Consider the following 55,636-nt stretch of genomic DNA (forward strand, 5'->3'; position numbering starts at 1 on the left):
AGCACGAAGGCGGGCAGGCCCAGCCCGTAGATCGCCACCGCCACCGCGATGGCGGCGCTGTCGTCGGCGCCGGTCGCGCCGCGCTCGAAGAGGACCGAGACCAGGGGCAGCGGGATCACCACCAGCGCCACCGAGGCGGGCACGGTCAGCGCCAGCGCGTATTCTCCCGCCCGGCTGAAGGCGTCGCGCCCGCCGGCGTCGTCGCCCGCCTTCAGGCGGCGCGAGAGGTCGGGCAGCAGCACGATGCCCACCGCGATGCCGACGACGCCCAGCGGCAGCTGGTAGAGACGGTCGGCGGCGTAGAGCCAGCCCACCGCCTTGTCGAACTGCGAGGCCACCTGCTGGCCGACCAGGAGGTTGATCTGCATGACCCCGCCCGCGAGCGCGGCCGGCACGGCGACCCGCACCAGGGTCTTCATCTCGTCGTTCCAGACCGGCCGCCCGGGGCGCACCTTCAGCCCCGCGCGTTCCGCCGCGATCCAGACCAGCGCGAGCTGGATGATGCCCGCCACGGGCACCGCCCAGACCAGCCAGAGCACCACCTCGCCGCCCATCAGGTGGCCCGCGAGCATCGCGAGGACCACGGTGATATTGAGGAAGACCGGCGCGGCGGCGGCGGCGGCGAAATGCCCGCCCGCGTTCAGCGCCCCCGAGAAGAGCGCCGCCAGAGAAATTAGGAAGATATAGGGAAAGCAGATGCGCCCGTAGGCGACCGTCAGGTCGAAGCGTTCGTCGCCGATGAAACCGCCCGCCGTGGCCACCACCAGCGCGGGCATGAAGACCATGGCCAGCGCGCTGAGGACCAGCAGCACCGTCGCCAGCCCCGAAAGTGCGTCGCGCGCGAAGGCGAGCGGGTCCTCGCCCGCCTCGAGCCGCTTCGAGAACATCGGCACGAAGGCCGCGTTGAAGGCGCCCTCGGCGAAGAAACGGCGGAACATGTTGGGCAGGCGGAAGGCCGCGACGAAGGCGTCGAGCACCGGGCCCGGGCCGATCAGCGCCAGGATCACCACCTCGCGGATGACCCCCAGCACGCGGGAGGCCAGCGTCCAGAAGCCGACGGTCATCATGCCGGACAGAAGGCGGATCGGTTTCATTGACTGGCTCGGCCTCGTTGCACGCTTTGGCGTGTGCCTCGGTCTAGCCCATCGCCCGGCCTGCGGGAAGGGGCGCGGCGCGGGCCCGCCGTGGCGGAAGGCGGGTCGAGGGGGCGAGGCTGCGGGGCTGCTGGGCAGGGAAAGCTCACGTGCGTCATACCCCTTGGCTCGGCGCGGTGTGGTGCGAAGCGGGCGCGGGGCATGGCCGGAGGGGCTGGGCGCCGATGGTTGGAAACCGTGGGGAGCGCGTGTTGGCCGGCTGGGTCGGCCTTCCGTGATGGCCAGCACTGTGGCCCCCCCAAAAAAAGACCTGCCGCCCGGTGTCGGGCGACAGGTCTCTGCCAGAGGTCGGCGTCGGGGCTTTGCTTGGGGACCGGCCCCTCCGCCGCGCCTCCGGATCAGGGTGGCGGAGCCCTGCTTACATCTGCGCGTCGAGGCTGGCCTGCGGCGCGGCGCGGAGCGCGGTCTCGAACTCGGCGCGGGTCATGTCGAGCGTCAGGTCGCCTTCGCCTTCCGCGGCGGAGAGCGAGCTGACCTGCACCGCGGCGTTCTCGAGCGCGCGCTCGTCGGCGCCTTCCATCTCGCCGTCGAGGTCGATCATCACGCGGTCGCCATCGAGGTCGGTGCGGGTGACGGTGCCGAGGATCTCGCCGTCGCTCGAGCGCACCACCGCGTCGGCGGTCAGAGCGGCGTCGAGCTGCGCGGAGATATTGGCGGCGGCGCCATAGGGCTCTTCGGCCAGCTCACCCACGGCTCCGACGCCCGCCTGCGCGGTGTCGGTCGCGGTTTCGCCGATCGCATAGAAGGTCTCGCCGATTTCCTGTGCCACGTCGCCGGCCTGGGCGGCCACGTTGTCCTTGTCCTCGTCCTGCGCGGTGGCGGCACCGGCGAGAAGCATCGCGGCTGCGGCGGTGGAGGCGGTGAGCATGCGATAGGTCATGTTGGCTCCTTTCGGATCGTCATTGCCTATGCCCGTCGGGGCATCTGCCCGGGAAAGGGCGACCCCCCGGGGGTGAGTTCCAATGCGCTGCCGCGGGGTCAGCGGGGGATTGCCGAGAGGGGGGGGCTCCGGGATCCGGGAGAGGTGCGCGGGGCAGGAGCTGGGCGGCGGCGTTGCGACAGGTTGGGCCAAGGCTCGAGTGGTGAGGCAGGCCGCCTGGCCGCGTGTTCGGTCGCGCGGCCCTTCCCGGTCGAGAGTCGTTCCCGTCGAGAGCCGTTCGCGCGGCCCTCCCCCTGTCGAATGACAGAGGCCAGTCCTTCGCCGAAGAGCAGACGCACTTGCCCAAACATCCCCGACGCCACCGTCACGCCCCGACGCACCTGTCGCGCAACACCACCCACCCGCAGCCCAACCTGCGCCCGAATAGCACCGAAGGTGCCGGGCGCGCGCCGGACCGGCCCCTTGGGCCGGCGCTCCTTGGGGTGGCGCGCTTAGATCGTCTTTAGTCCTGACCTTGCCGGGATAAAGCGCCTCGCTCAGAGGTCAGCAGCGCCGGCCCCCGGTCCGGCGCGCGCCCTCTGCTGTGCGGGGTGAGAGGGGTTGGGTGTCGCTGGGCGAGGCAGAGGTTTGACGGTGAACCTAGTGCTGCCGTTGCGGGGCAGGGGCTAGCGCCGACGGGTCGCGCAGGGGCGCTGCAGGCTTTGGCCGAGGGCTCGGCATGTGGCGAGACGGCGGCGTGACAGACTATGCCGCGAGGCGCCAAACGCCCTACAGGCGCGCGCAGCGCGCGCCAGTAACCATCTGCAATCTAAAGAAAAACCGCGCCACCCGGCGCACTCACGCCCAAGGCGCCTCAGCCGAAGACCCGGGCGTCATTCACCGTTCAATTGAAGGGGAATGGTAGCGGAGGAGGGACTTGAACCCCCGACACAAGGATTATGATTCCTCTGCTCTAACCAACTGAGCTACTCCGCCGGAGTGCGGGCTGATTAAGGGAGGCTCGGGGGAGGGTCAAGCGGGTTTTGCGGGAAATTTCCGCCCCCGCAGTCGGGCCCGCGACCCCCTCCGACACCAAGCCTCACTTGGCGATCTTCTCGTCCTTCACGAACATGTTCGCCCAGGCGCGGTCCACCAGCTCGGGGGTCATCTTGTAGGGCAGCCCCTCGAAATCGCAGACCGAGATCATCTGCTCGATCAGGAAGATCGGCTGGTAGTTCGCATAGACGTTGTTGATCGTCGGATACTTGGTCTTCAGGAGGTGCACGAGGCTCTTCTCGCAGAGCTGCATGCGCTTCTTGCGGGCCACCAGCGCGAAGATCTTCAGAAAGTCCTCCTGGTTCGGGCCGTCGATCTTGATCTTGAAGAAGATCCGCCTGAGCGCCGCCTGGTCGAAGATCTCGTTGGGGTGGAAGTTCGTCGAGAAGATCACCAGCGTGTCGAAGGGCACCTCGAACTTCTCGCCCGACTGCAGGGCGAGGATGTCCTTGGACTCCTCGAGCGGCACGATCCAGCGGTTCACCAGCTTCTGCGGCGGCTCGGCCTGGCGGCCGAGGTCGTCGACGATGAAGATCCCGCCGGTGGATTTCAGCTGCAGCGGCGCCTGGTAGGTCCGCGCGGTGGGGTTGTAGACCAGGTCCAGCATGTTCAGCGACAGCTCGCCCCCGGTGATCACCGTGGGCCGCTCGCAGAGCACGTAGCGGGTGTCGTAAAGCACCCGCCGGCGCAGCTGCGTCGGGTCATCCTCGAGCTGCTCGGCCTTGGAATGCACGATCGGGTCGTAGACGGTGATCACCGAACCCGAATATTCGATCGCGCGGGGCACGTAGATCTTGTCGCCCATGGCGTCGCGGATGCCGTTCGAGATCGAGGATTTGCCGTTGCCCGGCGGGCCATACATCAGGATCGACCGCCCCGAGGTCACCGCGGGGCCGAGGTTGTCCAGAAGCGCGTCCGGCAGCACCAGGTGGCCCATGGCATTGGTGAGCTGCTCGCGGGTCATCTGGATGTTGCGGATCGACTGGCGTTCGACCTGCTCGCGGTAGACCTCGAGCGGGACGGGCATCGGGCCGTAATATTCCGACTGGGTCAGCGCGTCGAGCGCGCGGGCCTTGCCGCTGTCGGTGAGCTGGTAGCCCATCTCGCCGCCGCGGGTGGCGGACATGGTGCCCATGGCCTCGAGCAGGTTCTGGCCGCGGGCGTGGTCCACCAGCTCCTGGGTGATCGGCACCGGCAGGCACATGGCGCGCGCCAGGTCGCTGACCGTGCCCACGTTCTTGCGGAAGATCGTCTTGATGACGATGTCGCGCATCATCACCAGGGGCAATTGCATGTCCTGCAAGCGTTTCGGCGGCGGCGGCGCCATCACGTTGGTGGCCTGCATGTTCATCGCGGCGGTCCCTTTCGCCCGGTCGTTTCTTTGCGCTCAAGACACCAGAGCTTTGTGGCGAGTGTTGGGCCGGGCTTTGGAATTTGCGCGAAAGGCCCTCAGGCGCCGTAGAGCGCGCCGAGCGCCAGGTAGACCGCGAGCGCCGGGCCGAGTGCCAGGCCCATGGGGAACCGGCCCTTGGCGGTCCAGCTCTCCCAGTCGGGCGCGAGGCGGCGCAGGGGGCTTGCCCGGGCGATGCGATGGGCGGCCAGGGCGGCCAGCATCAGCCCGGTCAGAAGCGCGAAGACCAGCACCAGGTCGCCGGGATGCAGGAAGGGTGCTGCGGCGGCGGCGAACTTCGCGTCGCCCGCGCCCAGCACGCCCGCGGCATTGAGCGCGATGCCCGCCGCCAGGGCCAAGCCCAGGTGCAGGTAGCGCCAGAGATAGGTCTCGAAGGGCAGGACCAGCGCGCCCAGAAGCGCATAGACCAGGACCAGCGCCAGCACCGCGCGGTTGGTGATCTTCATCCGCGACAGGTCGGTGAAGACCACATAGGCGCAGATCGGCAGCACGAAGGGCAGGAACCAGAGCGCCGCCCAGGCCGAGACGTCCACCCGCCGCCCCCGCTCAGGAGGTCTCGAGCGCTTCGAGGCTGACCGCCGCGGCCTCGAAATGCTGCGGATGGGTCTCGATAGCGCTGCGCAGAAGCGCCTTGCCGGTCTCCACGTCGCCTTTCTTCACCGCCGCCAGCGCCATGGTGTGCAAGAGCTCGGCGCGTTCGATCTGGCTCATCGGGATCACCGGCAGCGTGTAGTCGCCGCGCGCGGCGCGGGCCAGCATCAGGTTGTTCTTTGCGGTGAAGAGCGACTGGTCCTGCCGGATGGCGTCGGCGAAAAGCCGTTCGGCCTCGGCGTAATCGCCGCGGGTGAGCTTGGAATAGCCCCAGTTGTTCATCACCCCGGCGGGTTTGGTGGTCAGCCCCAGGGCGATCTCGTAGAAGCTGTCGGCCTTGTCCCAGTCCTCGTTCACATCGGCGACCATGGCTTCGAGCTTGTAGCGCTCGAAGGTCTCATGGGTCGGGGGGATGGCGTTCAGCGTGGCCTCGGCGCGCTCCCAGTCGCCCGAGCGGATCAGCGCGTCGGCGAAGCCCACGGCGTCCTCGTTGGTGGCCTCCTCGTGGTCGACCACGCGCTTCCAGGCGGCGACGCCCTCGGGCACGCGCTTGGCGCGGATCAGCGATTTCGCGAGGCCGCGGCGGTGCTCGATCTTCTCGGGCGCCTCCGAGGTGGCGCGGCGGAAGTAGTTCACGGACTCGTTGGGGTCGGCCACCGTCAGCATGACGTCGTTGAGCCCGGTGCCGTCGATGGCGTTCACGCCCTGGAAGTTGCGGTCGACGGTCTGCGCTTCGTTCTTGTCACATGCGGACAGCACGAAGGCCCCTGCGGTGCAGAGGGCGATAAGGGGGAAGTGGCGCATTTGCTGCGTCCTTGTCCTGCTTCTGCCTCACGGCCCGCCTTCGGTGATCAGGAAGTCGCCCTGGCCCCTCCGCACGAGCTTGAATTCTTCTTCATTGGCCTCAGCATAGACCGGATCGCTCATTTTTGCGAGCGCCAAGCGGAGATTGTCGCGGATTGAGTCATTCCGGCCATCGTCGAGCGCGAAGGCCCGGCGGAAGACCTCGGAGGCCTCGGCGGTCTGGCCCAGTTCCATCAGCACCACGCCGAGGTTGTTCCAGGCCTCGGGCGCCGCGCCGTCGCGGTCCACCGCCTCGCGCAGGAGCGCCTCGGCCTGGTTCAGCCGCCCCAGCGCGAGGTTGGCCGAGCCAAGCGCGGTCAGCACCTCGAGGGTGAGGCCGCGGGTCGCCGCGGCGCGGGTATAGGCCTCGAGCGCCAGCTCGGGCTCGTCGTTGTCCATCAGGCGGTGGCCGACGATCAGCCCGTCGACCGAGGTGCCCTCGGGGTCGATCTCGGGCGCGAAAAGCTGCCCCTCGGGCGGCATCCCGGTCTCCCCGGAACAGCCCGCGAGCGCCAGGCCCAGGCTCAGTGCTGTCAGCGTCCCCGCGAGGGGAAGGGACATGGGTCAGTTCCCCGACATGTTCATGATGTTCACCGCCGAGGGCCCGACAAGGATGATGAGCAGCGGCGGCACGGTCAGCATCATTGTGGTCAATGTCATCTTGGTCGGCAACTTGTTTGCCTTCTCCTCGGCGCGCATCACGCGCTTGTCCCGCATCTCCGAGGCATAGACCCGAAGCGCATCGGCGATCGAGGTGCCGAAGGTCTGGCTCTGGTTCAGCACGGTCACGAAGGAAGAGACATCCTGCACGCCGCAGCGCTCGGACATGTCGTTGAGGACCGCCGTCTTGTCCTTGCCGGCCTTCATCTCGTAGCTCACGAGCTGGAACTCGTCGGCGAGGAACGGGTAGGAGGCCCGGAGCTCCTTGGAGATCCGCACGATCGACTGGTCCATCGACTGGCCGGCCTCGACGCAGACCAGCATCATGTCGAGCGCGTCGGGGAAGCCGTCCTGGATCTGCTCCTTGCGCTCGGCGGCGCGGCGCGTGACCCAGTATTTCGGGAAGTAGTAGCCCGCCGCACCGGGGCCCAGGACATAGAGCATCATGTCCTGCGTGGTGGCCGCATCACCCAGCGCGAAAAGGTAGTAAAGCGTGCCGAGGCCCAGCCCGAAGATGCCCAGAGCGGCCTGCAGGAAGTAGTAGTAACGCACCGCCTCCTTGGAGCCGTAGCCCGCCTGCATCAGCTTCAGCCGGACCGAGCTGAACTCCTGTTCGTTCTTGGGCTCGAGGAACTGCGCGTAGCGGTTCAGCTTGTCGTTCTTGGCCTTCTCGCGCAGCACCGCCTTGGCGCCGGTCTCGGCGCGCTTGTTGCGCTCGGGCTGGCGCAGCTTGTCCATCGGGTCGGGCTTCTGCGAGAGCATCAGCGGGATCGCGATGAGCAGCAGCAGCAGGCCCAGCCCCGCCACCGCGAAAAGCGGTCCGGCCGGCCCGAGAAGCTCGGTCAGATAGGCGTTGAGGCTGTCGATGATCTGCATGCCGCCCCCCTCAGACCTTGATGTTCACGAGCATCCGCATGACCAGCAGGTTGGCGATCAGGAAGATCGCCACCGCGAAGCAGGCGGGGATGAACAGCGGGTGATCGATCACCCCGTCGTAGTAGTCGGGCTTGGAGACCTGGATGAAGATCAGCGCCGCCACCGGGAAGCCCGAGAGGAACTTGCCCGACCATTGCGCCTCGGCAGTGATCGCCTTGACCCGGCGGAACAGCCGGAAGCGGGCGCGGATCACCTTGGAGAGCCCCTCGAGGATCTCGGCCAGGTTGCCGCCCGATTGCTGCTGGATGGTCACCGCCACGGCGAGGAACCGAAGGTCCTGCATGTCGAGCCGCTCGGCCATGTGCTTCAGCGCCTCGCCGATGTCGCGGCCATAGGTGCTTTCGTCGGCGATGACGCCGAACTCGGTGGCCAGCGGGTCCTGGATTTCCTTCGAGACGATGGAGATCGCCGAGGAGAAGGGATGGCCCACGCGCAGGGAGCGCACCATGAGCTCGATGGCGTCGGGCAGCTGCTCCTCGATCATGTCGAGGCGCTTCTTGGCCTTGGAGTTGACCCAGAAGAACACGCCCCCGATGCCGAAGCCCAGGGCCAGCACCACGCGCACCGCCATGCCGGTCTCGGTCATCATGGTCAGGCCCAGGAAGGCCGCCGCGCAGACCAGCGCCATGATCCCCAGAAGCTGGTTCGGCGTGAAGGCGATGGCGGCCTTCTGCGCCCGGTCGGCGAGCAGGGAATAAAGCGGGATGCCCGCGCCCTCGAGGTGCTGGTCCATCTCCTTGCGGAGCTTGGCGAGCACTTCTTCGCGGCGTTCGCCCTTGTCGAGCATCTGCAGCCGCCGGTTGACCCGGTTGTTGAGGCTGATCGACTTGCCGAAGGCCACCAGGTAGATGCCCTCGACCAGCACGATCACGCCCAGGAAAATCGCTCCGTAAATGATGTACTCGGCACTCAACATGGCACTCACTCCGGTCTGAACGGCTCGTAGATCGAGGGCGGCAGGTCATAGCCCCACATCTTGAAGCGTTCCGAATAGTGGCTGCGGACGCCGGTGGCGGTGAAATGGCCGAGGATCTTGTTGTCCGGGGTCAGCCCGACGCGCTGGAAGCGGAAGATCTCCTGCATGGAGATGACCTCGCCCTCCATGCCGGTGATCTCGGTCACCGAGACCATGCGCCGCGAGCCGTCCTGCAGGCGCGAGACCTGCACCAGGAGGTTGACCGCCGAGGAGATCTGGCTGCGCATGGCCTTCAGCGGCATCTCGATGCCGGCCATGGCGATCATGTTCTCGAGACGGGCGATGCCGTCGCGGGCGGAGTTGGCGTGGATCGTGGTCATCGAGCCGTCGTGGCCGGTGTTCATGGCCTGCAGCATGTCGATTACTTCCTCGCCGCGGGTCTCGCCCACGATGATCCGGTCGGGACGCATCCGCAGCGCGTTCTTCAGGCAGTCGCGCGGGGTGACGGCGCCCTTGCCCTCGACGTTGGCGGGGCGGCTTTCCATCCGGCCGACGTGGGTCTGCTGAAGCTGAAGTTCGGCGGTGTCCTCGATGGTCAGGATGCGCTCGCTGTCGTCGATGAAGGACGAGAGCGCGTTGAGCGTGGTGGTCTTGCCCGAGCCGGTGCCGCCCGAGACGATGACATTGAGCCGGGTCGCCACGGCGGCCTGCAGGTAGACGGCCATTTCCTCGGAGAAGGCGCCGTAGCCCACCAGGTCGTCGATGCCGAGCTTGTCCTTCTTGAACTTCCGGATCGAGACCAGGCTGCCGTCGATGGCGATGGGCGGCACCATGGCGTTGAAGCGCGAGCCGTCCGAGAGGCGCGCGTCCACATAGGGGTTCGATTCATCGACGCGCCGGCCCACGGCCGAGACGATCTTGTCGATGATCCGCATCAGGTGACGCTCGTCCTTGAAGGCGATGTCCGACAGCGTGAGCTTGCCGTTGCGCTCGATGAAGATCTGGTGCGGGCCGTTGACCAGGATGTCCGAGACGGAATCGTCCTTCAGGAGCGCCTCGAGCGGGCCCAGGCCCTTCACCTCGTCGTAAAGCTCCTGGTTGAGCTGCAGCCGCTCGTCGCGGGTCAGCACGATGGCGCGTTCCTGCAGGTTCTCGGTGGTGATCGCCTGGATCTCGGCGCGCAGGTCGGCCTCGGTGGCCTGGTCGAGCGCGGCAAGGTTGAGGTTCTCGAGCAGCGCCCGGTGCAGTTCCAGCTTGATCTCGGCCAGCCGCTCCTTGCGCTTCTTCTCCTTGTCGGCCGGGGCTGCCTCGGCCGGGCGCGCCTTCATCGGCTTGCGCATCGCCGCGGGCTGGCGGGCCAATTCGGCCGTGGGCTCGGGCGCGGCGGGCGGGGCGCCTGCGGGCTGGGGCGTGGGTTTCTTGTATCTCGAAAACATGTGCTTTTCTCACACTCAGGCGGCTTCTGCCGCGCTCTGGCCGATCTGGTGAAGAGACTGGGCAACCTTGGCGATTTCGCGGCGAAGCGGGTTCTTCGCGGCCTGAAGACCCATGGGGATGCCATGATCGCAACACTGGCTGACCTGCTTGCCGCCGTCGGGCAGCTGCAGGTCGAGCGCGATCTCCAGGCTCTCGGCCATGCGGCGGGCGCGGCTCTTGCCCTGCAGGTCGGTGAACTTCGGCGCGTGGTTCAGCACGAAGCGCAGTTTCTCGAAGGGCAGATCCTCGGACTGCAGCGCGCGCTTCAGCCGGAGCGTGTTCTGGGCCGAGCGCATGTCGAGCTCGGTCAGCGCGAAATAGACCTGCGCGGCCTGCAGCACGGTTTCCGACCAGACCAGCACCGGCGAGGGCATGTCGACGATCACGTAGTCGTAGTGATTGCGCGCCACATCTAGCAGCAGTGTCACGTCGTCGGGCCCGATCATGTCGAGCGGCAGCAGGTCCGAGGGCGCGGTGAAGACGTCGAGCCGGTCCTCGTAGCTTTGCAGCGCCTGGGCGAAGGTCTCCTCGTCGAAGGAGCTCATGTCGGCCAGAAGCTCGACCACGGTCTCCTTGCGGGGCAGGTCGAGATAGGTGGCGACCGAGCCGAACTGCAGGCCGAGGTCGATCAGGCAGACGCGCGGGGACTTGGTCTTGTCCTTCTCGACCGTGGCCAGTTCCCAGGCGAGGTTCACGGCGAATGTGGTGGCGCCGACGCCGCCGGCCATGCCCTGCACCGCGATCAGCACGCCGTCGCCTTCCGAGGCGAGCTTCACGCCCTCGGCGTCAGGCTGCGCGGCGCTGGCGGGCGCGGGCGCGGGGCGGCGCATCCGCTCGACCGCGGCGGCCAGCTCACCCTCGGGCAGGGGGTAGGGGACGAACTCGTCCCCGCCGTTCTTCAGCATCCGGTGCAGCACCGCCGGCGAGACGTCCTCGGCGATCAGCACGACCTTGATGCGGCGCGCCTTGGCGGTGGTGATGATCGAGACGATCCGGTCGATCTGGTCCTCGTCGCTCTGGTCGAGCGCGATGGCGACGAACTCGAGGCCCTCGGCGTCGGGCTGGCCCAGGAAGGTCAGCGCCTCGTCGAAGCTCAGATCCCCCCAGGCCTCGCCCAGGAGCGATTCCATGTCCTCGATCAGCAGATCGAACAACTGCACGTCGCGGCTGATCGTGCAGGCGCGAATCGGCGCGCCCTCTGCGCTTTCGTCGGTCACGGTGCTCATCTGCCTCGCATCCTTTGCCTGTCGGGCGGCGGCGGGTGAGCGCGGGCCCTCGCCCGCCGCGTCCCTCCGGCGCCGGTGCCGCACCGGCGCTCACGCCCGCGGACACCTGTCGGTATCCAGCGAAAGTCACATTCAAAGGCGGCAACATTTGGACGAAAAAACCGTAATTGTACGGTTTCCGCTGACGGTCAGCTCACTCGCCGGAGGCTTCGCCCAGCGAGCTGCTGGCGTTCAGCGTCGAGGTCGGCTCCGCGGAGTTGACGTATTCGCGGTAGATGATCTGGGCGTATTTGCCGTCGAGCACGTTCTGGTGGCCCTGCACGAAGCCCGAGACCTCGGTCACCGTGCGGCGGTTGCGCCGCTCGCGGTTCTGGGTGGCGATCAGCGGCTGGGTCTCGCCGAAGGAGACCACCGCCTCGAGCCGGTCGAGCGAGATGCCCTGGCTGCCGAGGTATTGCACCACCGCCTGCGCCCGGGCGAGGCCCAGCCGCTTGTTGTAGGCGTCCGAGCCCACCAGGTCGGTATGGCCGAAGACCCGGAAGCGGACCTCGGGGAACTGCCGGATCCAGGCCGCCTGGCGGCGCAGGATCTCGCGCGCGCCGGGTTCCAGCCGCGCGGAGTTGAAGGCGAAGTTGACGGTCGAGGGCACCTCGGCGTCGAAGCGCCGGGCCAGGCTGATGGTATAGCTCTTCTCGCCCGAGAGCACCGCGATGTTGTTCTTGGTCGCGGCCCCGAAGTCGCCCCGGTCGATGACCGATCCGGCCTCGCGGTTGAAGCCGCCGGAGACCGAGAGGCCCGCCTCGTTGGCGCAGCCCGCCAGGATGGCGGTGGCGCCGAGGCAAAGCGCCAGGGTGGCGGGGCGGCGGGTCGGGGAGTGTCGCTTGGTCATCGCCTCAGTCCATCACGTAGCCGTAGGAGCCGTTGAAATCCTGCGTGGCGACCTCGCCCGCGGCGCCGCGCTGGGCCCGGGGGCCGGGCGCCTGGGTGTTGCCGAAGAGGAAGAGGTCGCGCTCGGTCGGCGGCCGCACCCGGTCGGTGGGCAGGGCCAGCGCCTCGCCGCGCGTCGGCGTGACGAGATGCGGGGTGACGATGATCACCAGCTCCGACTGCTCGCGGGTGTATTCGGCGCTGCGGAAAAGTGCGCCCAGGACGGGCACATCGCCGATCCAGGGCAGCTGCGAGCTGTTGTCGCGGAAGTCGTCCTGCAGGAGGCCCGCGATGGCGAAGCTCTCGCCGTCGGCCAGCTCGACCGTGGTCGCGGCGCTGCGGGTGGAGAAGCCGTCGATCGAGATGTTGTTCAGCTCGATGCCCGAGGAGCTGTCGATGGCCGAGACCGTGGTCGACAGCTCGAGGTTGATGATCTTGCCGTCGACGACGCGGGGCACGAAATCGAGCTGGATGCCGAAGGGCTTGAACTCGACCGTCACCTGCTCGTCGCCGCTGTTGACCGGCACCGGGTATTCCCCGCCCGCGAGGAAGGAGGCTTCCTGCCCCGAAAGCGCGGTCAGGTTCGGCTCGGCCAGCATCCGCACCATGCCCTTGGTCTCGAGCGCCTCGAGCAGGATGCCGATCTCCAGCCCGCCGACGTCGAAGTTCAGAATCGAAGCCCCTGCGGTCGAGGCATCGAGCGGCACGGCCCCGGTCGACGGATTGGTGCTGAGATAGCTGCCGGTGGTGACCTGTCCGGCCTCGCCGCCGAGAAGATCGCCGGCGATGTTCACCGAAGAGCGCAGGGCCTTGGAGACCGAGCGCTGCATCTCGGCGAAACGGACCTTCAGCATGACCTGCTGGACGCCGCCGACCTGCATGAGGTTCGACACGCGCTCGGGCGCATAGCGTTCGGCGAGGCTCAGTGCCCGGTCGAGCGATTGTACCGAGCTGACGGTGCCCGACATGACGATGCCGTCATTGGCGGTGCGCACCTCGATGGGCTCGTCGGGCAGGATCTGCTTCAGCCGTTCCTTGAATTCGGAGATATCGGCCGAGACCCGCACGTCGACATTGGCGATGAGCTGGCCCTCGGCGTCGAACATAGACAGCGTCGTGGTGCCGGGCGCCTTGCCCAGCACGTAGATCGTGCGGTCCGAAAGCGAGGAGATGTCCGCGATACTGGGGTTGGCGATGGACAGCTCGGCAAAGGGTGTGCCGCTTTCGACAACAACCGCGCGGTTCATCGAGACCGGCAGGACCGCCCCGACGCCGCCGCGCACCACGCGCAGGGACTCGGCCTCGGCCTGGGGCGCCAATGCCGGTGCGCCGCCAAGGACGACCCCCAGGAGGACCGCCCGCAGAATTCCGTCGATGTTCATGTGACCTGCCTTTCCGATCACGCCTCATGCCGCAGGTCTTGTGCCCGCCTTTGGCAAAACCCTGTGCGAGAAATCGATTTTTTGCAAGAATCAACCACTTTCGCGGCGCTTTTCATGTGGGACGCCGGCAACATGCGCTTGGCCCGGGCCTGCAAAGAGAAACGGCGCCCCACCGGGACGCCGCTTCCAAGGTGTTGATATCAGGTCAGTTTGTGCAGGGGATCGGGATCTGCACGACCTCGGAGCCCTTGCGGGTGCGGATGGTGCAGACCTCGGGCGTGGAGGCGGCGGCCTTGGGCTCGCGCTTCTCCAGGCCGAGGAGCGACCGCTGGTCGACCTCGATCGCCTCGGCGATGGTGGTGTCGTCCGAGGCCATGAGCGAGAGCGACAGATCACCCGTCGACTGCGCCTGGGCCAGGGCCGCGACCTGCTGGGGGCGGGCGGCGACGGTCACCGTGCGGGCGATGGTCGCGCCGTTGGCGTTGTCGGCATTGGCGCTCTGGTCGATGGCGATCAGCTCGATCCCGGTCTGGATCAGCTTGGTCACGTCGTCGTTGTTGATACGGCCGGTCCAGTAGATGTCCACGCGGTCGCCGGGACGCAGGAAGCCCGAGACGCCCGAGGCCACGTCGACCTTGATGGCGAAGGCGCGCATGCCCTTCTCGAGCCGCGAGGTGATGCCCGCGTCGCCGCCGGGTTCGGAGACCTTGATGGCCATGACCGCTTCGTTGGTCTCGATCTGGCGCAGCACCACGCGGGGGTCCATGCCCTCGGCCAGAAGCGGGTTCTCTTCGTCGAAGAAGCCCTCGGGCAGGGCCTCGGTCGGCCATTGCACGAGCTTCACGTCCTTGGGGGTGATGGTCTGCCCGTAGGCGAGCGGCTTGGCCGCGACATAGATGGTCTGGGTGTCGACCGCCTCTTTCTGCTTGGCGCGCTCTTCCTTGAGGGCGGCCTCATAGGCGCCGATATAGGTCTGCGCCATGTAGACGGCGAAGCCCGCCAGGCCGATGCCCGCGATCAGGACAAGTCCAAAAATCAGTCGCATGATGCCTTCCTTTCGTCTCGCAGGCGGGCGGCGGCGTCAGTCTCCGGCGCCGGTCAGGACCACGTCCTCTTCGGCGTCGATGGTGTTCGATGTGTCGTTCACGAGGTCGAGCGTCTGCCCGCCCATGAGCGTGTAGGCGGCGATGGCCAGTGCGATGGTGCCGGCGGTCAGGACCACCCAGTCAACAGTGATCGCACCGCATTCGCTGCGGGAAAAGGTCTTGAGATGGGAAAACATGCTGGCTGCTCGCTTTGTCCGAGGCCGGCGCCTTGGCGCGGGCCTGTCCGGGTCGGTCGGAGCCCGCTTGAACCTGCCCCATCCGCTCGGCCCGTGCCCCGGGCCCGGGGTTTCGAGAAGGCCCGCAGGGGCCCTCTCAGTCTTACGCGGTCACGCGGCGGGGTCAGTCGCCGGCCGGTGCCAGAACGACGTCCTGCTCGGCGTCGACGTCTGCAGCGGCATCGCCGATCAGGTCGAGTGCCTGGCCGGACAGGCCCGAGTAAGCGGCCACGGCAAGGCCGACAACGGCTGCGGTCAGCACGACCCAGTCAACCGTGACTGCGCCGTCTTCGTCCTTGCGGAAGGTGTTGAGGAATTTGAACATGGTCGTCTCCGTAGGGTTCAGTTTGCTCTCGTTACCACACCGGGTCGGACGTTTTCGGGGGTCTCTCATCCTCCCCGCGCCCTTGTCGGTATGGCTTCATATAGCCGTCGGATTGGGGCACGATTTTGACCGCAATGGATCCTTTTCCGTAATTGATGCTATTTTTGCGATGTTTGGGTTAACGCCTGGAATCGCTGGGAAATACCCGCTTCTTGCCGCCGGGTGAGGGGGCGGGAACACGATAATCTGGCGATTCCGCCCGGTTTGCCGCGCGCCATTGGGCGCAAAGCGCGGATGTGCGACACTTGTCGCAACAGACAGAGGCAATGAGCAGATGCCCCATATCACAAGGTCCTGGCTTCTGGCCGCCCTCCTGGCGGCGGCGCCGGTGGGGGCCGAGACCCCGGGCGGGGATTTCTCGGCGCGCTTCGTCAAGCCGCCGGCCCCCGGCAGCCAGAAGCGCGTGACGGTGCAGATCGCCCCGCGCGCCAACCCCGCCGTCTATGCCGCCCCCGAGGCCAAGGCCCCGCCGGAGGCCGGGCCCGCGCCCGGCGCCGAGGCGCCGTCCCCGCGCGCACCGGGGCCCGAGGCGCGCTACGGCTGGTTCTGGGACCAGGTGGCGCCCGAGCGCGCGGCAGCGGCGGGGCCGGGGCGGCTCGAGCCGGCGCTGGCGGCGCTGAAATCAGGGCCGGGCGGCGCGCCGGTCGCGGCCCCCCGGATGCAGGCGGTGCAGGATCTTGCGGCGCGCTACGGGCGCGACCTCCTGTTGCACAGCGTCGACACCCAGGTCTCGCCGGCGCTGGCGCTGGCGGTCATGGCGGTGGAATCGGGGGGCCGGCCCGAGGCGGTCAGCCGCGCGGGCGCGCAGGGGCTGATGCAGCTCATGCCCGAGACCGCGGCGAGCTTCGGGGTCAGCGACGCCTTCGACCCGGGCCAGAACATCCGCGGCGGGATCGCCTTTCTCGACCGCCTGATGCGCGCCTATGGCGGCGACCCGGTGCTGGTGCTGGCGGGCTACAACGCCGGCGAGACAGCCCTGGCCGAGGCGGGCGGCGTGCCGCCCTTTGCCGAGACCCGGGACTACGTGCCCAAGGTCCTGGCCGCCTTCGAGGTGGCACGCGGGCTCTGCAAGACGCCGCCGATGCTCTTGTCGGACGGCTGCGTCTTCAACGTCTCACCCTGAGGCGCGCAGCACCGCGCCGGGGTTCATGATGCCATTGGGGTCGAGCGCGGCCTTGATCGCCCGCATGGCGCCCAGCTTGGCGGGGTCCTGGTAGCGTTCGAGGTCGCCGACCTTGAGCCGCCCGATCCCGTGTTCGGCGCTGACCGATCCGTCCATCTCGTGCACCAGGTCGTGCACGCAGCGCTTGATCGCGTCGCGCTTGTCCTCGTGGTCGGCGCGGCTTTGCCCGGGCACCGGGAAGACGTTGTAATGCAGGTTGCCGTCGCCGACATGGCCGAAGCAGTTGACCCGGAAGTCGCCCAGGGCCTTCAGCCGGGCGATGCCCTCGGGGATGAAGGACGGGATCGCCGAGAGCGGCAGCGAGATGTCATGCGAGGAGATTGCCCCGATCGCGCGGTTGGCCTCGGGGATGCGCTCGCGGATCTGCCAGAAGTCGCGCGCCTGGGCCTCGGACTGGGCGATGAGCCCGTCCTGGACCAGGCCGGCCTCCAGTGCCTCGGCGAAGAGCGCCTCCAGCGCCTCGGCGGGGTCGAGGCCCTCGGGCAGGCCAATCTCGATCAGCACCGACCAGGCGGGGGCGCTGTCGAAGGGCTGGCGCAGCTCGGGGATGGCCTCGGCGAGGAAGGCATAGCCCATGCCGCTCATCAGCTCGAAGGCCGAGATCCCCTCGCCGAGCCGCGCCCGGGCCCGCGAGAGGAGCGCCAGCGCCGCCTTGGGGTCGCGCACGGTCAGAAGGGCCGTGCCGGTCGCGGCGGGCAGCGGAGAGAGCTTCAGCGCCGCCGCGGTGATCACCCCCAGCGTGCCCTCGGCGCCGATCAGGAGGTTCTTCAGGTCGTAGCCGGTATTGTCCTTCCTGAGCCGCCGCAGCCCGTGCCAGACCTCGCCCGTAGGCAGCACCGCCTCGAGCCCCAGGCAGAGGTCGCGGGCATTGCCGTAGCGCAGCACGTTCACGCCGCCCGCGTTGGTGCCGAGGAGCCCGCCGATCCGGGCCGAGCCCTCGGAGGCCAGCGACAGCGGGAAGAGCCGGTCCTCGGCGCGCGCGGCGGCCTGGACATCGGCGAGGATGGCGCCGGCCTCGGCCACCAGGACGTTTTCCTCGGGGTAGCTGGCGCGGATCCGGGTCATGCGCTCGAGGCTGAGGATCAGGGGCTCGGCGCCCTCCTGGCTGACCTGGCCGCCGACGAGCCCGGTGCCGCCGCCGTAGGGCACGAGCGGCACTTGGGCCGCGTTGGCCTGGCGGACGATCATGGCGACCTCCTCGGTGGTGCGGGGCAGGGCGACATGCCGCGCGGTCCCGCGCCAGCGCCCGCGCGGCTCCTCGGTGTAGCGCGGCTCGGCGGGGCGCAGGGTGTCGGCGGGCAGGGCCTCGGTCAGGCGGGCGAGGAAGGCGTCGTCGGCGGCGTTCAGGGTCACGGGCGGGAGGTCTCCTGGCTTGCGTGCCCCCTCGGGATAGCGCGGCGGCGGGCCGGGGGCCAGTGGGGGGGCTGGTGCTGGGAGGCACGTGGTCCCTATGGTCGCCACTGAAGGCTAAGGTCGAAGCTGGGCCCCTCCTGCGCCCGAATAGCACCGAAGGTGCCGGGCGCGCGCCGGACCGGCCCGATGGGCCGGCGCTCTTGTGGGCGGGGCGCTAAGATCACCGCTAGCCCTGACCTTGTGGGGATAAAGCGCATAGCCCGGAGGTCGGCAGCGCCGGCCCCCGGTCCGGCGCGCGCCCTCTGGTGGGAGGGTTGAGAGGGGGAGGGGGTCTCTGAGGCCAGGCAGCGCGGCCGGACAGAGCGGCGCGTTCTTTGACCTCATATAGGCGGCCCTTGGGATCACTCTTTTCTTCGTTGGCATTCTGAAGCTGCCGTCGACATCCCGGGTTCTTCTTGCGCCCGAATAGCACCGAAGGTGCCGGGCGCGCGCCGGACCGGCCCCTTGGGCCGGCGCTCTTGTGGGTGGCGTGCTTAGCTCAGTCCTAGCCCTGACCTTGTTGGGATTAAGCGCGCAGCTCGGAGGTCGGCAGCGCCGGCCCCCGGTCCGGTGCGCGCCCTCTGGTGGGAGGGGGTGAGAGGGGGAGGGTTGCGTTTTTGGTTCGTAGGAGGGAGCGCCGGCGAGGGCTTTGGGTCTGGCTACAGACACGGCAGTGGGTCTTGGTCGCGGCCAGTTCGGAAGGATCGCCTCGGGCGTTGTGCCGAAAGGGAAAGACGGGGCGCTGGCCATTGCAGTGCTCTCAGGCGCTGCACGTAAGGACCACGCACCAACGTCCCAACACACACCGATCCTCACCCACGGCCCACGCCCCCCCCCTTCACCCCGGGTCCCTCAACAACTCCGGGCGCAGCACCATGATCGTCGGGCGCTCGGGCAGGGTGGCGAGCGAGACCTCCAGGCTCGGGCCCTCGACGCGTTCCACCGCGAAACCGGGGCCGATCTCTTCGAGGAAGGCCTCGAGCGCCAGCCCCGAGAACCAGTGCATCGGCACGATCACCCGGCTCTTCAGGCGCTCCAGCACGTTGATCATGTTGGTGCGCGCCATGGTGTAGCCGCCGTCGACCGGGACCATGACCACGTCGAGCCGGCCGATGGTGGCGTATTGCTGGGGGCTGGGCTCGTGGTGGAGATGGCCGAGATGGCCGATGCAAAGCCCCTCCACCTCGAAGATGAAGATCGAATTGCCGTTGTCCTCGCGCCCGCCGAAGGCCGAGCGGATGTCGGTCGAGACGTTGCGCACCAGCATCTCGCCGAGATCGAGGTGATGGCGGACGGGCGTGCCGAAGCTCTCGCTCCAGCCCGGCAGGGCATGCGGGATCGCGGGGTCGGGATTGGCGGTCCAATGGGTGGAATGGGCGTGGTTCATGGTGACCACGTCGGGCAGGAGCGTGGTGTTGCCGATGAAGCCGGTGAAATCGGTGACGGCATTGAGCCCGCCGCGGGTCTGGAGAAGAAAGGAGGCGTGGCTGATGTAATGCAGCCGGACGGAGTATTCCGGGACAGGCGCCTGCCAGTTCGCGGGGGTCGGGCTTTGCGGGGCGGCGGCACTGCGGGGCGCGAGGGGGGAGGCGGCTGCGGCGGCGGCAAGGGCCGGAGGCGACGCGGGCCGGGTCGTGGCGGCGGGAGCACTCGCGGACAGGGGCGCGGAAGGGAGACGGCTCTCGACGGGATCAGCAAGGGCGGCCACGGCCCGAGAGCCGGACGGACCCAACCCGACGACCGGACCCGCATAACCAGCGGGCACTAGAGAGCTGCCGAAGCCGGACCCCAGGGCCGAACCACCAAACCCCGCCACGCCAGAGCCGCCCGACCAAAGCCCCCCGGACGCCCCCAGGGCCCCAAGCCGTTCAGGCGCAGAAAACCCCGCCCGATGCAGGTAAGACACCCCCGGCGTGGCCTCGGCCAGCGCGATGCAATGCGAGGGCCGGCGGTCGGCGTCCTGGGCGGCGGCGAGGGCGGGCAGGGCGCTCAGGACAAGCGCGGTGATGATGCGGAACATAGGCGGGACCTCCTGGGCGCGAGGCTAGCACAGCCCTGCCGTCCCGGGGTCACGTCAGCGCGAGGTCAGCCCACCTGGGTCCGTCCGCGCCGGTCGCTGCGCAGACTTGCGTAAAGAACATGCGTCCGCCAGCGCCCGTTGATCTGCAGGTAGCTCTGCGCGACGCCCTCGTATTTGAAGCCCGAGCGTTCGAGCAGCCCGCGCGAGGCGACGTTCTCGGGCAGGCAGGCGGCCTCGAGCCGCGACAGGTCGAGCTTGCCGAAGGCGTAATGCGCCATGGCCTCGATCGCCTCCTGCATGTAGCCCTGCCGGGCGAAGGGCTGGCCGATCCAGTAGCCCAAAGTGCCCGATTGCGCGGGCCCGCGGCGGATGTTGTCGAGCGTCAGCGCGCCGAGCAGCATCTGGTCCTCGCGGCGCACCAGGAAGACCGGCACCGCGGTGCCGCCGGCGATCGAGCGGTTGGCCCAGTAGACCCGGTTGGTGAAGGCCCGCCGGGTCAGATGGTCCGAGGCCCAGGTCGGCTCCCAGGGGACCAGGAAGGCGCGGCTGTCCTGGCGCAGCGCCGCCCAGCCGGTGAAATCCGCATGGACCGGCGGCCGCAGGGTCAGCCGCTCGGTCTCGAGGCGCAATTTCCGGCGGCGCGACAGCATCAGGCGGCGCGGGCCGCGTTCAGGGTCTCGAGCGAGGGGGCCTCCTCGACCGGACCGTAAAGCGCCAGCGCCGCCGGGGCGCGCGCGGCGATCTCCTCGGCATGGGCGCGCACATCGGCGAGGCTGACCGCGTCGATGCGGGCGATGGTGTCCTCGATCTCGGGGACATGGCCCCAGATCTGCACCATGCGCGCCTGCCGCTCGGCGCGCGCCGAGGCGCTTTCGAGCCCCATCAGCAGCCCCGCCTTGAGCTGGGCGCGGGCGCGGTCGATCTCGGCGGTGCCGATGTCCTCGGCGGCGCGCTTCATCTCGTCGATGGTCAGCCGCGCGAGGCCCGGCAGTTCCGCCGCCGAGGTGCCGGCGTAGATCGTCGTGGTGCCGGTGTCCGCATAGGCGCCGGAATTGGCGAAGATCGTGTAGCAGAGGCCGCGCCGCTCGCGGATCTCCTGGAAGAGCCGCGAGGACATGCCGCCGCCCAGGAGCGTGGCGTAGATCTGCGCCGCGAAGAAATCCGGCGCGCGGTAGCCCGGGGCCTCGAAGGCCAGGGCGAAATGCGCCTGTTCCAGCGCCCGGGCCTCGCGGATCTCGCCGCCCCGGAAGCGCGCGGCATCGGCGTCGCGCGCCGGGCGCGGGGCCAGGTCGCCAAAGAGCGTCTCGGCCTGGGCCACCAGCGCGTCATGGTCGACCGCGCCCGCCGCCGAGAGGATCAGCCGGTCGGGCCCGTAGTGTTCGTCGACGAAGCGCGCCAGGTCGTCGCGCCCGAAGCGCGAGACATTGGCGACCGGCCCGAGGATCGAGCGGCCGATGGCCTGGTCGGGATAGGAGGTCTCCTGCAGCCAGTCGAAGATGATGTCGTCCGGCGTGTCGCGGACCTGGCCGATCTCCTGCAGGATGACGCCGCGCTCGGTCTCGATCTCGCGGTCCTCGAAGGCGGGGTTGCGCAGGATGTCGGCGATCAGGTCCAGCGCCAGCGGCACGTCGGGCTCGAGCACGCCTGCAAAATAGGCCGTGGTCTCGCGCGAGGTATAGGCGTTGATGTAGCCGCCCACGTCCTCGATCTCCTCGGCGATCTTCAGCGCGCTGCGCGAGGCGGTGCCCTTGAAGGCCATATGCTCGAGGAAATGCGCGACGCCGTTCTCGGCCGCGCGCTCATGCCGTCCGCCCGCGCCGACCCAGATGCCAAGCGCCGCGGATTTCAGATGCGGCATGTTCTCGGTGACGATGCGGAAGCCGTTGGGGAGCGTGGTGATCCGGTAGGTCAATGGGCGATGCGGTCCTTTACCAGGGTTTCGAGCGCGGCGAGGTCGTTCTCGGCGCGCGTGACACGTTCGGGCCGGTCGAAGAGATCGGCCATGCGGTCGGGCAGGGGCGGGCGGAGGCCCGTGGCGGCCTCGACCGCGTCGGGGAATTTCGCGGGATGCGCGGTGGCCAGCGTGACCATGGGCACGGCGGGGTCGAGGTGTTCCTCGGCCACCTTCACGCCGACGGCGCTATGCGGGCAGAGAAGCTCGCCCATCTCGGCGCGGGCGCGGGCGATCGTGGCGCTGGTGTCTTCCTCCGAGGCGCGGCCCGAGGCGAAATGCGCGCGCAGCCCCTCGAGCGCGCCCTGGCTGACGTGGAAGCCGCCGGCCTTCAGCTCCTCCATGAGCTGGCTCACCGCCCGGCCGTCGCGGCCGTAGACGTCGAAGAGCGCGCGCTCGAAGTTCGAGCTGACCTGGATGTCCATCGAGGGCGAGATCGAGGGCGCCACGGTGTCGGTGGTGTAGGCGCCGCTGGTCAGGCAGCGGTGCAGGATATCGTTCTGGTTGGTCGCGACCACAAGCTTGTCGATCGGCAGTCCCATGCGCTTGGCGATATAGCCCGCGAAGATGTCGCCGAAATTGCCCGTGGGCACGGTGAAGCTGACCTTGCGGTCGGGCGCGCCAAGCGCCACCGCCGAGGAGAAGTAATAGACGATCTGCGCCAGCACCCGGCCCCAGTTGATCGAGTTCACCCCGGCGAGCCGCACTTCGTCGCGGAACTCGAAGTGGTTGAACATGTCCTTGAGCCGCGCCTGGCAGTCGTCGAAATGCCCGTCGAGCGCGATGGCATGCACGTTGGCCTCGCTGGGCGTGGTCATCTGGCGGCGCTGCACCTCGGAGACCCGGCCATGCGGGAAGAGGATGAAGACATCCACCGCGTCGAGCCCGCGGAAGGCCTCGATCGCCGCCGAGCCGGTGTCGCCCGAGGTGGCGCCGACGATGGTCACCCGGTCGCCGCGGCGCTTCAGCGCCTCCTCGAACATCTGCCCGATGAGCTGCATCGCGAAGTCCTTGAAGGCCAGCGTGGGCCCGTGGAAGAGCTCGCAGAGGAAATGCCCGGGGCCGAGCTGTACCAGCGGCGCGCGGGCGGCGTGGCCGAAGTCGCGGTAGGCGTTCTCGATCAGCCGCATGAAGGTGGCGTCGTCGAAGGCATCGGCCACGAAGGGGCGCATGACGCGGAAGGCCAGTTCCTCGTAGGAGAGGCCGCGCAGGGCGCGGATGTCGGCCGCGCTCATCTGCGGCACGGTCTCGGGGACATAGAGGCCGCCGTCGCGGGCCAGCCCGGAAAGCATGGTGTCCTCGAAGCCGAGGACGGGCGCGCTGCCGCGGGTCGAGACGTAGTTCATGGCCGGACCTCTTTTCGGGCGAAGCTGCCGCGCAGGATGTAGGCGAGGGTCATCGCGATCCAGATGGCGGCCAGCGAGAACCAGGTGATGGCGTATTGCAGGTGATCGTTCGGGATGCCCCGGGTCGAGACCGGCAGAGGCGCGATGCCCGGGGCCGGCGGCGTCTCGGCGCGGGCGATGACCAGGAGCGGCTCGGTGCCGAGCGCCTCGGCCATGGGGGCGATGTCGCGGGCGAACCAGATGTTGCCTTCGACGTCGTTCTCCGGCGTCGAGGAAGTGCGGTCGTCGGTCCAGTGCAGGTTGCCGCTGACCTCCGTCGGGCCGGTGCGGCGGGGGGCGTCGCGGGAGGCTTCGGGCACGAAGCCGCGGTCGAGGAGGACCCGGCGGCCGTCCTCGGTCTCGAAGGGGGCGATGATGCGGTAGCCCGGGCCCTGGCGCTTGACCGAGACGAGGACGTGCAGCTCGCCCGCCTGGATCTCGCCTTCGAGGGCGACCGGCTGGTAGCGCTGGGCCTCGGGGTCGATCACCCGCGGCAGCGGCTCGGCGGGGCCGGAGATGCGCTCTTCGATCTGGGCCAGGATGCCTTCCTTCCAGGCCAGGCGCTGCACCTGCCAGACCCCGAGAGAGATCAGGATCGCGGTGCCGATCAGGCCGAAGAGAAGCGGGGCGACGAGGCGTTTCACGAGGGCACGCGGGCATCCGTGTTGAAGGTTCGCGTTGCTCTATCCCGTTGCGCGCGCAGGTTCAATGCGGAGCTGCCGCGGCGGCGGTGTGGTGCGGGGTCGCGTGGGGGGGTGGTTTGCGCTCTTGGGATCGCCTGCGCTGGTTTCTCTGTCCCGCGCTTCCATTTCTGCTGCTTGATCCCACCGGCCTTTGCCTCGGATCATCGCTGATAACCTCTCTCCGTCAATTCTCCAAACCCGTCAGCGCCGCCCCGCTGCCGTGTCTTGACGACTCCGGCCCCGCACTTGCCGCACTCACAACCAAGCCCGCCCCGGCAGGGCACCTGCGGACACGACTCCTTCTTACGCCCGAATAGCACCGAAGGTGCCGGGCGCGCGCCGGACCGGCCCTATGGGCCGGCGCTCTTGAGAGTGGCGCGCATAGATCAGCCCTAGTCCTGACCTTGTTGGGATAAAGCGCTTGGCTCAGAAGTTGGTAGCGCCGGCCCCCGGTCCGGCGCGCGCCCTCCGTTGCGCGGGTTTTGAGCGGGCAGGAGCTGCTGGGTGAGGCTGGGAGTCTGCGCATGCGTTCCGCCCGGTTCTAAGCAGTCGCCCTTGTCTTCCAGGCGCTGCTTCGCCCCGGGGTGGTCTTTGCCCTGACCTGGATAGCGGGCCGCCTCCTTGCGCCCGGATAGCACCGAAGGTGCCGGGCGTGCGCCGGCCCCGACGTTGGAGAGCGTTGCGCCTTCTTGCGCCCGAATAGCATCGAAGTTGCCGGGCGCGCGCCGGACCGGCCCCTTGGGCCGGCGCTCCTTGGGATGGCGTGCATAGCTGTCCCCTAGCCCTGACCTTGTTGGGATAAAGCGCCTCGCTCGGAGGTCGGTGGCGCCGGCCCCCGGTCCGGCGCGCGCCCTCTGTTGGGGGGGATGAGAGGGGAATTGTGGTGGAGGGGACGTTTCAGTTACCGCTTGCGGGCGTGTTTCGCGGTGGTGTGGGCGTGAGTGCTTCTCGGGAAGCGCGGCTGGGTGCATCGGCCCGGGCGGAGCCTGAGCGACTCAAGAGCCCCAAGCCGGACACGCCGAATCCCCCGACACCGTCGCGCCGGGCCGCCCCACCGCCCAACAACCAACAACTCCCCCCAAACCAAAACGCGCCCGCCGGTGAGGGCGGGCGCGTGGCAGTCAGCATCTCAAAGAAGGTCCGGCCGGATCAGCCGCCCCAGACGTAGACGGCGGCGAAGAGGAACAGCCAGACCACGTCGACGAAGTGCCAGTACCAGGCGGCGGCCTCGAAGCCGACGTGCTTGTTGGGCGTGAAATGCCCCCGCATCAGCCGCATCAGGCAGACAAACAGGAACACCGTCCCGATGATCACATGCGCGCCGTGGAAGCCGGTCGCCATGAAGAAGTTGGCGCCGTAGATGTTGCCCGAGAAGCCGAAGGCCGCGTGGCTGTACTCATAAGCCTGGAAGACCGAGAAGATCAGGCCCAGCACGATGGCGATGATCAGGCCCCACTTCATGTCCTCGCGGTTGTCCTCGTGCACCAGCGCGTGGTGCGCCCAGGTCGCCGCCGCACCCGAGCACAGCAGGATCAGCGTGTTGATCAGCGGCAGGTGCCAGGGGTCGAAGGTCTCGATGCCCGCGGGCGGCCAGACGCCGTCCTCGGCCGGGGAGTTCGGGCCCATCGGGTACATGGCATGTTTGAAGAACGACCAGAACCAGGCGAAGAAGAACATCACCTCGGACATGATGAACAGGATGAAGCCGTAGCGCAGGCCGATCTGCACCACCGGAGTGTGATCGCCGACCTGGCTTTCGCTGACCACATCGGACCACCAGGCGAACATCACGTAGAGCACGCCGACAAGGCCGATGAGGAACATCCAGGGCCCGCTGTCCTTCATCCAGAGCACCGCCCCGAACAGCATGACGAACCCCGCGACCGCGCCCAGGAAGGGCCAGATCGAGGGGTTCAGGATGTGGTAGTCGTGGTTTTTCGCGTGCGCCATCTGGGTTCCCTCGCTCGCTTTCCGCGTTAGTTGACGTTGGCCGCGCTCTGGCTGCCCTCGTCGAGACCGTCCTGCACGTCCTCGGGCAGGTCGATCTCGTAGAAGGTGTAGGAGAGCGTGATATGGTTGAGTTTGCGGGTGTCCGGGTCATCGACGATCGCGGGATCGACGAAGAAGCTGACCGGCATCTGCACCCGCTCGCCGGGCATCAGCACCTGCTCGGTAAAGCAGAAGCACTGCACCTTGGAGAAATGGCTGCCCGCCACGAAGGGGGCGACGTTGTAGCCGGCCTGGCCCGCGATGGGCTCGTCGGTCGGGTTGTAGGCCTCGTAGAAGGCCAGCCCGTCCTGGCCGATCTTGACGGTCATCTCGGGTTCGACCGGCTTGAACTCCCAGGGCATCCCGGCCTCGACATTGGCGTCGAAGCGCACGGTGATCTCGCGGTCGAGCACCTCGCCGCTGCCGGCCTCGGCCGTCCCGGTGGTGCCGCCGTAGCCGGTCACCGCGCAGAACCAGTCGTAAAGCGGCACCGAGGCCCAGGCCATGGCACCCATGAAGGTCGCCACGCCGACGAGCTGCGCCACAGTCTTGGTCTTGCCGTCCATCGCCATCATTCGCCTCCTGCCGATTGGGTTGCCGCCGGCCCCCGGGGCATCTCGAAGTCGCCGCGAGTGACCTTCACGAAGGTCAACCCGAAGACGATGGCGATCAGGGCGGCGAGGCACAGCCCGACGCCGAGGTTCCGGCTGAAGCGCCGGACGTGCATGTCATGTCTGCGAGAGAGGCTCAAAACAGACCTCCGAAGCCAAGCCCCAGTGCCGCCAGCGCCTGGTCGGCGAGGATCGCGCCGAAATGGGCGAAGAGATACAGGAGCGACAGTTTGAAGAAACGCTTCTCGACCGCGTAGTTGTCGGCCTCGGCCATGACCTCGTCGCGGCGCCAGATCGCCACGGCGCCCTTCACGAAGAGCGCGTTCAGCACCAGTGCGCAGAGGAGATAGGCCGGGCCGCCGACCGAGGTCGCCGCCATGGCCAGCGCCAGCGCGGCCAGAAGCAGGGTGTAGATCAGGATGTGCCGGCGGGTGGCCGGGCGACCGTGGGTCACGGTCAGCATCGGCACGCCGGCATCGTCGTAGTCCGAGCGCATGAAGAGCGCCAGCGCCCAGAAATGCGGCGGGGTCCACATGAAGATCAGCGCGAACATCAGCACGCTCTCGACCGAGACGCCGCCGGTGGCCGCGGCCCAGCCGATCATCGGCGGGAAGGCGCCCGCGGCGCCGCCGATCACGATGTTCTGCGGCGTCGAGCGCTTCAGCCACATCGAGTAGACCACGACGTAGAAGAAGATGGTGAAGGCCAGGAGCGCCGCCGCGACCCAGTTGGTCGCGAGCCCCAGGAAGACCACCGAGAAGCCCGAGAGCGTCAGCCCGATGCCCAGCGCCTCGTCGCGCGAGACCCGGCCCGAGGGGATCGGCCGCTTGGCCGTGCGCCGCATCACCGCGTCGATGTCGGCGTCCCACCACATATTGAGCGCCCCCGAGGCGCCGCCGCCCACCGCGATGAAGAGCACCGCGCAGAAGGCCACGAAGGGATGCAGGCCGTCCGGCGCGGCCAGAAGGCCCACGAAGGCGGTGAAGACGACCAGCGTCATCACCCGCGGCTTCAGCAGCGCGAAGTAGTCGCCGAACTGCGGCTCGTCCTCGGTCAGGGTCTGAAGGCTGATATCGGTCATCTGGCGCGGGGCTTCGGGGCTGGGGCAGGACTTAAACGGGGGGCGGGCGGTCCGGTCTTCCGGGCCGCCCGGTCAGTTTCCGGGCGCTTACTGCGCCGCGGCGATCTTGTAGCTCTCGCCGGTCTCGGCCGAGGCGTATTCTTCCTTCATCTCGGCCAGCCAGGTGTCGTATTCCTCCTGGCTGACGACCTTGACGGTGATCGGCATATAGGCATGCGCGATGCCGCAGAGCTCCGAGCACTGGCCGAAGTAGATGCCTTCCTGCTCGGGGGTGAACCACAGCTCGGCGAGGCGGCCGGGCACGCCGTCCTGCTTCACGCCGAAGGCCGGGATGGTCCAGGAGTGGATCACGTCGGCGGCGGTGACCTGCACGACCACGGTCTTGCCGACCGGCACCACGACCTGGGTGTCGGTGGCCAGGCGGAAGTGCTCGGGCTCGTAGCCGGCCTCGGTCAGCTGGGCCTCGACCTCCTCGGTGTAGGAGTTGTCGCCGCCGGTGGCGGGCGAGCCGATCATGTAGCTGTCGAAGCCGAAGCCTTCCTGGGGATATTCGTAGCCCCAGTACCACTGGTAGCCAGTGGCCTTGATGACCACGTCGCCTTCCGGGATCTCCTGCTGCTTGAACAGCACCGGCAGCGAGAAGGCCCCGATGAAGACCAGGATCACGATCGGCACGATGGTCCAGGCGATCTCGATCGGGGTGTTGTGGGTGAAGCTCGCCGACACGGGGTTGGCGCGGCGGTTGTAGCGCACGATCACCCAGGCCAGGAGCCCCATGACGAAGATCACGATCGCGGTGATGATCACCGTGATCATGCCGTCGAGCCACTGCAGGTCGCGGGCCAGTTCCGTCGCCGCCGGCTGGAAGCCGATGCCGCCGGCCTTGGGCGCGCCGATCACCTCATTGCTCTGGGCCAGCGCCGGAGCTGCAAGAAGGGCCGTGAGAAACCCCGCAATCATCGTCTTGGTTCGCATGTAACACCTAGGTGGTTTCGTCGTTTGCGTCGGGCCGGTCCGGAGCGCGTGCCAAGCAGCAGAGATCCGGGCGCGCGTTCCCCCGTTGTTTCGACGCCGGTTAAAACCATATTCCTACGGGCGGAGTAAAGGCGGATACTTGCGGCAAAGAGCCGCTTGTGCCCGCCCCAGCCCCGGGCGACTGTCCCGGTTCCCGCCCGCCCGCGCCCCGCCGCGGCGATCCGACCGCCCCCGGGGCGGCCCCCGCCGGGCCGCGCCGGGCCTGCCCAGACGGAGTATCCATGACCGACGCGCCCTTCCGCCCGCTCGAGACGCATCTCGATGCCGAGACCGCAAGCACCGTCCTCAGCGAGGCCCTCGCGGGCGCCGACGACGGCGAGCTTTTCTTCGAGCGGCGCCGCAGCGAGAGCGTGCTGTTCGACGACGGGCGGGTGAAAACCGCGAATTACGACGCCTCCGAGGGATTCGGGCTGCGCGCGGTCCGGGGCGAGGTGGCGGGTTATGCCCATTCCACCCAGATCGACGAGCCCGCCCTGCGCCGCGCCGCCGAGACCGCCCGCCTGGCCGTGGGCGCCGGCGGCGGCAGCATGGCCGCGGCCCCGCAGGCCACGAATCGCCGGCTCTACACCGATGCCGACCCGATCGCGGGCCTGCCCTTCTCGGTGAAGCTCGACACATTGCGCGAGATCGACGCCTTCCTGCGCGACCTCGATCCGCGCGTGGTGCAGGTCTCGGCGAGCCTCGCGGCCTCCCTGCAGGAGGTCACCATCCTGCGCGCCGAGGGGACGCAGGTCTCCGACGTGCGCCCGATGACCCGGCTCAACGTCAGCGTCATCGTCGAGGAGAACGGCCGCCGCGAAAGCGGCACCGCCGGCGGCGGCGGGCGGGTGCTGCTCGACGGGCTGGTCGACCGCGCCGACTGGGAGGCCAAGGCCCGCGAGGCGCTGCGCATCGCTCTGGTGAACCTTTCCGCCGAGCCCGCGCCCGCGGGCACCTTCGACATCGTGCTGGGGCCGGGCTGGCCGGGCATCCTCTTGCACGAGGCGGTGGGCCACGGGCTCGAGGGCGACTTCAACCGCAAGGGCTCCTCGGCTTTCGCCGGGCGCATGGGCCAGCGCGTCGCCGCACCGGGGGTGACGGTGCTGGACGACGGGACGATTCCCGACCGGCGCGGATCGATCACCGTGGACGACGAGGGCACGCCCTCGGGCAAGAACGTGCTGATCGAGGACGGCATCCTCGTGGGCTACATGCAGGACCGCCAGAACGCCCGGCTGATGGGCGCCGCGCCCACCGGCAACGGCCGTCGCGAGAGCTACGCCCATATCCCCATGCCGCGCATGACCAACACCTACATGCTGGGCGGCGAGGCCAAGCGCGAGGACCTGGTGGCCGAGCTGAAGGACGGCATCTACGCCGTGGGCTTCGGCGGCGGGCAGGTCGACATCACCAACGGCAAGTTCGTCTTCTCCTGCACCGAGGCCTACCGCGTGAAGGACGGCAAGATCGGCGCCCCGGTCAAGGGCGCCACGCTGATCGGCGACGGCGCCACGGCGCTGCAGCAGATCCGCGGGTTGGCCGACGACATGGCGCTGGATCCCGGCATGGGGAACTGCGGCAAACAGGGGCAATGGGTGCCCGTGGGCGTCGGCCAGCCCTCGGTGCTGATCGGCGGGCTGACCGTGGGCGGCGCCGGGACCTGAGGTTTTTTGCGCAATTTTAAGGGTGGCTTAACCCTCGGTGCGCTAGACCTCCTCGGGCAACGAGACGGGGTTGGCGAATGGCCGAGGATTTTCCTTCTTCCACTCATCCCCTACTCCCACCCCCCACGGAAGACGCGCGGTTCGACTGGCTCCGTCTCTTGCGCTGCCGCCGCGTCGGCATCTCGACCTTCTACCGGCTCCTGGGCGAGTTCGGCACGCCGCGCGCCGCGCTCGAGGCTTTGCCCGAGATCGCCGCCGAGGCAGGCGTGGGTGGCTACCGCATCTGCCCCGATGCCGTGGTCGCCGCCGAACTGCGCGCCGGGAGGGCCGCCGGTGCGCGGCTGATCTGCCGGGGCGATGACGACTATCCCGCCCGGCTCACCGATCTGGAGGATGCGCCGCCGCTCATCTGGGTGATGGGCGATGCGGCGCTCTTTGCGCGGCCCATGGTGGCGCTCATCGGGGCGCGGAACGCCTCTTCGCTGGGCCGGCGCATGGCGCGGCGGCTGGCCACGGACCTCGGTGACGCGGGGCAGGTGGTGGTCTCGGGCCTCGCGCGCGGCATCGACGCCGAGGCGCATCGCGCGGCGCTCTCGACGGGCACCCTGGCGGTCATGGGCGGCGGGGTCGATGTGCTCTACCCGCAGGAAAACGCGGGTCTCGCGGCTGAGATTGTCGCAGGCGGCGGGTGCAGGATCAGCGAACAACCCATGGGCATGACGCCCCAGGCGCGGCATTTCCCCGCGCGGAACCGGCTGATCGCCGGGCTCTCTCGGGCGGTGATCGCGGTCGAGGCGGCGGCGCGCTCGGGCTCGCTGATCACCGCGCGCGCGGCGCTGGACCTCGGCCGCGAGGTCATGGCCGTGCCGGGCCATCCCTTCGACGCAAGGGCCGCGGGCTGCAACATGCTGATCCGCGACGGCGCGGCGCTGGTGCGCGGCGCGGGCGACGTGCTCGAGGCGCTCGACCCCGAGGAGGTGATCGACCGGGACGACCCGCAGGCGCCGCTGCCGCTGGGGCCGGGGCCCGCGCGGGAGGTAGGGCCGGGCAGGGCGGCTGTGTCACGGAGCGGGCAGGGGGGCCGGGACGACGCGGCGGAGGAGGGCAGACCGAAGGCCCCGGCGCCTGCAAACACCGCGAAGCCCCCGGTGCTACCCGACACCACTCTCGCGCTGCACCAGGAAATCCTGTCACGTCTCGGGCCTTCGCCCATTGCCGAGGATCAGCTCATGCGCGACCTCGCGCGGCCGGCGCGGGACATCGCGCCGCTGCTCACCGATCTCGAGCTGGAAGGCCGCATCCGCCGCGCGGCGGGCGGCATGGTCGCACGGCTGCCCGATTGAGCCCCGCCCAGCCGGCACCGCCCAAGCATTAACCATGCCGCGCGGAAGCCGCATGCACACATTCAAATAAGTTGATTCGTTAACGTTTTGACGTAGAATTGCTAATGGGGCAGGTACGTAAGGTCTTAAACCGTTTATGTAAAATGGGGATGTCCTAATGAAATCCGTCAAACTTGCTCTGCTTTCCGTCTTTGCCCTGACCCTCTCGGCCTGCGCGGTTGTCGAACGCTACGAGGTCGAGCTGGCCTATGACCCGCTTCTGGCCAAGGACGGCACCGTCCTCGAAGAGGACTGGGTCATCGTGAACACCCGGGATCTTCCCGACAGCTGACGCCGCCGCTTCAGCGGTTGCGCTGCGCGATGCGACACGGCCCGGTGCATGTCCCGCACCGGGCCGTTTCTTTTGCCGGGCCGTGACATTCCGGCACGAGGCTCCGCCGTGACAGTCCGCCGCGGCGTCGGTGTGTGCCCGGCCAGGCAGCATATGTGCCACGAGACCCCGCCGGACGCCCCAAGACGGACATGCGGCCCCGCGCCCCCCGCCCGTGGAATTCCGCCCTGCACCCGCGTCTTGGCGCGCCGCCGCCAGCCCTCACCGGGCCAGGCCGCCGCGGCCTCTCCGCCCGGCCATCCCGCCGTGACAGGCCCCCCGACAGCCCCCGAAACCCACCGCCGCACACCCGCCGCCCGGCACCCCGCCGCCAAGCTTGATTGACAATCTCGGCTTGCACGACACATGTTCCCCGCCCATATCCCGCTGAACATTTTTTCCCCGAGGTCCGTTCATTATGCCCGTTGTCGTTGTCGAATCCCCGGCCAAAGCCAAGACGATCAACAAGTACCTGGGATCGGAATACACGGTCCTGGCCTCTTACGGGCATGTCCGCGACCTGCCGCCCAAGGACGGCTCGGTGAACCCCGACCAGGACTTCGACATGACCTGGGAGGTGGCCAACGACAGCCGCAAACACGTCAAGGCCATCGCCGACGCGCTGAAGGACGACAACGCGCTGATCCTCGCCACGGACCCCGACCGCGAGGGCGAGGCGATTTCCTGGCACCTGAAGGAGGCACTGACCAAGCGGCGCTCGATCAAGAAGGACACAGACGTCCGCCGCGTCACCTTCAACGCCATCACCAAGCAGGCGGTGACCGAGGCGATGAAGTCGCCCCGCGAGATCGACGCGCCGCTGGTCGAGGCCTACCTGGCGCGCCGCGCGCTCGACTACCTCGTGGGCTTCAACCTCTCGCCGGTGCTTTGGCGCAAGCTGCCGGGGGCGAAATCGGCGGGCCGGGTGCAATCGGTCTGCCTGCGGCTCGTGGTCGAGCGCGAGATGGAGATCGAAGCCTTCCGCGCCCGGGAATACTGGTCGGTCAAGGCGCTGCTCGCCACCCCGCGCGGCAAGGAGTTCGAGGCCCGGCTGGTCACGCTCGCCGGCAAGAAGCTCGACCGCTACGACCTCGAGAACCAGACCCAGGCGGAAATGGCCGTCCAGGCCATCGAGAGCCGCGACCTGAGCGTCACCTCGGTCGAGGCCAAGCCCGCCAACCGCAACCCCGCCGCCCCCTTCATGACCTCGACCCTGCAGCAGGAGGCCAGCCGCAAGTTCGGCATGGGCGCCAAGATCTGCATGTCGACGGCGCAAAGGCTCTACGAGGCGGGGCACATCACCTACATGCGGACCGACGGCATCGACATGGCGCCCGAGGCGGTGCATGCCGCCCGCGACGCGATCAAGGACCGCTACGGCGCCGAATACGTCCCCTCCTCGCCGCGGATGTACAAGAACAAGGCCAAGAACGCGCAGGAAGCGCATGAATGCATCCGGCCGACCGACATGACCAAGGATGCCGCTGCGCTGGGCCTGCGCGACGCCGACCAGAAGAAGCTCTACGACCTGATCTGGAAGCGCACCCTGGCCTGCCAGATGGAGGCCGCGCGCCTCGAGCGCACCACCGTCGAGATCGGCAGCCGCGACGAGCAGGTCGGCCTGCGCGCCACCGGGCAGGTGGTGCTTTTCGACGGCTTCATGCGGGTCTACGAGGAAGGCCGCGACGACGTGGTCGACGATGACGACAAGCGCCTGCCGCAGATTTCCGAAGGCGACACCCCCGAGAAGCGCGGCATCACGCCCGAGCAGCATTTCACCCAGCCGCCGCCGCGCTACACCGAGGCGACGCTGGTCAAGAAGATGGAAGAGCTGGGCATCGGCCGGCCCTCGACCTATGCCAGCGTGATCACCACGATCCAGGACCGCGAATACGTCCGCAAGGACAAGAATCGCCTGATCCCCGAGGACAAGGGCCGGATCGTCACGATCTTCCTTCTGAACTTCTTCAAGCGCTACGTGGAATACGATTTCACCGCCGCGCTCGAGGAGGAGCTCGACGACGTCTCGGCGGGCGAGCGCGACTACAAGGAGCTGCTCTCGAAGTTCTGGCGCGATTTCTCCGCGGCGATCTCCGAGACCTCGGACCTGCGCATCGCCGAGGTGCTGGACGTGCTCGACGACGCGCTGGCCCCGCAGCTCTATCCGCCGAAGGAAGACGGCAGCGACCCGCGCATCTGCCCGCTTTGCGGCGAAGGCAGCCTGCACCTCAAGACCTCGCGCTCGGGCGGCTTCGTGGGCTGCTCGCGCTACCCCGAATGCCGCTACACCCGGCCGATCGGCGGCGACGAGGGCGCGGGCGACCGCATCCTCGGCGAGGACCAGGGCGACGAGATCAGCCTGCGCTCGGGCCGCTTCGGGCCCTACGTCCAGCGCGGCGAGGCGACCGAGGAGAACAAGAAGCCGCCGCGCGCCAGCCTGCCCAAGGGCTGGGCCCCCGAGGACATGGACCTCGAGAAGGCGCTGACACTCTTGAGCCTGCCCCGCGAGGTCGGCAAGCACCCCGAGGACGGCGAGCCCATCGAGGCCGGGATCGGGCGCTACGGCCCCTTCGTGAAACACGGCCGCCTCTACGCCAACCTCAAGGAGGTCGACGAGGTCTTCGAAATCGGCATCAACCGCGCAGTGGACGTGCTGGCCGAGAAGGCCGCCAAGCGCGGCGCGGGCCGGGGTGCTGCGGCCAAGCCCTTGAAAGAGCTGGGGGAACACCCCGAGGAGGGCGGCCCGGTCAACGTGCTGGACGGACGTTACGGGCCTTACGTGAAATGGGGCAAGGTCAATGCGACCCTGCCCAAGGAGGTCGAGCCCGCCGACGTCACGATGGAGCGCGCGGTCGAGCTGATCGCCGAGAAACAGGCCAAGAAGGGCGGCAAGAAGAAGGCCGCGCCGAAGAAGAAGGCCGCGAAGAAATAGCCCCTCCCCGGGTCCCGGCTGGCCGCATTGACTTCGCGGAGGGCTGGGGCCACAAGTGAGCAAATTCGCTTCAGAGGGACGGCAGAATGAAAAAAGTCTACGGATCCGCAACCGAGGCGCTTGACGGTCTCCTGCATGACGGAATGCTTATCGCGGCGGGCGGTTTCGGCCTGTGCGGCATTCCCGAGCTCCTGCTCCAGGCGATCAAGGAGTCGGGCGTCAAGGACCTCACTTTCGCGTCGAACAACGCCGGCGTCGACGACTTCGGCATCGGCATCCTGCTGCAGACCCGGCAGGTGCGGAAGATGATGTCCTCCTACGTGGGCGAGAACGCGGAATTCATGCGCCAGTATCTCTCGGGCGAGCTCGAGCTGGAGTTCAACCCGCAGGGCACCCTGGCCGAGCGGATGCGCGCCGGCGGCGCCGGCATCGCGGGGTTCTACACCAAGACCGGCTACGGCACGCAGATCGGCGAAGGCAAGGAAGTCAAGGACTTCGACGGCGAGAACTACATTCTCGAGCGCGGCATCTTCGCGGATCTGTCGATCGTGAAGGCTTGGAAGGCCGACACCACGGGCAACTGCATCTTCCGCAAGACCGCCCGCAACTTCAATCCGCCGGCGGCCATGTGCGGCAAGGTCTGCGTGATGGAGGTCGAGGAGATCGTCGAACCCGGCGAGCTTGATCCCGACCAGATCCATCTTCCGGGCGTCTACGTGCACCGCCTGATCCAGGGCGAGCACGAAAAGCGCATCGAGAAGCTGACGACGCGCCCCGCCGCCTGAGCGCATGTCGAGCGCGCCGGTCACCCCCAGAAAGCTGAGCGCGGTCCTAGATGACAGGGCCGCGCTGGCCGGCTTTTCCCGGCTTTCGCTGGCCATGGTGATCACCAACCCCAACGCGCCCGACAACCCGATCGTCTACGTCAACGACGCCTTCGAGCGGACCACCGGCTACAGCCGCTCCTCGGTGATCGGCCGGAACTGCCGGTTCCTCCAGGGCCAGCGCACCGACAAGGACGACGTGGACCGGATCCGCACCGCGGTCGAGAAGTGCCGGGACGTGAGCGTCGACATCCTGAACTACCGCGCCAGCGGCGAGCCTTTCCTGAACCGGCTGATCATCGCGCCGATCCTCGGCGAGGGCGGCGAGCCGATGTATTACCTCGGCCTCCAGAAGGAGCTGCGCGACGACGAGTCGGACGGCGAGTTCCTGGACGACAGCCTGAAGGCGATCCGCGAGCGGGTGCAGGACGACCTGTCGCTGATCCTGGCCTCGATCTCGGAGCCCGCGCCCGAGCGCAGCCAGGAAGACCCGGTGCACGAGATCGAGGCCCTGCCACGGCGGCTCGACTGCCTGCAGCTGGTCTACGAAGAAATGCGCATGAGCGACGAGACCCCGGGCCGGCACCGGATCGACCTCGGCGCGATGATGAGCCGGGTGGCGGCCAATGTGGTTTTCCACGAATGCCGCCCCGGCATCCGCTTCATGCAGCACCTCGAACAGGTGGAGGTCAGCCTCGACGCCTCGGTGCGGCTGGCGCTGATCCTCTCGGAGGCGCTCTCCAACGCCTTCACCCATGCCTTCGCCGGGCTCGACCGCGGCTTCGTGGAGCTGCGCGTGACGCGGCTCGCCGCGGGCGGCCTGCGCATCGTCGTCGCCGACGATGGCGTCGGCATCTCGAAGAATATCGAATGGCCCTCGACCGCGACGGTCGGCGGGCGGCTGATCGCCGCCCTCTTGGAAGGGCTTGACGCAACCATAAACGTCGTGCGGGGCGCGGCGGGCACCATCGTCATGGTGGACGTGCCCATCGACCCCTACGATCTGGACCAGGAAGGAGCCTGACACATGCCTTGGGACCGTGAGCAGATGGCCGCGCGCGCCGCGCAGGAGCTGGAGGACGGCACGTATGTCAACCTCGGGATCGGCATCCCCACCTTGGTGCCGAACTACATCCCCGAGGGCGTCAACGTGACCCTGCAATCCGAGAACGGGATGCTCGGGATGGGGCCGTTCCCCTACGAGGGCGAGGCCGACCCCGACCTCATCAACGCCGGCAAGCAGACCATCACCGAGCTGCCGCATACCTCCTATTTCGACAGCGCCACCAGCTTCGGCATGATCCGCGGCGGCAAGATCGCCATGGCGATCCTCGGCGCCATGGAAGTGGCCGAGAACGGCGACCTGGCGAACTGGATGATCCCCGGCAAGCTGGTCAAGGGCATGGGCGGCGCGATGGACCTCGTCGCCGGGGTGCAGCGCGTGGTGGTGGTCATGGACCACCAGAACAAGGTCGGTGACTCGAAGCTCCTGAAGGCCTGCACGCTGCCGCTCACCGGCACCGGCGTGGTCAACCGGATCATCACCAACCTCGGCGTGCTCGACGTGGTCGAGGGCGGTCTGAAGATCGTCGAACTGGCCGAGGGCGTGACCGAGGAGCAGCTCCGCGAAGCCACCGAGGCGACGATCCTCTGAGCGCATGGAGTTCCGCCGCGACACGACGCTGGGCAGCTTCGAGGACCTGATCGCGGCGGCCCCGGCCCATGCCGGGACGCTGCAGGCGATCCGCGCGCTGGTGGCCGGGATCGACCCCGAGGCCCATGAAAAGGCCAGCCGCCGCGAGAACAGCGTCTGGTGGGGCCTCGGCCCGGCCAAGATGCGCGACGGCTACGCCTATGCCATGCCGCATGCCTCCCATGTGAACCTCGGGTTCTTCCAGGGCGCCTCGCTGCCCGACCCCGAGGGGCTGCTCGAGGGCGGCGGCAAGGCGCTGCGTCACGTCAAGCTCACCTCGCCCGAGGCGGTCGCCGCGCCGGGCCTGCGGGCGCTCTTGCTGGCGGCGCTCGAGGAAAGGCGCGCCGCGCGTGGCTGAGGGCGAGATCACCCGCGAGGTGGCCGAGGGCCGGGGCCGCTATCTCCTGCGGCAGGGTGGGGCCGAGGCCGAGCTGACCTATTCCATCGCCTCGCCGCGGCTCATCATCGCCGATCACACCGGCGTTCCCGAGGCCCTGCGCGGCACCGGCGCCGGGCAGGCGCTGGTCGCCCGGATGGTCGCGGACGCCCGCGCCGAGGGCGTGAAGATCGTGCCGCTTTGCCCTTTCGTGAATGCTCAGCGCCGGCGTCACCCGGACTGGGCCGATGTCTTCCAGGTATGAGAACATGGCCGGACGAATGATTACCGTGGCCGCCGCGGCCTACCCGATGGATATCCTGCCCGACTGGGGCGCCTATGAGACCAAGCTGTCCTACTGGGTGGCCGATGCCGCGGGGGCGGGGGCCGACCTGCTGGTCTTCCCCGAATACGGCGCGATGGAGCTGGCGACCCTGGGCGGCCTGCGCGTCGCGGGCGACCTCGAGGCCTCGCTTCGGGCGGTTTCGGACCGGGTGCCCGAGGCCGACGCGCTGCACGCAAGGCTCGCCGCCGAACACGGGGTGCATATCCTCGCCGCTTCGGGGCCGGTCTTCGACCCCGCGCTCGGGCCGCGCCCGGTGAACCGCGCCCGGCTTTTCTCACCGGACGGGCAGGCGGGCCACCAGGACAAGCAGATCATGACCCGTTTCGAGCGCGAGGACTGGGGCATCGCCTCGGGCGGGCCGCTGCACATTTTCGACACCGCGCTGGGCCGGATCGGCATCCTGATCTGCTACGACGCGGAATATCCGCTCTTCGGCCGCGCGCTGAAGGACTCCGAGCTGCTGCTGGTGCCCTCCTGCACCGAGGCGCGGGCGGGCTATTCCCGCGTCCGCATCGGCGCCATGGCCCGGGCGCTCGAGAACCAATGCGTCGCGGTCATGGCCTCGACCGTGGGGGCGGCCGCCTGGAACGAGGCGGTGGACTTCAACTGCGGCATGGGCGGCGTCTTCGGCCCGCCCGACACCGGCTTCCCGCCGAACGGCATCCTGGCCGAAGGGCGGCTCGACCAGCCCGGCTGGGCCTATGCCTCGGTCGACCTCGACCGCGTCGGCCGGGTCCGCCGCGACGGCGTGGTTCTGAACCGCACCCACTGGGAAGAGCAGTCCGGCCGCGACGGTCCGCCGGTCGAAGTGCGGCTGAAGCCAGATTGACCCTTGAAATGCCGGGAAAACCGGACCATTTAACAGCATCGCACGGAGAGGCATGGCTTCTCGGTGAGTGAACGCAATGCAGGAGAGACCATGGCCAAGGAAGATACGCTCGAATTTCCCGGTGTCGTGAAGGAACTCCTGCCGAACGCGACGTTCCGGGTCGAGCTTGAAAACGGCCATGAGATCATCGCGCATACGGCAGGCAAGATGCGGAAGAACCGCATCCGGGTTCTGGCTGGCGACAAGGTGCAGGTTGAGATGACGCCCTATGATCTGACCAAGGGCCGCATCAACTACCGCTTCAAGTGAACCGCGTCCGCGCGGTGCGAAACGGGGGCCTTCGGGCCCCTCTTTCATGTCGGGGGTGTGCCACATGGCGCTGATTCTGGGATCGGGAAGCCCGCGCAGGCGCGACCTTCTGGCCGAGCTGGGGCTCGTGGCCGATGACGTGCGCCCGCCCGATATCGACGAGACGCCGCGCCCGCGTGAGCTGCCGCGGCCCTATTGCATCCGCATGGCGCGGGAAAAGGCATTGGCCGTCCGCGCCGGGGAAGGCGACGTGGTGCTCTCGGCGGATACCACCGTGGCGCTTGGCCGCCGCATCCTCGGCAAACCCGCCGACGCGGGCGAGGCCGAGGCCTTCCTGCGCGGCCTCTCGGGGCGCCGCCACCGGGTCATCACCGCCGTCGCGGTGCGCCGGGGCGACGCGCTCTGGGAGCGTGAGGTGGTCAGCCAGGTCAAGATGAAGCGCCTCTCGGAGGACGAGATCCGCGGCTATCTCGCGACCGGCGACTGGCAGGGCAAGGCGGGCGGCTACGGCATCCAGGGGCCGGCGGGGGCGCTGATCCCCTGGATCTCGGGCTCCTTCACCGCCGTCGTGGGCCTGCCGCTCGCCGAGACGGCGCAGCTTCTGGGCGCGGCGGGCATTCAGGTCTGGAACGGAGAGACGGCATGAAGGGCGCACAGGTTGTCCTGGGAGAGCACCGCGGCCGCGAGGCGGCGGCGCTGATGATCGACGGGCAGCTCGAGGACCTCTTCCTCGAGGGCGACGGCCCGGTGCCCGGCACCATCTACCGCGGCGTCGCGGGCCGGCCGATGAAAGGGCAGGGGGGCATCTTCCTCGAGACCCCCGAGGGCAAGGTCTACCTGCGCCAGATCAAGGGCATCTCGCCGGGCGAGCCGCTCCTGTGCCAGGTCACCGGCCATGCCGAGCCGGGCAAGGCGGTGCCGGTCACCGCGAAGCTCCTGTTCAAGAGCCGCTATGCCATCGTCACCCCCGAGGCACCGGGGCTGAACATCTCGCGCCGCATCCGCGACGAGGAGATGCGCGACGCGCTTCTGGAGATCGCCCATGCGGAAATGGCAGGCGCCGAACACGGGCTGATCCTGCGGTCCTCCTGCGCGGGCGCCGACGGTGAAGACATCGCCGAGGACATCCGCGAGATGCGCGCGCTTTGTGACAGCGTGCTGGCCGACCAGGGCCGCGCGCCCGAGGTGCTGGTGGCGGGCGACAGCCCCCATGCCCGCGCCTGGCGCGAATGGGACATGCCCGCCGAGGTCCTGCGCGGCCCCGAGGCCTTCGAGGAGAGCGGCGTCGCCGAGGCCATCGAGGCGCTGGCGCATCCGCTGGTGCCGCTCAAGGGCGGCGGCCACATGGCGGTGGAGCTGACCCGCGCGCTGGTCGCGGTGGATGTGAACACCGGCGGCGACACCTCGCCCGCGGCGGGGCTGAAGGCCACGATCGCCGCGCTGCGCGACCTGCCGCGCCAGCTGCGCCTGCGCGGGCTTGGCGGCGTGGTGGTCATCGACCCCGCGCCCTTCCCCAAGAAGGAGCGCCGGCAGATCGAGCAGGTCCTGCGCGCGGCCTTGAAGTCCGATGCCGTGGAGACGACTTTCGTGGGCTGGACGCCCATGGGCAACATCGAGCTGCAACGCAAACGCGACCGCGTCGCGCTGGGGGACCTGATCCAATGAGCTGCCCGATCTGCAACGCGGACACCAAAGCCGACTACCGGCCCTTCTGCTCGCGCCGCTGCGCCGACCTGGACCTGTCGAAATGGTTCTCGGGCGGCTATGCCGTGCCCTCGGAGAACCCCGAGGACGTCGAGGAGGCGCTCGACCAGGCGATGCGGGCACGGGCCAAAAGCGACACCACCGGGGAGAGCACGCATTGACCACACCCATCGAGGCCCATGACGGGTTGATCGCGGAAGTCCGCGACCGCTTCGCCCATGTCGAGAGCTGCCCCTTCACCGGCCCGCGCGTCTTCTTCGAGAACGCGGGCGGGGCGCTGACGCTGAAATCCGTGGTCGAGACCACCGCGCGCTACGCCGCGGTGCCCGACAACCAGGGCCGGGCCAATGCCGCGAGCGCCGCGCTCAACGCCGCGATCGACCGGGCGCGCGCCGATGCGCGGCGCTTCTTCAACGCCGAGGGCGGCCAGGTGATCCTGGGCGAAAGCGGCACCGAGCTGCTGTTCCGGCTGATCCGCGAGGCCTGCCTCGGTGCGCCCGAGGGCGGCCATGTGCTGGGCTCCTCGGTGGAACATCCCGCCTCGCGCTCGGCGGCGCGGCGCTGGGCGGCCGAATCCGGCCGGCCCTATGTCGAGGTGCCGCATGACAGCGCCACGGGCGGTGTCGGCCCCGAGGATTACGCCCGGCTGGTGACGCCCGAGACCCGGGTCGCCACCATCCTGCACACCTCGCCTGTGACCGGCATCGGCAACGACATCGCTGGCATCACCGCGGCGATCCGCGCCGTCGCGCCCGAGGCGCTGGTCATCGTCGACGGGATCCAGCACGCCTGCCACGGCGGCATCGACATCGACGGCGCGGATGTCGATGGCTACGTGATCTCGCCCTACAAGGTCTTCTCGCGGCACGGCTACGGGGTGGCCTGGGCCTCGGACCGGCTGGCGGACCTGCCGCATGACACGCTCGCCGGCGGCCCGGGCGGCTGGGAGCTCGGCACCCGGGACACCGGGGCTTATGCGACCTTCTCGGACGTGGTGGCCTATTTCGACTGGCTCGGCGGCGCGGTCTCGGGCGCCGAGGCGCCGCGGGCACGGCTCGAGGCCGCCGCGGGCGCCATCGCGGCGCAGGAGAAGATGCTTTGCGACGCGGCGCTCTTCGGCACCGACAACCTGCGCGGCCTGGCCGAGATGCCCGAGGTCACGGTGCTGGGCGGGGCCGAGAACGCCCGCCGCGAGGGGCTGGTGACCTTCGCCCATGCCCGGCTCGAGGCGACCGAGATCGTCGAGCGGCTGAACGCCGAGGGCATCCGCACCCATACCCGCAAGGCGGACCACTATTCGGGCAACGTGCTCGATCCGCTGGGGCTGGGCTCGGCGGTGCGGGTCTCCTTCTGCCACTACAACACCCGCGCGGAAGTGGCCGCGCTGCTCTCGGCGCTGGCGCGGATGGCCCGAGGCCGGACGGCCGGGCCCCGCCTCGGGGCCCGGGCGAGGGCGCTGCCCTCGCGCTCCCGAGGTATTTTGACCAAGATGAAGGAGGGGCGCGGCGCTCAGTTCCCGCGGGCGGCCTTTTCGGCGAGGCCCGAGCGCGCCTGGCGCGCGGCAAGCTCTTCCATGACGTCGGAAAGCTCCACGTCGCGGGCGCGCAGCATCACCAAGAGGTGAAAGAGCACGTCGGCGGCCTCGGAGGTGAGCCGCGCACGGTCGCCCTTGGCGGCCTCGATGATCGCCTCGACCGCCTCTTCGCCGAATTTCTCGGCGCATTTCTCCGGGCCCTTGGCCAGGAGCTTCGCGGTCCAGCTCTCCTCGGGGTCGGCCGCGGCGCGGGTGGCGACGATCTCTGCCAGTTCCTCGAGGGTCATCGGCGCACCGGGATGCCGTGCTGGGCCAGGTGCTCCTTCGCCTCGGCGATGGTGTAATCGCCGAAGTGGAAGATCGAGGCCGCCAGCACCGCCGAGGCGCCGCCCTCGGTCACGCCCTCGACCAGGTGGTCGAGCGTTCCGACGCCGCCCGAGGCGATCACCGGGATCGTCACCGCCTCGGAGATGGCGCGGGTCAGCGGGATGTTGAAGCCCGAGCGGGTGCCGTCCTTGTCCATCGAGGTCAGGAGGATCTCGCCCGCGCCCTTGGCCTGCATGGTGAGCGCGAAGTCCACCGCGTCGATGCCGGTGGCGCGGCGGCCGCCATGGGTGAAGATCTCCCAGCGGCCGTCCTCGACGGTCTTGGCGTCGATCGCCACCACGATGCACTGGCTGCCGAACTGGTCGGCGGCGCGGGTCACCACGTCGGGATCGGCCACCGCGGCGGAGTTGAAGCTGACCTTGTCGGCGCCCGCCAGCAGGAGCTTGCGCACATCCTCGACCGAGCGGACGCCGCCGCCGACGGTGAGCGGGATGAAGCACTGCTCGGCGGTCCGGGTCACCACGTCGAGCATGGTGTCGCGGTCCTCGTGGCTGGCGGTGATGTCGAGGAAACAGATCTCGTCGGCGCCGGCGGCGTCATAGGCGCGCGCGGCATCCACCGGATCGCCCGCATCGCGCAGGTCGACGAAGTTGACGCCCTTGACCACGCGGCCATCGGCCACGTCGAGACAGGGGATGATACGTGTCTTCAGCATGAAACATCCGTCCTTTCGCTTGCCCCCGGATATGCCGAAGCGCGGCGCCGATCACAAGTCGGCCAGTCGGGCCGGGGCGGGGAAACGGCGGGGCGGGGGCGCGCGTTGGGGGGCAGTATTGATTGAGGAGACACAGATGACTCGCTTTGCCCGCCCCGTCGCCGCCCTGTCCTGCCTGCTTCTGGGGGCCGCCCCGGCGTTGGCCGACGAACATGTGGTGCAGAAGGAAAGCCCGCATTCGGTGGCGGTGACCATCGACAAGCTCGAGACCGCGGTGAAGAACGCGGGCGCGACGATCTTCGCCCGGGTCGATCACGCCGGCGGGGCCGAGAGAGTGGAGATGGAGCTCTCCGAAAGCGAGCTTCTGATCTTCGGTAACCCCAAGATCGGCACGCCGGCCATGCAGGACGACCCGCTGGCCGGGCTGCAGCTGCCGCTGAAGGTCCTGGCCTACGAGGATGCCGAAGGGCAGGTGCAGCTCGCCTACGAGACGCCCGCGGCGATGTTCGAGGGCTACGGGGTCGCGCCCGAGGCGGGCTACCTGGACCAGATGGCCGGCGCGCTGGAGAAGCTTACCGGCGCCGCCACGTCGGAGTGAGCGGCGCGCGAAGGGGCGCTTCTCAGGCCTTGAGCGCGGCGAGTGCCGCCGAGAGGTCGAGCGCCCCGTCGTAGAGCGCCCGGCCCGAGATCGCCCCGGCGATCACCCCGGTGTCGCGCAGCCGCGTCAGGTCCTCGAGCGAGGAAACCCCGCCCGAGGCGATGACCGGGATCGAGACCGCGCGGGCCAGGGCCTCGGTCGCGGCGGTGTTGGGCCCGCCCATGGCGCCGTCGCGGTTGATGTCGGTGTAGATGATCGCCGCGACGCCCGCGTCCTCGAAGCTGCGGGCCAGATCGGTGGCGTCGACATCGGTGGTCTGTGCCCAGCCCTTGGTGGCGACGCGGCCGTCGCGGGCGTCGATGCCCACGGCCACCTGGCCCGGGAAGGCGCGCGCGGCCTCGCGCACGAGGTCGGGCTGTTCCACCGCCACGGTGCCGAGGATCACCCGCGCCAGCCCCTTGTCGAGCCAGGTCTCGATGGTCGCCATGTCGCGGATGCCGCCGCCAAGCTGCGCCGGCGTGTCCGGGCAAGCGGCGAGGATCGCCTCGACCGCGGCGGCATTGACCGGCGTTCCCGCGAAGGCGCCGTTCAGGTCGACGAGATGCAGCCAGTCGCAGCCCGCCGCGACAAAGGCCTGCGCCTGGTCGGCGGGGTCGTCGTTGAAGACGGTGGATTTCTCCATGTCGCCGCGCAGGAGGCGCACGGCCTGGCCGTCCTTGAGGTCGATGGCGGGGAAAAGGATCATGGCGGTGCTTCCAAGGCTCTCGGGTCGCAGGCCAGATGGCATGACGGGACGGCACATGCAACGCGACCTTGCGTCAACCTTGATCGGCGCGGGCAAAGCGCGTCAGGCTGCGGGCGATGAACTTTTTGGGAGGAAAGTCATGAAGCCTGTCCTGATGGCCCTGGCGGGCCTGGCCCTGAGCGCCACCGCGGCCTTCGCCGATCCGATCCTCGGCACCTGGAAGACCGAAGTCGACGACGGGTCCTATGCCCATATCGGCCTGGTGAGCTGCAACGGCGGCAAGATCTGCGGCACCATCGACCGCACCTTCAACGCCGAGGGTGAATACGACTCGCCCAACAAGGGCAAGGCGCTGGTGCGCAACATGGTCCCGCAGGGGGGCGGCAAATACGAGGGCCGCGTCTGGCGGCCGTCGAACGACAAGATTTACCTGGGCAAGATGCAGCTCAACGGCAATACGCTGAAGCTGCAGGGCTGCGTCGCGGGCGGGCTGATCTGCTCGAGCCAGACCTGGAGCCGGGTGAACTGATCGCGGGCCCCGGGGCGCCGGGGCCGGTGTCGTGATGCAAGAAAGGCCGGGCGGGTGCCCGGCCTTTTTTGATGGGTGGGGTGGGGCGCTGAGGCGCGTGGGGCCGGAGCGCGGCACCGTAGCCGGGCGTTGGCTGTCGCGCTTTCGGTCCGGGCGTCGGGCGCGGGTGCGCCGGGCCTTCGCCCACGCACAAACCTGCCCGCCGCGCCCGGCTCAGATCCCGCTCAGGGCGCCCACTTCAGGAAGTTCGCGATCATCCGCAGGCCGGTGGCCGCGCTTTTCTCGGGGTGGAACTGCAGCCCGATGCGGTTCTCCGATCCCACCACCGCGGTGACCTCCTCGCCGTAATCGACGTAGGAAAGCCGCTGCGCCGCATCGGCCATGCGGATCTGGTAGGAATGCACGAAATAGGCGTGATCGCCGGTCTGCACGCCCTCGAGCACCGGGTGCGGCTGGTCGATCACCAGGTCGTTCCAGCCCATGTGCGGCACCTTGAGCGCCGGGTCCGAGGGGGTGATCTTCAAGACCTCGCCGTCGACCCAGCCCAGGCCCTCGGCCTCTTCGTATTCGTGGCCCTTGCGGGCCATGAGCTGCATGCCGACGCAGATGCCCATGAAGGGCCGGCCCTTGGTCTCGACCGCCTCGAGCAGCGCCTCGTAGACGCCGCCCTTGCCGCGCAGCGCCGCGGCGCAGGCCGGGAAGGCGCCGTCGCCGGGCAGCACGATGCGGTCGGCGCGGGCGACCATCTCGGCCTCGGAGGTCACCACGACCTCGCCGGCGTCATGCTCGCGGGCCATGTTGCGGAAAGCCTTGTCGGCGGAGTGCAGGTTGCCGCTTTCGTAGTCGATGATCGCGGTGAGCATGGTCAGAGCGAGCCCTTCGTCGATGGGATGGCGTCGGATGTGCGGGGGTCAGGCTCGACCGCCTCGCGCAGGGCACGGGCGACGGCCTTGAAGGCGGCCTCGGTGATGTGGTGGCTGTTCAGCCCCGAGAGCGCCTCGACGTTCAGGGTGATGCCGCCATGGGTGGCCAGCGCCTGGAAGAACTCGCGCACCAGCTCGGTGTCGAAGCTGCCGATCTTCTCGGAGGGGAGTGCCACGTTCCAGACCAGGTAGGGCCGGCCCGAGAGGTCGAGCGCGGCGCGCACCAGCGCGTCGTCCATGGGCAGGAGGCAGGCGCCGTAGCGGCGAATGCCGCGCTTGTCGCCGATGGCCTTGGCCAGCGCCTGGCCGATGGCGATGCCGGTGTCCTCGACGCTGTGGTGGTCGTCGACATGGCGGTCGCCGTCGCAGCGCACCGTCATGTCGAAAAGCGCGTGGCGCGCCAGCTGGTCGAGCATGTGGTCGAAGAAGCCGACGCCGGTCTGGTTGTCGAAAGTGCCGCTGCCGTCGAGCTCCAGCGTGACCGAGATCTCGGTCTCGGCGGTCTTTCGGGTGATCTCGGCCTTGCGCATCCTGGGCGTCCTTCCTGCGTTCGGGGCGGGTTATAGGTCTCGGTCCGGCGAAGTAAAAGGGGCGGTTCGCGGGGGCATTGTGCGCCCGTGACTTCCGTGCCAGCTTGGCGCCCGAGCTTAAGGGAGAGTGCCATGAGCGCCTGTGTCTTCATCCAGATCCGCTGCACGCCCGGCAAGACCTACGAGGTCGCCGAGGAGATCGCCCTGCGCGAGCTGCATTCGGAGCTCTATTCGACCTCCGGGGAATACGACCTGCTGCTGAAGCTCTATGTGCCCGAGGACCAGGACATCGGGAAGTTCATCAACGAGAACCTGCTGGTGATCCCGGGGATCGAGCGGTCGCTGACGACGCTGACCTTCAAGGCGTTCTGAGCGGGGCAGGGGGCGTGGCGGCTCGGGGGTGATGTCGTCGGGCGGGACGCCCGACGGCGGGGCGCGGTTCGATGAGGCCCGACACAGCGGCGCGCGACGGCGCTCGGCGCAGATCCCGAAACTTTCTGAAGAGAAGAAGACCGATGGAGCGGGCGAGGCGATTCGAACGCCCGACCCTTACCTTGGCAAGGTAATGCTCTACCCCTGAGCTACGCCCGCTTATCCATCGTCTGGCTCGATTTGGAGCGGGCGAGGCGATTCGAACGCCCGACCCTTACCTTGGCAAGGTAATGCTCTACCCCTGAGCTACGCCCGCTTACCAATCGAGTGACGCGGATGTAAAAAATCGCCGCGCGGGCTGCAAGGGGAAAATTTCGCGCGGCGGCAGGAAATTTCCCCCCTCAGCCCTTCTGGGCTTCGGGGCCGGTCACCGGGCCGCCCTTGGCCACCCAGTCGTTGAAGCCGTCGCGCAGATGCGCAGCCTCGAAGCCCATCTTCTGCAGCTGGAAGACCGCCAGCGCCGAGCGCCAGCCCGAGGCGCAGTGGAAGACGTAGCGCTTGTCCTGCTGGCCGAAGACCTCGCGGAAATAGGGGCTGTCGGGGTCGACCCAGAACTCGAGCATGCCGCGCGGGGCATGCACCGAGCCGGGGATGTAGCCGGTCTTGGCGCGTTCGCGCACGTCGCGGATGTCGATGATCACCACATCCTCGGCCTCGGCGAGCGACAGCGCCTCCTCGGTGGGGATCTCGGCGATCTGGCTGCGCGCCTCGGCGACCAGATCGGCGGCGGAGAGTGTGAGCTTGCTCATGGGGTGCCTTCCCTTGCTGGGGCGGATGTCGGGCGCCGCGGGGCGCGTGCCGTCGGGGCCTTGGGGGCCTCAGGGCCCTAACCCTGGGCGTATTCGATCAGATCCCAGCGGTTGCCGAAAGGGTCGCGGAAGACCGCGACCTTGCCGTAGGGGGCATGGCGGGGCGCCTCTTCGAAGACCACCCCGCGGCGGGTGAAAAGCGCGTGATCGCGGTCGAAATCGTCGGTCGCGAGGAACAGCCAGACGCGTCCGCCGCCCTGGGCGCCGATGGCGGCGCGCTGGTCTTCCTTGGCCTCGGCCAGGAGGAACTCGGTCTCCGCGCCCTCGGGGGCGACCCGGACCCAGCGTTTGCCGCCGCCCAAGTCGCTGTCCTCGCGGCACTCGAAGCCGAGCGTGTCGACGAAGAACGCCAGCCCCGCCGCGTAGTCCGGCACCAGGACCGAGACCAGGGCGAGGCGGCGGCGCGGGGACCCGCTGCTCATTCGTATTCGACCAGCAGGTCCTTGGCGTCGATCTGGGCGCCGGGCTTGGCGTGCACCGCCTTGACCTTGGCGTCGCGCTCGGCGTGCAGGCCGGTCTCCATCTTCATCGCCTCGATGGTGAGCAGAAGATCGCCCTGTTTCACCGATTTGCCCGGCTCCACCGCGACCGAGGCGACCACACCCGGCATCGGCGCGCCGACGTGATCGGCGTTGCCCATCTCGGCCTTGAGCGCCGCGGCCTTGCCGCCGGTGGCCTTGCGGTCCGGCACCCGGACCGAGCGCGGCTGGCCATTCAGCTCGAAGAAGACGCGGGCCTCGCCGTTTTCCTGGGTCTCGCCCACGGTGATCAGCCGGATCTCGAGCGTCTTGCCCGGGTCGATCTCGGCGGTGATCTCCTCGCCGGGTTCCATGCCGTAGAAGAAGGTCTTGGTCGGCAGGGTGCGCACCGGGCCGTATTGCTGGTGGCGCGCGATGTAATCGGTGAAGACCTTGGGATACATCAGGTAGCCGTTCAGGTCCTCGTCGTCGAATTCGACGTCCTCGAACTTGCCGGCCAACTCGGCGCGGGCGGCCTCGATGTCGACGGGCTTGAGGTGCTTGCCGGGCCGGTCGCTGAGCGGTTTCTCGCCCTTGAGCACCTTCTTCTGCAGCCCTTTGGGCCAGCCGCCGGGAGGCTGGCCGAGGTTGCCCTTCATCATGTCGATGACCGAATCGGGGAAGGAGATGTCCTTCTTGGGGTCCTCGACCTCGTCGCGGGTGATGCCCTGGCTGACCATCATCAGCGCCATGTCGCCCACCACCTTCGACGAGGGCGTGACCTTCACGATGTCGCCGAACATCTGGTTCACCTCGGCATAGGTGCGCGCCACCTCGGGCCAGCGTTCCTCGAGCCCCATGGAGCGCGCCTGGGCGCGCAGGTTGGTGAACTGGCCGCCCGGCATCTCGTGCAGGTAGACCTCGGAGGCGGGCGACTGCATGGCCGATTCGAAGGCCGCATATTGCGCGCGCACCACCTCCCAGTAGTCCGAGATCGCGCGGATCGACTTGATGTCGAGCCCGGTCTCGCGTGGGGTGAAGCGCGTGGCCTCGACGATCGAGCCCAGGGTCGGCTGCGAGGTATTGCCCGAGAGCGCGTCCATGGCGGCATCCACCGCGTCGACGCCGGCCTCGGCGGCGGCCATGACCGTGGCGATGGCCGCGCCCGAGGTGTCATGGGTGTGGAAGTGGATCGGCAGGCCGACCTCGTCTTTCAGGGCGCGGATCAGCGGGCCGGCGGCGGCGGGTTTCAGCAGCCCCGCCATGTCCTTCAGGCCCAGCACATGGGCGCCGGCGGCCTTCAGCTCCTTGCCCATGGCGACGTAATACTTGAGGTCGTATTTCGCCCGGTCGGGATCGTTGATGTCGCCGGTGTAGCAGATCGTGCCTTCGCAGAGCTTGCCGCTCTCGATCACGGCGTCCATGGCGACGCGCATGTTCTCGACCCAGTTCAGGCTGTCGAAGACCCGGAAGACGTCGACGCCCGAGGTGGCGGCCTGCTTCACGAAGCCCTCGACCACGTTGTCGGGGTAGTTCGTGTAGCCCACGCCGTTCGAGGCGCGCAGCAGCATCTGGGTCATCACGTTGGGCATCTTGGCGCGAATGTCGCGCAGCCGCTGCCAGGGGCATTCCTGCAGGAAGCGGTAGGCCACGTCGAAAGTCGCCCCGCCCCAGCATTCGACCGAGAAGAGCTGCGGCAGGTTGGCGGCATAGCTCGGCGCCACCTTGATCATGTCGATCGAGCGCATGCGCGTGGCCAGGAGCGACTGGTGGCCGTCGCGCATTGTGGTGTCGGTGATCAGGAGCTGCTTCTGCGCGGCCATCCAGTCGGCGACCGCCTGGGGGCCCTTCTCCTCGAGGAGGTTGCGGGTGCCCTTGGCGGGCGTCTCGGTCAGGGGCTTGGGCGGTTTCGCCGGGCGCAGGTCGGCGGCGGGCTTGCGGCGGCCTTCGGTCTCGGGGTGCCCGTTCACCGTGATGTCGGCGATATAGGTCAGCACCTTGGTGCCGCGGTCCTTGCGCGGCTTGAAGTCGAACAGGTCCGCCGTCTCGTCGATGAACTTGGTGGTGTAGCGGTTCGACAGGAAGGTCGGGTGGCGCAACAGGTTCTCGACGAACTCGATATTGGTCGAGACGCCGCGGATGCGGAATTCGCGCAGCGCGCGGTCCATCCGGGCGATGGCCTTCTCGGGCGTGGCGGCCCAGGCGGTGACCTTCACCAGGAGCGAATCGTAGTAGCGGGTGATGACGCCGCCGGCATAGGCGGTGCCGCCGTCGAGCCGGATGCCCATGCCGGTGGCCGAGCGATAGGCCGAGATGCGGCCGTAGTCGGGGATGAAGTTGTTGGTCGGATCCTCGGTGGTGATCCGGGTCTGCAGCGCGTGGCCGTTCAGCGCGATGTCGTATTGGCTGGCCTTGCCGGTGGCCTCGGCCAGGCTCTTGCCCTCGGCGATCATGATCTGCGCCTGGACGATGTCGATGCCGGTCACCTCCTCGGTGACGGTATGTTCGACCTGGACGCGCGGGTTGACCTCGATGAAGTAGAACTCGCCGCTGTCCATATCCATCAGGAACTCGACGGTGCCGGCGCATTCGTAGTTCACATGGGCGCAGATCTTGCGGCCGAGCTCGCAGAGCTGTTCGCGCTGGGCGTCCGAGAGATAGGGCGCGGGGGCGCGTTCGACGACCTTCTGGTTGCGGCGCTGGACCGAGCAGTCGCGCTCGAAGAGGTGGTAGATGTTGCCCTGGCTGTCGCCGAGGATCTGCACCTCGACGTGGCGGGCGCGGGTGATCATCTTCTCGAGGTAGCCCTCGCCGTTGCCGAAGGCGGCCTCGGCCTCGCGGCGGCCTTCCTTGACCTTGTCCTCGAGCTCGTCGGCCGAGAGGATCGGGCGCATGCCGCGGCCGCCGCCGCCCCAGGAGGCCTTGAGCATCAGCGGGTAGCCGATCTCGTCGGCCTCGGCGCGGATCTTCTTCATGTCGTCACCCAGGACCTCGGTCGCGGGGATCACCGGGACGCCGGCCTCGATGGCGACGCGGCGGGCCGAGGCCTTGTCGCCGAGCGCGCGCATGGTCTTGGCCTTGGGGCCGATGAAGACGATGCCGGCGGCGTCGCAGGCGTCGACGAAATCGGGGTTCTCGGAGAGGAGGCCGTAGCCCGGGTGGATCGCGTCGGCGCCGCTTTCCTTGGCGACGCGGATGATCTCTTCGATCGAGAGATAGGCCTGGACCGGGCCGAGGCCCTCGCCGATGCGATAGGCCTCGTCGGCCTTGAAGCGGTGCAGACCCAGCTTGTCCTCCTCGGCGAAGACGGCAACCGTGCGTTTGCCCATCTCGTTGGCGGCGCGCATGATGCGGATCGCGATCTCGCCGCGGTTGGCGATGAGGATTTTTTGGAAGTCTGGCATTTTGGGTCCACCCCGCAATTTTCTGCTGCGCAGCATCGTAGGGTGGAACTATTCTGACCTCAACCAGTGCCGTGTGTGGCGGGTTTTTGCGGGCCCTCGGGGCCGTTCCTGACGGCGCCCGCGGGGCCGCGCGGGGCGGCGGTCTGGGCGGTTTTGCGGGGGGATGCGCCGGAGGGCGTGCCGGGCTCAGTCGCCTTGCGGAGCGCGGCTTCGGGCGCCGGACCGGCTTTCTGCGGTGCCGCGTCGAGGGCCGTTGGTGCGGTGCGGAGGGCCTGGTGCTGACCTGAGGCCGTGTCGGTCGTGCCGGATTGCGTGCGGTGCTGCGTCTCCGCAGTGCCGGGCGCGTCGAGGGACGGGCGGTGCCCTTCCGTCGTGCCAGACCCGTTGAGCGCCGCGCGGGGCGCCTCCGCCGTGTCGGGCGCCTCGAGGGCCGCGCCGCTGCCGGCGAGGACCACCTGGTTCCGGCCCCGATGCTTGGCCTCGTAGAGCGCCTCGTCGGCGGCGCGCATGAGGTCCTGGGGCAGGCGCCCGTGGTCGGGGAAGACCGCCACGCCCACTGAGATCGAGATATGCGGCAGGGTCTTTTCGCCGTAGCGCACGGTCACCGCCTCGACGGTGCGGCGCAGAAGCTCGGCGCGGTCCATGGCGGCCTCGGCGTCGGCCTCGGGCAGGAGCAGCATGAACTCCTCTCCGCCGGTGCGGCAGGCGGCCTCGTCGCCGTCGGCCAGCGCGTCCATGGCCGAGCCCACGGCGCGCAGCACCATGTCGCCGGCGTCATGGCCGTGGGTGTCGTTGAACTTCTTGAAATGGTCCACGTCGAAGGAGAGGAGCGCCGCGGCGCCCATGCTGCGGGCGGCGCCGTCGATGGCGCGGCGCAGCGCCTCGGTCAGGTGGCGGCGGTTGTAGAGGCCGGTCAGCGGGTCGCGCACCGACTGGTCGTGCAGCTGGTCGCGCATCCGCACGTTGGCGATGGCCAGGCTGATCTGTTCGGCGCACATCTGGGCGAGCTTGCGCAGTTCGCGGAAGCGGGCGTTGGTGATCTCGGGGCGGGCGCGGACATGCATGAGGCCCACGGTTTCGCCATGGGCGAGGATCGGGAAGCAGTAATAGGCGCGGTCGTCCACGTCGGGCACATGGGCGCAGGCGAAGTTCACCTCGCTGCTGCCATAGGCGTAGCTGCGGCCGCGGCGCAGGCCCCAGCAGCTGTCGGGGCGGATGTGATCGGCGGTGCGCCCGCCGTTCCAGGCGGCCATGCCGTCCAGCACGTCGCGGCTGTTGGAATAGACGTAGACCGAGCCTTCCACCTCGGGGAGCATGTGCGTCATGAAGCGCGCGACCATCTCGAAGAGCTCATCCAATGAGGCGGAGGATTGCAGCCATTCGTTCAGCTCGCCCAGGAGCTGGACGTCGCGCGCCAGCCGCATCTGCCGTTCGAGGCCCGTCTTCTCGGCAGCGGCGCGGTCGCGCATGGCGAGGTAGCGCGCCTTGCTGCGCCGCCCGCTGATCACCACCGCCGCGGCGGCGACCAGGGTCACCAGCACCGTCAGAAGCGCCAGCGCCGCGCGGGCCTTGTCGACCAGCGGCTCGCGCAGGGTGGTCAGATCGGCGTAAAACTCGATGGCGCCGACCATGCGGCCGTTTTCCATCACCGGGGTATACATCTCGGCGATGTCATGGTCGTGCGCGCCATGCTCCATCTCGCTGGTGAGCATGTGGAAGCGGTGCTGGTCGATCTCGGAGGGGGCCTTTTTCTCCTGTTCGTAGAAGACCGCGCCGGCGGCCAGCACCTCGAGCAGCTCGGGCGAGGAGATCGTGGCGCCCACGAGATCCGGGCGGGTCGACCAGAACACCCGTCCTTCGGCGTCGAAAAGCTTCAGTCGGTAGAGATTCGATGCCTTGGGGATGCCCATCAGGTAGCCCTCGTCGGCCTCGGTCACCGCGGCGCGGGCGAAGGTGTCGCTGCCCCGTTCGAGCTGGTCGAGCAGGCGCTGGCGCCAGAGCATGGCGTCGGAGACGATGGCGTCGCGCAGGCTCCAGTCGATGACCGGGGCCGGGGCCAGCACGGTGATCGCGGTCATGCCGCTGCCGACGGCGGCGACGAAGGCCAGCGAGAGGCCGATGCGGGTCAGCCGGCGGCGAAGACGCGCCCCGCGCTGGCGCAGCGCCTGGCGCGCGGCGGCAGGGCCGGCCGCGGATGCGGCGGGTGTCAGGGGCGCGGTGCCGCCCGGCGCGGGCCCCGAAGGACCTGCGGCGGCGGCGGATGGCGCGGCGGAAGCGGTCATGGGCAACATCCGTCGTCAAGCTCCGCGAGGCCCCGGCAAGGGCCGCGCGGCAGGAGGGCCGGCGCACAACTCACGCCCCGGCCCGGCGCGACACATTGATACCCGCCGAGAAGTGAACAATTGGTGAACCCCGTCTTTCTTTCGCCGCCCGCCGCGGTTACATTCGCGCCATGAGCAGTTTCGACGAAATGGACGCCTTCGAGGGCGCCTCGCTGTCGGCGCGCGCCATGCAGGCGCGGGGCGCGCCCTATCTGGACGAGCTGAACCCCGCGCAGCGCGAGGCGGTCGAGACCCTGGACGGGCCGGTGCTCATGCTGGCCGGGGCCGGCACCGGCAAGACCAAGGCGCTGACCGCGCGCATCGTGCATCTTCTGAACACCCAGCGCGCCCGCCCGAACGAGATCCTCGCCGTGACCTTCACCAACAAGGCCGCGCGCGAGATGAAGAACCGGGTCGGCAAGATGCTGGGCCACACCGTCGAGGGCATGCCCTGGCTCGGCACCTTCCACGCGATCTGCGTGAAGCTTTTGCGGCGCCATGCCGAGCTGGTCGAGCTGAAGTCGAACTTCACCATTCTCGACAGCGACGACCAGCAGCGGCTGATGAAACAGCTCATCGTGGCGCGCGGCATCGACGAGAAGCGCTGGCCGGCGCGGCAGCTCGCCGGGGTGATCGACGGCTGGAAGAACCGCGCCATCGGCCCCGACCGGGTGCCCGCCGCCGACGCCAGCGCCTTCAACCACGAGGGCCCGGCGCTTTATGCCGAATACCAGGCCCGCCTGCGCGAGCTGAACGCGGTGGATTTCGGCGACCTGCTTCTGCACATGGTCACGATCTTCCAGCGCCACGAGGACGTGCTGGCGCAATACCAGCGCTGGTTCCGCTACATCCTGGTGGACGAATACCAGGACACCAACGTGGCGCAGTATCTCTGGCTGCGGCTCCTGGCCTCGGGGCATCGCAACGTCTGCTGCGTGGGCGACGACGACCAGTCGATCTACGGCTGGCGCGGCGCAGAAGTGGGCAACATCCTGCGCTTCGAGAAGGATTTCCCCGGCGCCCACGTGGTGCGGCTCGAACAGAACTACCGCTCGACCCCGCATATCCTGGCCGCCGCCAGCGGCGTGATCGCGGGCAACGAGGGGCGGCTCGGCAAGGAGCTCTGGACCGAGGCCCAGGAGGGTGAGAAGGTCCGTCTCATCGGCCATTGGGACGGCGAGGAAGAGGCCCGCTGGGTCGGCGAGGAAATCGAATCCATGCAGGGCGGCACCCGCGGGATGCGGCCCTATTCGCTGGACGACATGGCGATCCTGGTGCGGGCCTCGCACCAGATGCGCGCCTTCGAGGACCGCTTCCTCACCATCGGACTGCCCTACCGGGTGATCGGCGGCCCGCGCTTCTACGAGCGCATGGAGATCCGCGACGCCATGGCCTACTTCCGGCTGGTGGTCTCGCCCGGCGACGACCTGGCCTTCGAGCGCATCGTGAACGTGCCCAAGCGCGGGCTG

54 protein-coding genes, 3 tRNA genes and 1 pseudogene (2 of these 58 only partly in view) are annotated in these 55,636 nt (G+C 68.8%); 20 read left to right on the forward strand and 38 right to left on the reverse strand.

Going from position 1 to position 55,636, the window contains the following annotated elements; all coding sequences use genetic code 11:
- The 16 genes from murJ to ACX938_RS00325 form a co-directional block, all read right to left on the reverse strand.
- Positions 1 to 1,094, reverse strand: partial view of a murein biosynthesis integral membrane protein MurJ gene (murJ, locus tag ACX938_RS00250; protein ID WP_459429518.1) — the 5' portion only. The gene continues 457 nt to the left of window position 1, outside the view; the window shows 1,094 of its 1,551 coding nt (coding positions 1–1,094); its start codon is at positions 1,092 to 1,094; the stop codon falls past the left edge of the window.
- A 418-nt stretch (positions 1,095 to 1,512) separates the two neighbouring features.
- The gene (locus ACX938_RS00255; protein ID WP_232752551.1) at positions 1,513 to 2,034 is read right to left on the reverse strand and encodes a hypothetical protein; all 522 of its coding nucleotides are present in this window, start codon (positions 2,032 to 2,034) and stop codon (positions 1,513 to 1,515) included.
- 898 nt (positions 2,035 to 2,932) lie between these two features.
- A tRNA-Met gene (locus ACX938_RS00260) sits at positions 2,933 to 3,009 on the reverse strand.
- 103 nt (positions 3,010 to 3,112) lie between these two features.
- A complete protein-coding gene (locus ACX938_RS00265) occupies positions 3,113 to 4,420 on the reverse strand; it encodes an ATPase (protein ID WP_232752550.1) in 1,308 nt (435 codons plus the stop codon).
- A gap of 98 nt (positions 4,421 to 4,518) precedes the next feature.
- Positions 4,519 to 5,013, reverse strand: a complete 495-nt coding sequence (locus ACX938_RS00270) for a prepilin peptidase (protein WP_459429519.1) — start codon at positions 5,011 to 5,013, stop codon at positions 4,519 to 4,521.
- Between the two features lie 13 nt (positions 5,014 to 5,026).
- Positions 5,027 to 5,875, reverse strand: coding sequence for a tetratricopeptide repeat protein (locus ACX938_RS00275; protein WP_459429520.1), 849 nt, complete (start codon positions 5,873 to 5,875; stop codon positions 5,027 to 5,029).
- A 27-nt stretch (positions 5,876 to 5,902) separates the two neighbouring features.
- The gene (locus ACX938_RS00280) at positions 5,903 to 6,475 is read right to left on the reverse strand and encodes a tetratricopeptide repeat protein (RefSeq protein WP_459429521.1); all 573 of its coding nucleotides are present in this window, start codon (positions 6,473 to 6,475) and stop codon (positions 5,903 to 5,905) included.
- Between the two features lie 3 nt (positions 6,476 to 6,478).
- Positions 6,479 to 7,450: a type II secretion system F family protein gene (locus tag ACX938_RS00285; RefSeq protein ID WP_459429522.1), complete on the reverse strand. Its 972-nt coding sequence runs from the start codon at positions 7,448 to 7,450 to the stop codon at positions 6,479 to 6,481.
- 10 nt (positions 7,451 to 7,460) lie between these two features.
- Positions 7,461 to 8,426, reverse strand: coding sequence for a type II secretion system F family protein (locus ACX938_RS00290; RefSeq protein ID WP_232752545.1), 966 nt, complete (start codon positions 8,424 to 8,426; stop codon positions 7,461 to 7,463).
- Between the two features lie 5 nt (positions 8,427 to 8,431).
- Positions 8,432 to 9,862: a CpaF family protein gene (locus ACX938_RS00295; RefSeq protein ID WP_459429523.1), complete on the reverse strand. Its 1,431-nt coding sequence runs from the start codon at positions 9,860 to 9,862 to the stop codon at positions 8,432 to 8,434.
- A gap of 15 nt (positions 9,863 to 9,877) precedes the next feature.
- Positions 9,878 to 11,128, reverse strand: a complete 1,251-nt coding sequence (locus ACX938_RS00300; protein ID WP_232752543.1) for an AAA family ATPase — start codon at positions 11,126 to 11,128, stop codon at positions 9,878 to 9,880.
- 193 nt (positions 11,129 to 11,321) lie between these two features.
- On the reverse strand, positions 11,322 to 12,017 hold the full coding sequence (locus tag ACX938_RS00305; protein WP_459429524.1) for an OmpA family protein: 696 nt from the start codon (positions 12,015 to 12,017) through the stop codon (positions 11,322 to 11,324).
- 4 nt (positions 12,018 to 12,021) lie between these two features.
- Positions 12,022 to 13,437, reverse strand: a complete 1,416-nt coding sequence (locus ACX938_RS00310) for a type II and III secretion system protein family protein (protein WP_459429525.1) — start codon at positions 13,435 to 13,437, stop codon at positions 12,022 to 12,024.
- Positions 13,438 to 13,642: 205 nt separating this feature from the next.
- Positions 13,643 to 14,482, reverse strand: a complete 840-nt coding sequence (gene cpaB / locus ACX938_RS00315) for a Flp pilus assembly protein CpaB (RefSeq protein WP_459429526.1) — start codon at positions 14,480 to 14,482, stop codon at positions 13,643 to 13,645.
- A gap of 36 nt (positions 14,483 to 14,518) precedes the next feature.
- On the reverse strand, positions 14,519 to 14,719 hold the full coding sequence (locus tag ACX938_RS00320; protein ID WP_232752539.1) for a hypothetical protein: 201 nt from the start codon (positions 14,717 to 14,719) through the stop codon (positions 14,519 to 14,521).
- Between the two features lie 163 nt (positions 14,720 to 14,882).
- A complete protein-coding gene (locus tag ACX938_RS00325; RefSeq protein ID WP_232752538.1) occupies positions 14,883 to 15,083 on the reverse strand; it encodes a hypothetical protein in 201 nt (66 codons plus the stop codon).
- Positions 15,084 to 15,417: 334 nt separating this feature from the next.
- On the opposite strand from ACX938_RS00325, the gene ACX938_RS00330 reads away from it, so the two are divergent.
- On the forward strand, positions 15,418 to 16,266 hold the full coding sequence (locus tag ACX938_RS00330; protein ID WP_459429527.1) for a lytic transglycosylase domain-containing protein: 849 nt from the start codon (positions 15,418 to 15,420) through the stop codon (positions 16,264 to 16,266).
- On the opposite strand, the gene ACX938_RS00335 is transcribed toward ACX938_RS00330, so the two are convergent.
- The 11 genes from ACX938_RS00335 to coxB all read right to left on the reverse strand — a co-directional run bounded on the left by ACX938_RS00335 (position 16,258) and on the right by coxB (position 28,413).
- On the reverse strand, positions 16,258 to 17,679 hold the full coding sequence (locus tag ACX938_RS00335) for an FAD-binding oxidoreductase (protein ID WP_459429528.1): 1,422 nt from the start codon (positions 17,677 to 17,679) through the stop codon (positions 16,258 to 16,260). The two genes, ACX938_RS00330 and ACX938_RS00335, sit on opposite strands and share 9 nt — an antisense overlap.
- An 877-nt stretch (positions 17,680 to 18,556) precedes the next feature.
- The gene (locus tag ACX938_RS00340; protein ID WP_459429698.1) at positions 18,557 to 19,378 is read right to left on the reverse strand and encodes an MBL fold metallo-hydrolase; all 822 of its coding nucleotides are present in this window, start codon (positions 19,376 to 19,378) and stop codon (positions 18,557 to 18,559) included.
- Positions 19,379 to 19,803: 425 nt separating this feature from the next.
- On the reverse strand, positions 19,804 to 20,388 hold the full coding sequence (locus ACX938_RS00345) for a GNAT family N-acetyltransferase (protein WP_232752535.1): 585 nt from the start codon (positions 20,386 to 20,388) through the stop codon (positions 19,804 to 19,806).
- Positions 20,388 to 21,650 (reverse strand): M16 family metallopeptidase, encoded by a 1,263-nt coding sequence (locus ACX938_RS00350; protein ID WP_459429529.1) that lies wholly within the window; start codon positions 21,648 to 21,650, stop codon positions 20,388 to 20,390. The genes ACX938_RS00345 and ACX938_RS00350 overlap by 1 nt, the downstream gene beginning before the upstream one ends.
- Complete coding sequence (gene thrC, locus ACX938_RS00355) at positions 21,647 to 23,035, reverse strand: threonine synthase (RefSeq protein ID WP_459429530.1); 1,389 nt, start codon at positions 23,033 to 23,035, stop codon at positions 21,647 to 21,649. The genes ACX938_RS00350 and thrC overlap by 4 nt, the downstream gene beginning before the upstream one ends.
- Complete coding sequence (locus ACX938_RS00360) at positions 23,032 to 23,718, reverse strand: SURF1 family protein (protein ID WP_459429531.1); 687 nt, start codon at positions 23,716 to 23,718, stop codon at positions 23,032 to 23,034. Before ACX938_RS00360 ends, thrC begins: the two co-directional genes overlap by 4 nt.
- A gap of 1,188 nt (positions 23,719 to 24,906) precedes the next feature.
- Entirely contained in the window at positions 24,907 to 25,707 is an 801-nt protein-coding gene (locus ACX938_RS00365; RefSeq protein ID WP_232752531.1) for a cytochrome c oxidase subunit 3, read from the reverse strand.
- 26 nt (positions 25,708 to 25,733) lie between these two features.
- On the reverse strand, positions 25,734 to 26,318 hold the full coding sequence (locus ACX938_RS00370; RefSeq protein ID WP_459429699.1) for a cytochrome c oxidase assembly protein: 585 nt from the start codon (positions 26,316 to 26,318) through the stop codon (positions 25,734 to 25,736).
- A complete protein-coding gene (locus tag ACX938_RS00375; RefSeq protein WP_370634857.1) occupies positions 26,318 to 26,473 on the reverse strand; it encodes a hypothetical protein in 156 nt (51 codons plus the stop codon). The genes ACX938_RS00370 and ACX938_RS00375 overlap by 1 nt, the downstream gene beginning before the upstream one ends.
- A 20-nt stretch (positions 26,474 to 26,493) precedes the next feature.
- A complete protein-coding gene (gene cyoE / locus ACX938_RS00380) occupies positions 26,494 to 27,438 on the reverse strand; it encodes a heme o synthase (RefSeq protein ID WP_459429532.1) in 945 nt (314 codons plus the stop codon).
- Between the two features lie 87 nt (positions 27,439 to 27,525).
- Positions 27,526 to 28,413, reverse strand: a complete 888-nt coding sequence (gene coxB, locus ACX938_RS00385; RefSeq protein ID WP_459429533.1) for a cytochrome c oxidase subunit II — start codon at positions 28,411 to 28,413, stop codon at positions 27,526 to 27,528.
- A gap of 281 nt (positions 28,414 to 28,694) precedes the next feature.
- Here coxB and tldD point away from each other — a divergent pair, with 281 nt between their 5' ends.
- The 15 genes and pseudogenes from tldD to ACX938_RS00460 all read left to right on the forward strand — a co-directional run.
- A complete protein-coding gene (tldD, locus tag ACX938_RS00390; protein WP_459429534.1) occupies positions 28,695 to 30,116 on the forward strand; it encodes a metalloprotease TldD in 1,422 nt (473 codons plus the stop codon).
- A gap of 77 nt (positions 30,117 to 30,193) precedes the next feature.
- A complete protein-coding gene (dprA, locus tag ACX938_RS00395) occupies positions 30,194 to 31,459 on the forward strand; it encodes a DNA-processing protein DprA (protein ID WP_459429535.1) in 1,266 nt (421 codons plus the stop codon).
- A gap of 157 nt (positions 31,460 to 31,616) precedes the next feature.
- Positions 31,617 to 31,790: a hypothetical protein gene (locus ACX938_RS00400; protein WP_232752525.1), complete on the forward strand. Its 174-nt coding sequence runs from the start codon at positions 31,617 to 31,619 to the stop codon at positions 31,788 to 31,790.
- A 457-nt stretch (positions 31,791 to 32,247) separates the two neighbouring features.
- A complete protein-coding gene (gene topA / locus ACX938_RS00405) occupies positions 32,248 to 34,761 on the forward strand; it encodes a type I DNA topoisomerase (RefSeq protein WP_459429536.1) in 2,514 nt (837 codons plus the stop codon).
- Positions 34,762 to 34,847: 86 nt separating this feature from the next.
- Entirely contained in the window at positions 34,848 to 35,546 is a 699-nt protein-coding gene (locus ACX938_RS00410) for a CoA transferase subunit A (RefSeq protein ID WP_232752523.1), read from the forward strand.
- A 4-nt stretch (positions 35,547 to 35,550) separates the two neighbouring features.
- Positions 35,551 to 36,609, forward strand: coding sequence for a PAS domain-containing protein (locus ACX938_RS00415; protein WP_459429537.1), 1,059 nt, complete (start codon positions 35,551 to 35,553; stop codon positions 36,607 to 36,609).
- A 3-nt stretch (positions 36,610 to 36,612) separates the two neighbouring features.
- Positions 36,613 to 37,239 (forward strand): 3-oxoacid CoA-transferase subunit B, encoded by a 627-nt coding sequence (locus ACX938_RS00420; RefSeq protein ID WP_459429538.1) that lies wholly within the window; start codon positions 36,613 to 36,615, stop codon positions 37,237 to 37,239.
- A gap of 4 nt (positions 37,240 to 37,243) precedes the next feature.
- Entirely contained in the window at positions 37,244 to 37,636 is a 393-nt protein-coding gene (locus ACX938_RS00425; RefSeq protein ID WP_459429539.1) for a DUF1801 domain-containing protein, read from the forward strand.
- On the forward strand, positions 37,629 to 37,919 hold the full coding sequence (locus tag ACX938_RS00430; RefSeq protein WP_459429540.1) for a GNAT family N-acetyltransferase: 291 nt from the start codon (positions 37,629 to 37,631) through the stop codon (positions 37,917 to 37,919). Before ACX938_RS00425 ends, ACX938_RS00430 begins: the two co-directional genes overlap by 8 nt.
- A 19-nt stretch (positions 37,920 to 37,938) precedes the next feature.
- On the forward strand, positions 37,939 to 38,829 hold the full coding sequence (locus ACX938_RS00435; RefSeq protein ID WP_459429700.1) for a carbon-nitrogen hydrolase family protein: 891 nt from the start codon (positions 37,939 to 37,941) through the stop codon (positions 38,827 to 38,829).
- A 90-nt stretch (positions 38,830 to 38,919) separates the two neighbouring features.
- A complete protein-coding gene (gene infA, locus ACX938_RS00440) occupies positions 38,920 to 39,138 on the forward strand; it encodes a translation initiation factor IF-1 (protein WP_005978431.1) in 219 nt (72 codons plus the stop codon).
- Positions 39,139 to 39,202: 64 nt separating this feature from the next.
- Positions 39,203 to 39,784: a Maf family protein gene (locus tag ACX938_RS00445; RefSeq protein ID WP_232752518.1), complete on the forward strand. Its 582-nt coding sequence runs from the start codon at positions 39,203 to 39,205 to the stop codon at positions 39,782 to 39,784.
- Positions 39,781 to 40,803: a ribonuclease E/G gene (locus ACX938_RS00450; protein WP_459429541.1), complete on the forward strand. Its 1,023-nt coding sequence runs from the start codon at positions 39,781 to 39,783 to the stop codon at positions 40,801 to 40,803. Before ACX938_RS00445 ends, ACX938_RS00450 begins: the two co-directional genes overlap by 4 nt.
- Positions 40,800 to 41,003, forward strand: coding sequence for a DNA gyrase inhibitor YacG (locus ACX938_RS00455; protein WP_232752516.1), 204 nt, complete (start codon positions 40,800 to 40,802; stop codon positions 41,001 to 41,003). The genes ACX938_RS00450 and ACX938_RS00455 overlap by 4 nt, the downstream gene beginning before the upstream one ends.
- Positions 41,004 to 41,011: 8 nt before the next feature.
- Positions 41,012 to 42,250, forward strand: a pseudogene (locus ACX938_RS00460) (aminotransferase class V-fold PLP-dependent enzyme); the annotation flags it as partial.
- A 101-nt stretch (positions 42,251 to 42,351) separates the two neighbouring features.
- Here ACX938_RS00460 and ACX938_RS00465 read toward each other — a convergent pair.
- Both ACX938_RS00465 and hisF read right to left on the reverse strand, forming a co-directional pair.
- Positions 42,352 to 42,663: a phosphoribosyl-ATP diphosphatase gene (locus tag ACX938_RS00465; protein WP_459429542.1), complete on the reverse strand. Its 312-nt coding sequence runs from the start codon at positions 42,661 to 42,663 to the stop codon at positions 42,352 to 42,354.
- Complete coding sequence (gene hisF, locus ACX938_RS00470) at positions 42,660 to 43,418, reverse strand: imidazole glycerol phosphate synthase subunit HisF (protein WP_232752513.1); 759 nt, start codon at positions 43,416 to 43,418, stop codon at positions 42,660 to 42,662. Before hisF ends, ACX938_RS00465 begins: the two co-directional genes overlap by 4 nt.
- Before the next feature lie 136 nt (positions 43,419 to 43,554).
- Here hisF and ACX938_RS00475 point away from each other — a divergent pair, with 136 nt between their 5' ends.
- Entirely contained in the window at positions 43,555 to 44,016 is a 462-nt protein-coding gene (locus tag ACX938_RS00475; RefSeq protein ID WP_459429543.1) for a DUF302 domain-containing protein, read from the forward strand.
- A gap of 22 nt (positions 44,017 to 44,038) precedes the next feature.
- Here the strand turns inward: ACX938_RS00475 and hisA are convergent, their stop codons facing one another.
- A complete protein-coding gene (gene hisA, locus ACX938_RS00480) occupies positions 44,039 to 44,761 on the reverse strand; it encodes a 1-(5-phosphoribosyl)-5-[(5-phosphoribosylamino)methylideneamino]imidazole-4-carboxamide isomerase (protein ID WP_459429544.1) in 723 nt (240 codons plus the stop codon).
- A gap of 139 nt (positions 44,762 to 44,900) precedes the next feature.
- Here hisA and ACX938_RS00485 point away from each other — a divergent pair, with 139 nt between their 5' ends.
- A complete protein-coding gene (locus ACX938_RS00485) occupies positions 44,901 to 45,290 on the forward strand; it encodes a DUF2147 domain-containing protein (RefSeq protein WP_459429545.1) in 390 nt (129 codons plus the stop codon).
- A 224-nt stretch (positions 45,291 to 45,514) separates the two neighbouring features.
- Here ACX938_RS00485 and hisH read toward each other — a convergent pair whose 3' ends face one another.
- Together hisH and hisB are read right to left on the reverse strand one after the other, a co-directional pair.
- Complete coding sequence (hisH, locus tag ACX938_RS00490) at positions 45,515 to 46,153, reverse strand: imidazole glycerol phosphate synthase subunit HisH (RefSeq protein WP_232752509.1); 639 nt, start codon at positions 46,151 to 46,153, stop codon at positions 45,515 to 45,517.
- A gap of 2 nt (positions 46,154 to 46,155) precedes the next feature.
- A complete protein-coding gene (gene hisB / locus ACX938_RS00495; RefSeq protein WP_459429546.1) occupies positions 46,156 to 46,743 on the reverse strand; it encodes an imidazoleglycerol-phosphate dehydratase HisB in 588 nt (195 codons plus the stop codon).
- Between the two features lie 132 nt (positions 46,744 to 46,875).
- On the opposite strand from hisB, the gene ACX938_RS00500 reads away from it, so the two are divergent.
- On the forward strand, positions 46,876 to 47,115 hold the full coding sequence (locus tag ACX938_RS00500; protein WP_232752507.1) for an Lrp/AsnC ligand binding domain-containing protein: 240 nt from the start codon (positions 46,876 to 46,878) through the stop codon (positions 47,113 to 47,115).
- Between the two features lie 144 nt (positions 47,116 to 47,259).
- Here ACX938_RS00500 and ACX938_RS00505 read toward each other — a convergent pair.
- From ACX938_RS00505 to ACX938_RS00530, 6 genes are all read right to left on the reverse strand, one after another.
- Positions 47,260 to 47,334, reverse strand: a tRNA-Gly gene (locus ACX938_RS00505).
- Between the two features lie 22 nt (positions 47,335 to 47,356).
- Positions 47,357 to 47,431, reverse strand: a tRNA-Gly gene (locus tag ACX938_RS00510).
- Positions 47,432 to 47,516: 85 nt separating this feature from the next.
- Entirely contained in the window at positions 47,517 to 47,924 is a 408-nt protein-coding gene (locus ACX938_RS00515; RefSeq protein WP_459429547.1) for a rhodanese-like domain-containing protein, read from the reverse strand.
- A gap of 77 nt (positions 47,925 to 48,001) precedes the next feature.
- Positions 48,002 to 48,406 carry a VOC family protein gene (locus ACX938_RS00520; protein ID WP_459429548.1) on the reverse strand — a complete coding sequence of 135 codons (405 nt, stop codon included), beginning with the start codon at positions 48,404 to 48,406 and terminating at the stop codon, positions 48,002 to 48,004.
- Positions 48,403 to 51,846, reverse strand: coding sequence for a pyruvate carboxylase (locus tag ACX938_RS00525; RefSeq protein WP_459429549.1), 3,444 nt, complete (start codon positions 51,844 to 51,846; stop codon positions 48,403 to 48,405). Before ACX938_RS00525 ends, ACX938_RS00520 begins: the two co-directional genes overlap by 4 nt.
- Positions 51,847 to 51,905: 59 nt before the next feature.
- A complete protein-coding gene (locus ACX938_RS00530; protein WP_459429550.1) occupies positions 51,906 to 54,128 on the reverse strand; it encodes a sensor domain-containing diguanylate cyclase in 2,223 nt (740 codons plus the stop codon).
- Between the two features lie 170 nt (positions 54,129 to 54,298).
- On the opposite strand from ACX938_RS00530, the gene ACX938_RS00535 reads away from it, so the two are divergent.
- Positions 54,299 to 55,636 carry the 5' portion of an ATP-dependent helicase gene (locus ACX938_RS00535; protein ID WP_459429551.1) on the forward strand. 1,125 nt of this gene lie beyond the right edge of the window, so the window shows 1,338 of its 2,463 coding nt (coding positions 1–1,338); its start codon is at positions 54,299 to 54,301; its stop codon lies beyond the right edge, outside the window.

The organism is Roseivivax sp., from assembly GCF_054552075.1.

Coding starts and splice junctions, on each gene's coding strand:
- ACX938_RS00255 (WP_232752551.1), bottom strand. CDS start 2,034: ATGACCTATCGCATGCTCACCGCCTCCACCGCCGCAGCCGCGATGCTT.
- ACX938_RS00265 (WP_232752550.1), bottom strand. CDS start 4,420: ATGAACATGCAGGCCACCAACGTGATGGCGCCGCCGCCGCCGAAACGC.
- ACX938_RS00275 (WP_459429520.1), bottom strand. CDS start 5,875: ATGCGCCACTTCCCCCTTATCGCCCTCTGCACCGCAGGGGCCTTCGTG.
- ACX938_RS00280 (WP_459429521.1), bottom strand. CDS start 6,475: ATGTCCCTTCCCCTCGCGGGGACGCTGACAGCACTGAGCCTGGGCCTG.
- ACX938_RS00285 (WP_459429522.1), bottom strand. CDS start 7,450: ATGCAGATCATCGACAGCCTCAACGCCTATCTGACCGAGCTTCTCGGG.
- ACX938_RS00290 (WP_232752545.1), bottom strand. CDS start 8,426: ATGTTGAGTGCCGAGTACATCATTTACGGAGCGATTTTCCTGGGCGTG.
- ACX938_RS00295 (WP_459429523.1), bottom strand. CDS start 9,862: ATGTTTTCGAGATACAAGAAACCCACGCCCCAGCCCGCAGGCGCCCCG.
- ACX938_RS00300 (WP_232752543.1), bottom strand. CDS start 11,128: ATGAGCACCGTGACCGACGAAAGCGCAGAGGGCGCGCCGATTCGCGCC.
- ACX938_RS00305 (WP_459429524.1), bottom strand. CDS start 12,017: ATGACCAAGCGACACTCCCCGACCCGCCGCCCCGCCACCCTGGCGCTT.
- ACX938_RS00310 (WP_459429525.1), bottom strand. CDS start 13,437: ATGAACATCGACGGAATTCTGCGGGCGGTCCTCCTGGGGGTCGTCCTT.
- cpaB (WP_459429526.1), bottom strand. CDS start 14,482: ATGCGACTGATTTTTGGACTTGTCCTGATCGCGGGCATCGGCCTGGCG.
- ACX938_RS00320 (WP_232752539.1), bottom strand. CDS start 14,719: ATGTTTTCCCATCTCAAGACCTTTTCCCGCAGCGAATGCGGTGCGATC.
- ACX938_RS00325 (WP_232752538.1), bottom strand. CDS start 15,083: ATGTTCAAATTCCTCAACACCTTCCGCAAGGACGAAGACGGCGCAGTC.
- ACX938_RS00330 (WP_459429527.1), top strand. CDS start 15,418: ATGCCCCATATCACAAGGTCCTGGCTTCTGGCCGCCCTCCTGGCGGCG.
- ACX938_RS00345 (WP_232752535.1), bottom strand. CDS start 20,388: ATGCTGTCGCGCCGCCGGAAATTGCGCCTCGAGACCGAGCGGCTGACC.
- thrC (WP_459429530.1), bottom strand. CDS start 23,035: ATGAACTACGTCTCGACCCGCGGCAGCGCGCCCGTCCTCGGCTTCGAG.
- ACX938_RS00365 (WP_232752531.1), bottom strand. CDS start 25,707: ATGGCGCACGCGAAAAACCACGACTACCACATCCTGAACCCCTCGATC.
- ACX938_RS00370 (WP_459429699.1), bottom strand. CDS start 26,318: ATGGCGATGGACGGCAAGACCAAGACTGTGGCGCAGCTCGTCGGCGTG.
- ACX938_RS00375 (WP_370634857.1), bottom strand. CDS start 26,473: ATGCACGTCCGGCGCTTCAGCCGGAACCTCGGCGTCGGGCTGTGCCTC.
- cyoE (WP_459429532.1), bottom strand. CDS start 27,438: ATGACCGATATCAGCCTTCAGACCCTGACCGAGGACGAGCCGCAGTTC.
- coxB (WP_459429533.1), bottom strand. CDS start 28,413: ATGCGAACCAAGACGATGATTGCGGGGTTTCTCACGGCCCTTCTTGCA.
- tldD (WP_459429534.1), top strand. CDS start 28,695: ATGACCGACGCGCCCTTCCGCCCGCTCGAGACGCATCTCGATGCCGAG.
- dprA (WP_459429535.1), top strand. CDS start 30,194: ATGGCCGAGGATTTTCCTTCTTCCACTCATCCCCTACTCCCACCCCCC.
- ACX938_RS00400 (WP_232752525.1), top strand. CDS start 31,617: ATGAAATCCGTCAAACTTGCTCTGCTTTCCGTCTTTGCCCTGACCCTC.
- topA (WP_459429536.1), top strand. CDS start 32,248: ATGCCCGTTGTCGTTGTCGAATCCCCGGCCAAAGCCAAGACGATCAAC.
- ACX938_RS00410 (WP_232752523.1), top strand. CDS start 34,848: ATGAAAAAAGTCTACGGATCCGCAACCGAGGCGCTTGACGGTCTCCTG.
- ACX938_RS00415 (WP_459429537.1), top strand. CDS start 35,551: ATGTCGAGCGCGCCGGTCACCCCCAGAAAGCTGAGCGCGGTCCTAGAT.
- ACX938_RS00420 (WP_459429538.1), top strand. CDS start 36,613: ATGCCTTGGGACCGTGAGCAGATGGCCGCGCGCGCCGCGCAGGAGCTG.
- ACX938_RS00425 (WP_459429539.1), top strand. CDS start 37,244: ATGGAGTTCCGCCGCGACACGACGCTGGGCAGCTTCGAGGACCTGATC.
- infA (WP_005978431.1), top strand. CDS start 38,920: ATGGCCAAGGAAGATACGCTCGAATTTCCCGGTGTCGTGAAGGAACTC.
- ACX938_RS00445 (WP_232752518.1), top strand. CDS start 39,203: ATGGCGCTGATTCTGGGATCGGGAAGCCCGCGCAGGCGCGACCTTCTG.
- ACX938_RS00450 (WP_459429541.1), top strand. CDS start 39,781: ATGAAGGGCGCACAGGTTGTCCTGGGAGAGCACCGCGGCCGCGAGGCG.
- ACX938_RS00455 (WP_232752516.1), top strand. CDS start 40,800: ATGAGCTGCCCGATCTGCAACGCGGACACCAAAGCCGACTACCGGCCC.
- ACX938_RS00465 (WP_459429542.1), bottom strand. CDS start 42,663: ATGACCCTCGAGGAACTGGCAGAGATCGTCGCCACCCGCGCCGCGGCC.
- hisF (WP_232752513.1), bottom strand. CDS start 43,418: ATGCTGAAGACACGTATCATCCCCTGTCTCGACGTGGCCGATGGCCGC.
- ACX938_RS00475 (WP_459429543.1), top strand. CDS start 43,555: ATGACTCGCTTTGCCCGCCCCGTCGCCGCCCTGTCCTGCCTGCTTCTG.
- hisA (WP_459429544.1), bottom strand. CDS start 44,761: ATGATCCTTTTCCCCGCCATCGACCTCAAGGACGGCCAGGCCGTGCGC.
- ACX938_RS00485 (WP_459429545.1), top strand. CDS start 44,901: ATGAAGCCTGTCCTGATGGCCCTGGCGGGCCTGGCCCTGAGCGCCACC.
- hisH (WP_232752509.1), bottom strand. CDS start 46,153: ATGCTCACCGCGATCATCGACTACGAAAGCGGCAACCTGCACTCCGCC.
- hisB (WP_459429546.1), bottom strand. CDS start 46,743: ATGCGCAAGGCCGAGATCACCCGAAAGACCGCCGAGACCGAGATCTCG.
- ACX938_RS00500 (WP_232752507.1), top strand. CDS start 46,876: ATGAGCGCCTGTGTCTTCATCCAGATCCGCTGCACGCCCGGCAAGACC.
- ACX938_RS00515 (WP_459429547.1), bottom strand. CDS start 47,924: ATGAGCAAGCTCACACTCTCCGCCGCCGATCTGGTCGCCGAGGCGCGC.
- ACX938_RS00520 (WP_459429548.1), bottom strand. CDS start 48,406: ATGAGCAGCGGGTCCCCGCGCCGCCGCCTCGCCCTGGTCTCGGTCCTG.
- ACX938_RS00525 (WP_459429549.1), bottom strand. CDS start 51,846: ATGCCAGACTTCCAAAAAATCCTCATCGCCAACCGCGGCGAGATCGCG.
- ACX938_RS00530 (WP_459429550.1), bottom strand. CDS start 54,128: ATGACCGCTTCCGCCGCGCCATCCGCCGCCGCCGCAGGTCCTTCGGGG.